The organism is Natronorubrum marinum (genome assembly GCF_052040125.1).
Taxonomy (GTDB): Archaea; Halobacteriota; Halobacteria; order Halobacteriales; family Natrialbaceae; genus Natronorubrum.
On the sequence record NZ_JBPPFV010000001.1, the window covers coordinates 1,457,085 to 1,513,119 of the forward strand.

The window sequence follows — 56,035 nt, forward strand, 5'->3', positions numbered from 1 at the left end:
GAGGTGGTAGCACTGGGCGTACCGGCCCTGAACCCAATCGCTGAGCGACTCCGCCCAGCCGATGCCGGTCGGGTCGGGCGAGTACTGCGAGAGGTCCTTCATGTACTGCAGTACCGTCGTCACCTCCTCCTCGGGGAAGTGAATCTCGAGTTCCTCGCGCGCGTCCGGGTCCGTCCAGCGGAGGCCGATACCGGGGACACCCGCGCTCGCCAGGAGGACCAAGAACTCGTCCTGGCTCTTACCGGTCGGCATTCCCGCGAGCCCGTACCCGCGCGTGTCGAGGTCCGACTCGTCGATGGCCTGGGCGTTGTCGAGAACGTCCTGGAACGTCTCCGGTTCATCCAGACCGAGCTCCTCGAAAACGTCCGCCCGGTACTGGAAGTTCGAGACGTACAGGCCGTGTGGGATCTGGTAGATCTCGTCACCTTCCCCGAGGAACGCGTCGGTATTTATCTCTCCGTTGACCTCCTCGATCGACGAGACGACGTCGTTGACGGTCTCGAGCTGGTCGGTTTCCCAGATGTCGGCCACCTGATCGAACGTGGAGGTGTTCGCGTCCGGCGGGTCGCCCGCCTGGATCAGCTGCGCGAGACGTCCCTCTTGGGTTCCGGACATTCCGCCTTCCTCGATGTTCATACCGACGTCGGTCTCGTCCTCAAATTCCGACTCGAGTTCTCCCCAGAGTTCCTCCCACTGACCGTTGTAGTAGTCCGTGATGAAGTGAACGTCGTCGTCACTGCCGTCACCGCCACCTATGCAGCCTGCCATCGCTGCGGTGATTCCTACACCCGTTCCAGTGAGCACCCGACGCCTGCTGATGGTCTTCTTTGTCATGCGTGATCAATCCACACTCGTATACTGCTAACACGATGGTCCATCCATATAAATCTTCACTATTTATGCAACGGTTTCGCTCGAGTATTACAGGCTGTTACTATAGGGAGGTCACCGAGCGAGGTATCGTTTCATCGGGGAGAAGGTGGCGGTCTCGGTCTCCCGGAAATCCGCTAACGGAGCGTTGTGAGGCGGATAGTGGCATGCCGGGTGAAAGAGTCCATTCGCGGGCACCACACTCGTGCTCACTGCGTTCCGACGGTCTCTGTGACCCAGCCGGTGGCCCCGTCGGGCTTCGGCCCGTTCTCCTCGGGGATCTGGAGGTCCCCGCTCCCGTCGCGAGCCCGGACGATCACGTCGTGGGTCCCGGCCGCCCCGTACTCGTGGCGCCACTGTCGCCAGACGTCCTCACCCGGGAGCGGATCGGATAGCTCGGCTTCAACCCAGGTATCGCCGCCGTCGGTGGACACCTCGACGGCGTCAATCCCGCGGGTGCCGGCGTACGCGTGGCCGGCCACTTCGATGCGGCCGCCCCCGAAGTGATTGACCTGCCAGAGCTTGGCGACCGTCTCCACCGGACCGGTGCCGTGCCAGCCGCGGTGCTCCCAGTAGCCCATGGTGTCCTCGTCGCGGACCTCGATCTCGGTTAGCCACTTCACGTTGATCTCGCCCCAGTGTCCCGGGACGAGTGCGCGCAGTGGAGCACCGTGTGTCCGCGGGAGCGGTCGACCGTTCATTCGGTAGGCCAACAGCCCCGGCCACAGCGCCTCGATCGGGAACTCGTTGTAGTAGCTATCGGCCCCGCGCAGGACGACTCGGTCGCCGGTGGGGTTCGCCGCCTCGAGTAGCGCCTCGACGGGCACGCCGCTCCAGAGGGCGGTGTCCATCTGCCTGCCGTTGAGCTGGTCGCCGACGCAGCGTAACGTGACGAACCGGTCCTCGACGTCCATGGCCCGGATATCCGCGAAGTCGTACTCCACCTCCTCCTCGACGGCTCCCGCGATCGAGAGCGTCCACTCCCCGCGGTCAACGTCGGGGTTCACGTTGTTGATGTCGACCTCGTAGAAGTCCGTGCTGACAAGCGGCTCGAGCCCCTCGACGTCGAGCGACTGCTCTCTCGCTCGCGTGAGTAACTCCCGGACCTCGGGCCGGGCGTCTTCGGGGATGTCGAGGCCGGACGGGACGGACTCCTCGCCGGAGCCGCGGACGAGAAGACCGAGTGCGCTCAGGCCGATCGCCGATCCGACGGCGCCGAGGACGCGCCGTCGGCCGAGCGCCTCGAAGGTACCTCCTTCACTCGCGTCAAGTCTGGCAGTTCCGACCGTCACCAGCAAGACGAGTCCAGCACCGGCGCCGGTGCCGACGCTCGATGCCGCCGAGCCCGTTAGCCCGAACGCGACCGCACCGGTCAGGACTGTCCCGGTGACCACGCCGGCAGCGGACGCGCTGCCCCGGAGAGCCAGCACGGCGGCGACGGGCATGCGGCCCCAGAGGATCAAAACGCCGGGCAGGGCCGCCAGTCCGAAGAGAACGCAGGTCAGTGCGATAGCCGTCAGGAAGGCCACCTGGTGCCCGAGCGTGCCGAGTTCGGTGATCGCGAAGGTCACCAGGGCGTCGGGGCTGGCAACGAGGACGAATCTGTCTACCGGCGTCGCGACGAACGCCGGTCGACGGCCGACGGACAGATACGAGCCCCCCACGGCGGCGAGCCCCGCGGCGAGCGCCACGGAGACCGGGGGAAGCCACGGCCGCACGCGAACGACCGTTCCTCGTGCGAATGACATTGTTTAACAATATGGGGCGATCGGTCATGAAAGCTTCGCAACCGTCACCGGCTTCCCGGACGGAGATCGCCGACACGTACTATTTTATCGCTGTCGATGCAACGACTGGCACGCGTATGTTACCCCGCCCACACCGTCACCCACCGAGCGTTACCGAGTGCATCCGACGCGAAACCGATCGCGAGGATACCGGCCGATGACCGTCGTGGTAACCCCATACGTTTTCCAGCGGGGCGGTCCGCTACTGGTCGACGCGATTCGGGACCGTCGACCCGACATCGACCTCGAGCACCCCGACGAGGACGACGTGCTCAAGGCGGTCGCCGACGCCGAGATCGTCGTGACCGGTCGGCTCCCCGAAGAAGTGCTGGCCGCGGCCGATAACCTGCGCTGGGTGCAGGCGCTCAGCGCCGGCACGGACGCCTACGATCACGACGCGCTCACCGACCGCGACGTTGCCCTGACGACGGTCTCGGGCATCCATGCGCGGCCGATCGGTCAGCAGGTGATGGGCTATCTGCTCCACTTCGAACGCCGATTCAACCGTGCGATCGCCCAGCAACGCGACCGGACGTGGGAGCGCTACGGCGGCGGCGAACTCGGTGACCGAACGGTGGGCATCGTCGGCGTCGGCGCGATCGGATCGCAGATCGCGGACTACTGTCGCGCGTTCGACGCCCGCGTCATCGGGACGAAACGCGATCCGACCGATGTGCCGGCCGCCGTCGACGCCATCTACGGTTCGGATGGGCTCGAGACCGTCCTCGCCGAGAGCGACTACCTCGTCCTCGCCTGTCCGCTCACCGAAGAGACGCGGGGACTGATCGGCGCCGAGGCGCTGGCGACGCTCGCCGACGATGCCGTCCTCGTCAACATCGCCCGCGGCGAGGTCGTCGATCAGGGAGCGCTCGTAGCGGCCCTCGAGGCCGACGAACTCGGCGGCGCCGCGCTGGACGTCTTCGAGGAGGAGCCGCTTCCCGAGTCGTCGCCGCTGTGGGATCGCGACGACGTGCTCGTGACGCCGCACATGGCGGGATCGACCCCCCACTACTGGGAGCGCTGTGCCGACGTGTTCGTCCGGAACTACGATCGGTTCCGGGGGGGAGAGGGCCTCGAGAACCGAGTCGTCTGAGTCGAGTGCCGGCCCGTCGACGTTTCGGTTACCGACCTGTCGACGTCTGCGCTCCGCCGCGTCGACGTCGGGGAACCAGCTTGCTGCCGCCCGGCCCGACGCGACGACACCCTGCTTCGGCGATAGATTCAAGCACTGATCCGTCGACCACATCGTATGTCAACGCTTCGCATCGACGCGAACGTGCCGCATCTTTCAGCCGAGACGGGCGACGCCGCCGAACGCGCCGAGGAACTCGGCTTCGACGGCGTCTGGACGGCCGAAACGGACCACGACGCCTTTTTGCCGCATCCGATCATCGCGGATCGGACCGAGCGGATCCAGCAGGGAACGCGGATCGCGCTCGCGTTCACCCGCAGTCCGATGGCCCTCGCCTACACGGCCTGGGACCTCGCACGCTACTCGAACGGGCGGTTCGTCCTCGGTCTCGGCACGCAGGTCAAGGGACACAACGAACGACGATTCAGCGTGGATTGGGAGTCGCCCGGCCCGCGACTGCGGGAGGTCGTCGAATCGCTGCGCCACATCTTCGACGTCTTTCGGGGCGAGACCGAACTCGACTACGAGGGCGACCACTACTCCTTTTCCCTGATGACTGAGACGTTCGATCCCGGGCCGATCGACCACCCCGACGTGCCGATCTATATCGCGGGCGTCAACGAGTACAACATCCGGCTCGCCGGAGAGCTCTGCGACGGACTGGCGATGCACCCGTTCAACACACCTGCGTACGCGAGCGACGTTATCGCCCCCACGGTCGCCGAGGGAGCGGATCGCGGCGACCGCTCCCTCGAGGACGTCGCCCTCTCGGCGAGTCCGTTCGTCGTGACGGGCGCCACTGAAGACGAGCGTGATCGCTCGCGCGAGGAGGTTCGTCGCCGAATCGCGTTCTACGGCAGTACCCGAACCTACCACGACGTCCTCGAGCACCACGGCTGGGGCTCGATCGGCGAGGACCTCCACGACCTCTCCAGAGACCAGCGGTGGGAAGAGATGACCGACCGCGTCACGGACGAGATGGTCGCGACGTTCGCGATCGAAGCGCCGCCCGAGGAACTTCTCGACCGGGCTCGAGACGCCTACGGCGGGACCGCGGACCGCCTCGTCCTCCCCCTCGATCAGGGTGCGGCCTTCATGAACGAGTAACGACGAACGCCGTCGGAACTGTCGAACGAGACGCGGCCCCGTCGCTCCAGCGTTCCGAGCGCGCCGAGCGTGTCGAGCAACTGCGCCGGATACCGAACCTCGCCGGCGCGGTTGCGGGTGATCTCCATCGGCGTCGCCGGTCCGACCGTCGCGACGGCCTCGAGGGTCGCCGCAGTGAGTGACTCGAGTTCGTTCCGGGTGAACTCGACGGTCTCTTGGCACGTCGTGAAAATCGGTCCGTGACCGGGGAAGATCCGATCGAACGATCGGGACTCGAGTCGGTCCATAGCGTCGTGAAACGCGTCGACGGCCTCGTAGGCGCCGTGGTCGATCCCGACGTGGATCGCCCCGGGCCGGAACGGTTCGACGAGCGCGTCGCCGCTGAACAGCACCTGCTGGTCGCCGACCGTCGTTGCGAGGCTCGCGTGATCGATCTGGTGGCCGGGCGTGTGGATGGGGTCGAACTCGAGACCCGCGACCGAGAACGAGTCGTCGAACGCGAAGCCGACGGCGTCGTCGGGGGCGAGCAGCCGTCGGTTGCGCTGCAACGAATCCCGGGCGCGTTCGACCTCCCGCTCGATCGCCTCGCCCCGGTAGCCCGCGGATCGGCCGATCTCACGGACGCCCTCGGCCAGGTCGGCGGGGTCTCGCTCGAGTCGCTTGAGTACGGGGTCGGGCGCGTAGACGGTCGCGCCCGCCTCACGGAGCAACGGCACCTGCCCGATGTGATCGCTGTGGGGGTGGGTGACGACGACCGCCTCGACGTCTCCCGGCTCGTGGCCGCGCTCGGCCAGTCCCTCGCGGATCGTCTCCTCGGCCCGGTCGCTGGGGTCTCCGGCGTCGACGAGAATCGGCGCCGGCGTCTCGAGCAGGTAGGCCGCGGCGTGTTTCGGCGGCCACTCGATGTCGAACTCCAGACGCGCGATCTCCGTTTCGGCTGGTCCAGTCGCGGGGTCCGTCGGTTTGCTCATCGGCCCGGCTTAGATCAGCTCGCGGGCGATCGTTCGTTTCTGGATCTCGTCGGTACCCTCGAAGATGCGGAACACTCGCGCGGAGCGGTAGTTGCGTTCGATCGGCAGCTCCTTCATGAAGCCGGCGCCGCCGTGGACCTGCATGGCGATGTCGGCCGCGTCGTTGGCGAGTTGGGCGCCGCGGAGCTTCGCCATCGACTCCTCCTTGCGGGCACGCTCGCCGTTGTCCATCTTCCAGGCCGCGTAGCGGTAGAGCTGGCGAACCTGCTCGATGTCCGTCGCCAGTTCGGCGAGCTGGAAGGAAACGCCCTGCCGGTGGCCGATCGGTTTGTCGAACGTTTTCCGGTCGCGGGCGTACTCGACGGAGATGTCGAGTAGGTACTGGGCGGTGCCGACGGAGCCCGCGGCGATGTTGATTCGACCCCCGCCGATCCAGCTCATCGCCGACTGGAACCCGCGGCCAACCTCGCCGAGCACCTGATCTTCGCCGACCCGGCAGTCGTTGAAGTAGAGTTCCGAGTGCGTGCCGGGCGTCATCCCCATCGCGCGGTGGATCGTCCCGACCTCGAAGTCGGGGTTGTCCGCGTCGACGAGGAAGCAGGTTATCCCCTCGAGGTCGCCGTCCTCGCCGCTCGTCCGCGCGAAGACCATGGCGAAGTCCGCGTACGGACCGTTCGTGATGTAGCACTTCTGGCCGCTGATCACCCACTCGTCGCCGTCCTTCTCGGCGGTCGTGTCCATGTAGTGGGCGTCGCTGCCGTGACCCGGCTCGGTGAGCGCGAAACAGGTCGTGATCTCGCCGTCCATCAGGGGTCGGAGGTACTCCTCGCGCTGGTCCTCGTCGCAGGCCAGCAGGATCGGGGTCGGTCCGCCCGCGCCGCCGAAGATGGCGCTGTGGAATCCCGGCGGCCGGTTCGACATGTGTTCGCCCACAATTGCCCGCGTGAGGATATCGACGTCGCCGCCGCCCGCTTCTTCCGGCATCGTCATCCCGTAGAAGCCCGCCTCGACCGATTTCTTCCGGATCTGTTCGACGATGTCGCGGTATTCGGGGACCTGTCGGTGGTTCTCGTCGACGATGTGTTTCTCGTAGTCCGCTCCGAGGAACTGGTCGTACTCGTTCTCGAGCGGTTTGACTTCCTGATCGACGAAGTCGTCGAGCGCCTGCTTGATCTGCACCGCTTCGGACGGTTCGCTAAAGTCCATAGCCTATATGACAGAACATACCACATAAGTGTTATCGTGTCGCATACGCCTGCCGGGAAACCGCGATTCGTTCTTGCCCGAGCGTCGAACGAGGACGGGCGTTCAACAGAACAGAACAATTATGTCACCTCAGCGGCAACCGATTAGTATGACAACACAGGGCACGGATGAGGGCGACAGGGTGCAATCGGTCGTCAAGACGCTGGATATCCTCGAAGCCCTCTGGCAGTCCGAGGGCGCCGGTGTCACCCAATTGACCGAGCGGACGGGACTTCCGAAGAGTACGGTCCACGCCCACCTGACGACGCTCCGATCGAAGGGGTACGTCGTCCAGGACGGCGACGAGTACCAACTGGGCATTCGGTTCCTCTCGTTCGGCGAGCACGTCAAACACGCCGAACCGCTGCACGAGGCGTCCAAAACGGCGGTCGAGGACCTTGCGGACTGGACCGGGGAGCGAATCCTCTGTTCAACCGAGCAGAACGGGTTGGGAACCGTCGTCCGGGCCTGCGACGGCGAGCGGTCGATTTCCTCGACTATCGACGTCGGAACGCCAACCTACCTCCACTGTTCGGCCGGTGGAAAAGCGATGCTCGCACACTTCGATCGGGAAAAAGTCGATCGAATCGTCGCCGACTGGGGACTTCCCGCCTTCACGGACGAGACGATCACGGACTGGGAGACACTGGAAGCGGAACTCGAGACGATTCGCGAGGAAGGCGTCGCGTACAGTCAGGGCGAGTACCTGCCCGGTATCAGCGCCGTCGGTGCCCCGATACTCGACAGCGACGGGAACGTTCACGGCGCGATTACCGTCGCCGGCCCCCAGCACCGACTCGAAAACGAGTGGGAACACGAGGAACTGCACAACCAACTGCTCTCGGCGGCGAACACGGTCGAAGTCAATCTCCTGTTCTCGGAGTGAGTCTTCGCGTTGCGGTCCGACCCCGATCGTCGGCGTTCGGCCAGACTGAACTGCGCTTTGCGATGAGATCGACCGCTATATCGTGTATTTCGACGCCCCAGTGAGGGTTGCCCTCGATTGCTTCCGTTCCCGCCCACCGAACACGGGCTGATTTACAACCATATGTTTGTAATTGTCTCGAGCGTCGATCGGTGACTATCGTCGCTCGCGGAACCGGCAGCGCCTCTCGTAGTCGGTCGTCCTTGCCGGCTTCGCGAGAACGCCCGGTGTGTCCGAAGCGGTGTGCCGACGTAGCGGTGGTAGTGGCCTCTAGAGACGGTTTTTGTCGACTCGAAGACGTAGATTTTGGAGGGATCTCCGCCGTAGTTGTATGTCTATCTATTTTATTTTATATTAATTAGTAGAATATGTGGTAGATAGGCTGTTTTATAGTAGTATCTGATATACAGAATATGTTTACAACTACCTCTAGAGCGAAAACGATTTCCGAGCCATTTCGGACTCGGCATCGGGAAAATTAGATGATGCAACTATTATGGCGTATAAGTCACTCTTTATCTCGATAATGGACAATAGAAGTCACTGATACTTCGATTCGTTCGTCGCGAGTCCCAGTACCAGATCACTCGAGACGTAATTTCCTCTCAGTCTCAAAGCATTGTATGTTAAACTTCAAGTCTGCGTAAATACGTGTGTTTAGTATACTATTTAGGGCGGGTAATATATCCGCGGTCGAAAGGATCACTAACCCTGTTACCTTTCGCACAATGCTGGCAGTTCGATTAATGGGCGTCTGGGCCAAACGGATCGATGGGATGGGAGTGGTTACGAGGCTTCGACTGATCATCGGCGACGACGGAGAGTTGTACGAGTGTCGAAACTGTGGGTCGAAGTTCGACCACGAACCCGACACGTGTCCGACCTGTGGATCGGCCGAAATCGCTCACTACGAGTTCTGAACGAGTCTCCAGTTGCTACGCACCCGGCCGTCGCGATCCGTCAACACGGATCCCCGTCTGAATCCAACCGTTCCGGTGGGTCGCGCGTCACAGTGCATCTCTAGCTCCGACGAAGCCATCCGTTTGGACGGCGAAAACCGGGCGTGAATCACTCGAGTCCGGATTCGACGACTGCGCCAGCGCGCGAGCAGGACGCGGACGCGCCGACGGCGGACGAGACGAGGACGGCGACGTTCGGGATGGGCTGTTTCTGGGATCCCGACGCCCGCTTCGGCGCGATGGCGGGCGTCGTTCGAACGCGGGTCGGCTACGCCGGCGGGACGACGCCGACCCCCGGCTACCACTCGCTCGGAGATCACACCGAAGTCGTACAGGTCGAGTACGACCCCGGTACACTGACCTACGACGACCTGCTCGAGGTCTTCTGGACGAACCACGACTGGGGGTCGACGGCACCCAAACGCCAGTATCGGAGCGTCGTCCTCGCGGCGGACAATGAGCAGTTGGCGGCTGCCGAGCGAGACCGAGACGGACTCGAGGAGCGGGCCGGCCGGTCGGTCGCGACCGATCTCGAACGGCTCGAGGCGTTCACCCGCGCCGAGGACTACCACCAGAAGTACGAACTCCGCTCGACGCCGGTCGTCGGCGACGAACTCGCGGCCCGCTACGGCGACTCGTTCGTCGACTCGACGGTCGTTGCACGGCTCAACGGCTTCGTCGCTGGACACGGCGAGCCCTCACAGCGGGCGACGCTGTTGGAGCGCGTCGAACTTACACCGACCCAGCGCTCGGAACTGCAGCGGCGCTTCTGATCGGAACGTTTCGCGACCCTACTTGTACGTCGACCGCGAAGGATGGGGTATGACCGACGACCGATACAAACTGTTCGGCGTCTACCTGTCGGAACCAACCGTCGACGCGCTCGCCGAATCACTGTACGAGGAGGCGGGCGTCGTCGACCTCGAGACGTACTTCGATACCGCGGCCGATTTCGTCCCCGCCGGCGATCCGGGCGCTGACGCGACCGACGCGCTTCTCGCGGACGTCCTCGAGTCGTTCGCCACCCTGTACGATCACGCGGCGTTCGAGACGGCGGACGCCGTCGATCCCGACTCGTTCACGCTCGTCCACCTCGCGGCCAGGCCGCGACACGTCACGGAGCTTCGCGAGCGATTTCAGGCCGCGGCGACGATTCAGGAAACCGACCTGCGGACGGTCCAGACGGCGATACTCGCGGCGCACCTCGAGACTGACCTGACGGTGTAGCCGGGTCCAACGGGCTACTGGTCGGAGTCTCGCCGCTGGATCATCGCCAGCGCGATAAAGGAGACGACAACGTCACCGTCCTGATTGTACCCCTCGACGCAGCTGTCGACGTAGCCTCTCTGGGGATCGCTCTCCGAGACGCGTTTGTCCACAATCTCCGTTCTGATGGAGAGCGTGTCGCCGGGTTTGACGGGCCGCTTCCAGCGCAGTTCGTCGACCCCGCGGGCACCCATACTCGCCCGCTCGTCGATCGGGCCGTCGACGAGCATTCGCATGCACATCGAGGCGGTGTGCCAGCCGGAGGCGACCAGTTCGCCGAACGCGGACTCCTCCGCTGCGTCGGCGTCGGTGTGGAACGGCTGCGGGTCGTACTGCTCGGCGAATTCGACGATTTCCTCGGCCGTGACGGTGTACTCGCCGAACTCCCGGGTGTCTCCGATCTCGATGTCCTCGTAGTACTGCATTTCCCCCAACTGTGGCGCACGCGACCAAGAGTGTATGGAAAGGCGAACAATGGTCGGTCGCTCGTCAGGCTGCCTGCAGATCGTAAATGCTCACCCAGTGATCGGGATACTCCCGCTCGTGGTCACTCGCATCGCGGTTCGCGTCGGGCCAGTCGGCACACTCGCGCTCGAGATCACAGCTGTCGCACTGTAGCTGATACGGCATGTACCTGCATACCACGGAGCAGTTTGTAAGTGTTCAGCAAACTTTGTAGGACTGTCGTTCTGTCCGACTATCGTACACGTGAAACGATAAGGGTATCTCGAGCAGAGAGACGGGTCCGTCGACCAACGAAACCGTTCTGGGTACACTAAATGCCTACGAACATTGGGACAGACGTAACTCGAACTCGAGTGTTACGATCGTAACCGTCCTCGGACGTAAAGATTCATCTCAATGGCATTTGATATCTAATCGATGTATCGGTACACGCCGGACGAAATCGATCACGAACGGGCTCATCACCAAACGGTCATTCAGGGTGCCGACGACCGTGATGTAAAGCGGATCGGCAACCTCGGCGAACTTGCGTTCGAGCAGTTCTGCCGGGAGTACTTGCCTGTCGAAATGTGGGAGTGGAAGAACGAGGAGGCAATCCGGCGGTGTAACCCCGAGAGCTTCGCCGGACACGACTTCGAGGTCTTCGGTTACGAAGTGGACGTAAAGTCCTCGCGCGACGTTTCGGCTTTTTTACCCGAATCGATCGTCGAGCGAGATCCGGACGACGACATCGTGGTGATGGTCTGGCATCGGGACAACGAGGACAGTCTGATGTTGCTCGGCTGGGAGCGACTCGAGACGCTCAAATCAAAGGTCAGGACCGAAACGGAATTCTCGGGCGACGCTCCCGAAAAACTCGATCACCTCGCGGCCCGGCCGATGAACGAACTGATCGATCTCGGACCGAACACCGCGCACATGAACCAGAAGCCGGAGAATCCGTTTCAGCCGGGCGATCGGGTGGTGAAAGGTGAAGATGCGGATCCGTCGGTGGGCGTCGTCGTCGAGGTGATGCCGCCGGAGAAGAACACTGGTGCCTTCGGACAGGAGATGGATGGCGAGGCCGTGCGGGTCGCGTTCCCGAGTTCGCTCGACAAGGGGCCGGCCGACTGGCGCGAGTATCATCCGGCGATTCTCGCGTCGTACTGCCACGATACGGACGTCAAACTCTGGACGTACAAACACGAGAACCTCGAGTTCGCCGAGAACCCGTACGCTCCCGGTGATCGAGTGATCAAGACCAGTCACAACGATCCGAATACGGCTGTGGTGGTCGAAAACGGAACCGATGGGGACGAAGATGCAGTTACCGTCGCATTTCTCGGCGATTTCGAAGAGGAAGATGTGTGGCCCTCGAAACTAGCGGCTCATTGTGAGGAAAACGAGATTACGTGCTACACGTACGGGCACGACGAACTCGAGTTCATTGATTCGGAGTGATTTTGGCGGGTAGACTCTCGTAACTGAGCAAGATGGTTGGGGCAGATTTGAACCACGGTCGTTCCGCTTCGCTTCACTCCCTGATTCAAATCTGCCGGACCATTTTTCCAACGCGGACTCGTCGCTTCGCTCCTCGTATTGCGTTGGAAAAATGGGTTGGGGCAGATTTGAACTGCCGACTTCCTCCGTGTGAAGGAGGTATCATAACCGGACTAGATCACCAACCCGCACGGGATTGTATCCGTGCGTTTAACTTAAGACTTCCTTTCAGCGATCGTCGGCTGGGTCGGCCGCATCGGACCGCGAGAGCGTCGCTCGAGCGCTTCCCACGACTTCACGGGCCTGCCCGGCGGCGTTTCGCTCCAGGCCGACCACGCCGTCGCGAACCGCCTCGAGACGGCTCGGTTCGGGTTCCGGTTCCGACTCGCGCCCGATCAGATCGCGGACGCGCGCCGCGTAGGGTTCGACGGCCTCACTGAGGCCGAGTTTCGCGTGTTCGCCGGCGCGGCTGAGGTAGTAACGGCTGTCGTCGAAGTGCTTATTCATGTGGTACTCTACCAAGAGGAGGACCCCGTTCGATATAGCCCTTTCGTAGGCAACAGGATCGATACGAAACCGTTGTCGTCCCAACTATCGGCCGAAGTACGCACGATGGAGACTGCCCGCGACCGAAAGACGAGCGTCGGTCGGTGAGCGTCGAACTTCAAACCTGACTCCGCTGGTTGATGGAGGCGGCTCCACTGACGTGTCCCCTCGCCAACCGAGTACTGGCTCGTCGGATGCTGACGGTTTCCAGCGTCCGTCGGGTATGACTCGCCGCCGCGAGATACGCGGACGCCTCTGAACGCGTCGAAGCGATTAGCTGCAGGTAAAGAGTAGACGATTTCGTGTCGGATAATCAATTTGTGTTCGTATATTAGAAGTGTGATCAGTAGATGGCAATAATTGACGAATCTATTAAAAAGGATTATAAAACTACCACCTCATCAATTTGGTGTGCTGGTCGCTGAATTCACAGTAAGCGAAGCGATACTTCACAGCACGTTATCTGCATTCAATACTATCCACATCACCTACGAGGCCCAGTACCGGACGGCCGACGATGGCGTACGACTGTTGTTCTGGCTGTCCGGCGTCGAGGCTTCCGCCTTCGAAATCGCCGTCGACGACGATCCAACCGTAACTGATTGTCGCCTAATAGACGCAGACGACTCCGTGTACCTCTACCGGGTCGACCTCACGCAGTCCGGACGATCCAAATCGACGTTTCTGCGGTGGGCCGAAGACGACGTCGGATTGCTCAACGGATACGCGACTCAAGACGGCTGGCAACTCGAGATGCGCTTCCCGGACCGGGAGACACTGATTGCGTACCGAGAAGCGTACGTTGCTAACGGCTGCTCGTTTTTTCTCCTGTCCCTCTATCAGCGCTCGGCAGACGATCAGGCGAACGCCACCTCGCTCACCTCGGCACAGCGCGAACTACTCGTCGAAGCCTACGAGTCTGGGTACTTCGATATTCCACGTCGGATCACACAGAACGAACTCGCATCACAGTTTGCTATCACGTCACAATCGGTCTCTGAGCGGTTACGGCGTGGGATCGCCTCGCTGATCGAATCGATGCTTCGACGGAAGTAGTACTTAAAAGCCTGAATGGACAGGCTGGACACTCACTCCCATTTCTACCGAACCACGGTCTGTAATGTCAATGACTGCCGCTCCTGATTTAGTATTGAAAGCACTTGCTAATCAAGAACGTCGAGCCGTTTGTCAGTATCTCGCCGGACAGCAGGCGCCGGTCACGACCAACGAGGTCGTGGCAAGACTGCAGGCACAGTCGACGGATTCTCGGTCACGCTCTCAGTTCGTGGTCGCCCTTCGTCACACCCACTTGCCGTTGCTAAACGAAGCGAACGTTATCGAGTACAGTCGCTCGACCGAGCGTATCGAACCGGGACAGTATCTCGACGTCGCGTCGGAAATTCTTGACGTCATCTCTCGCGACGAACTAGAAATCGTTTGACAGGCTCCTGCTGAGACGATCGGCTCTCCAGTCCGCGGCCGATCTAGTACTGGGGCGAATCTTCGGGTTCGCCGTCGCGCTTGTTGACGACGCGACCGAAGGTGAACAGGCCGTCGGAGAGTCGGTTCAGATATTGGACGGCTTGTTCGTTGATCTGCTCCTCGCTCGCGAGCGCGACCGCTCGGCGCTCGGCGCGCCGACAGACGGTTCTGGCGTGGTGGAGCGCCGCACCGTGTTCGCTGCCCGTCGGCAAAATAAAAGAGGTCAGCGGCTCGAGTTCCTCGTCGTACGCGTCGATCCACTCCTCGATGGCTTCGACGTGATCAGTACGGACGGCTGGGTCGTCCTCATCGGGATCCGGATTCGCGAAGTCCGCCTGTACGACGTGAAGGTGGTTCTGGACCGTTCGTAGCTGCTCGTCGACGTCGTCGTAGCCGGTCGGCCGAATCGTCCCGATCAGGGCGTTGAGTTCGTCGACCGTCCCGTAGGCCTCGATGCGCGCGCTGGTCTTCGAGACGCGGGTCATATCCCGGAGATCGGTCTGTCCGTCGTCGCCGCGGCCGGTATAGATCGTCACACTCGAGCCGACGGACGGCGGCCACTTAACTGCTGACGCACCGGTAGCTCGTCAGTTTGGATCCTTTCCCGTACGGACGGGTGGTGCAGATATCGGGATACGATTCGAGAGCGACTGTTCGTGCTACAACCGACGTACCGAATTCAGCGAACAGTTACACTGACAAAGACGTTCCCCTCCGACTCATCGCTCTGGAATCCGGCCCGTTAACGGCGGAAAGATGGCAACGTCCTCTCGAGGTGGTCTCACACCCCCGGTAGCGCAGCGATGAACGTATCAGTTTGGACCGGACGCAACTTATGGTCCTGCTCGGTATACGAGACCCTCGTGACTGAAAATAACGCACTCGAGGCCCGAGATTGCGGAGGTCGATCGTAGATGTGCACGCGATTAGTGTACCTAGGACCCGACGATGTCGTTATTACCGGTCGGTCGATGGATTGGCACGACGAGATTGGAACCAACATCTGGGTGTTCCCCCGCGGAATGGATCGAACCGGTACGGTCGGTCCGAACTCGGTGGAGTGGTCCGCAGAGTACGGCAGCGTCATCGCCTCTGCGTACGACATTGCGTCGACTGACGGGATGAACGAGGCGGGTTTGGTCGCGAACCTCCTGTGGCTCACCGAATCCGACTACCCCGAGTGGAACGGCGACACACCCGGGCTGTCGATTTCGATGTGGGTACAGTACGTCCTAGACAACTTCGGGACGGTAGCAGAAGCCGTCGAGAATCACCGGGAAGAGGAGTTCGTCGTCGTTTCCGAGGAAATCCCCGACGAAGGCCGGTTCGCCACCTTGCATCTGTCCCTGTCGGACGCCACGGGTGACAGCGCCATCTTGGAGTACGTCGATGGCGAGCTAACGATCCATCACGGTCGGGAGTACCAGGTAATGACGAACTCCCCACCGTTCGACCAGCAACTCGCACTCGACGAGTACTGGTCGGAGATCGGCGGCACAGTCATGTTACCGGGAACCAATCGCCCGGCCGACCGGTTCGCGCGGGCGAGTTTCTACGTGGACGCGATCCCGCAAACACGGGACCGTCGAATCGCGACAGCGAGCGTCTTTGGCGTGATCCGCAACGTCTCCGTCCCGTACGGTATCAGTACGCCGGACGAACCACACATCTCCTCGACGCGCTGGCGTACGGTCGCGGATCACCGAGACCGTCGCTACTACTTCGAATCCGCGCTCTCACCGAACGTCTTCTGGCTGGATCTCGATGAGCTCGACTTTGCTGCCGACACCGGTGTTCGATCACTTCCGCTCGGTCAGGACCAAGCGAACGTCTTCGCCGGCGACGTCGCCGGCGAACTCGTCGACACCGAGCCGTTCGAGTTTCTCGGCGTCCCCGCTCCCTCGAGTTGATCCGGATCGAGAGGCGAACGCCAGCGACAGCGATCGGTACGTTAAACAGGCGCCGCGCCAAACGCCCGCGTATGGCCATGGAACTCGACCACGACTGTCCGGACTGCGGCAAGGAGCATACCTTCTACCGGGCTGCGAGCACCACGCTCCACCTCGGCGAGAAGGTCAAGTGGCACTGCCCGAACTGCGACTACGGCTTCGTCCGAATCGGCGACAACGGTACCGCCGTCGACTCGAGCGCGACGTAACGACGACCAATTCCCGTCCAATTTTAGTACGGTTGATCGCCATCGCTTCGCGGCAGTCGCTCGTAGGCCGGCGACACCGACCGGATAATGTTCGCGACCTGTTGGAGTTCCATCCCGAGGAGCACGACGATATCGCTCAGCGAGACGATGCCGACGAGGTCGTCTTCCTCGACCACGGGGACTCGACGGACGCCCTTGCGTGACATTCGATCGAGGAGGTCGTAGATCCCCGCGTCGGCGTCGATCGTCAGCAGGTCACTGGAGATGAGCTCCCCGACCGGCGTCGTGCTCGTCGCTCCCGTGCCGTCGAGAACTTCGAAGGCGAGGTCGCGGTCGGAGATCAGCCCGATCGGTTCGTCCTCGGCGACGACGATGACGCTGCCGACCCGTTCCGATCGCATCGTCTGGACGACCTCGGACAGCGGGGCGTCCGGCTCGACGGTGACGACGGTTTTCCGTGCGATATCGATCACTGCCATACGAGATCCGTCATCGCCGAGCGGGACAAGCGTTGCGCCGCATTCGATCCGTCCGGTGTACGGCCCCGTTCGAGAGCGCATACGAGGTTACTTCTGCCGAGGAGTTCGTGGGATACGTATGCAAGGACGCAGGCTCGCCACGACGGACGAGATCATCGCGATCGTCAGTCCGGACAGCGACGAGGCGCTCGAGTCGCTCGCCGAGTGGACCGAGGAGCGTGGGCTCGAGCTGGCGACCGTCGCCGTCGGGGACGACATCGGCGACGTCTACGACGAGAGCCGGGCGACGCTGGGCGTGACGCTGGGCGGCGACGGAACCTTTCTGGAAGGCGTCAAGACGTTCAGCCCGCGGAACATCCCGCAACTGGGCGTCAACACGGGGACGCTCGCGTTTCTGGCTCGCGTCGAGCCCGAGGACCTCGCGGACGCGCTCGACGAGACGCTCCGCGGGCGGGCGTCGGTCGACAGCCGCCAGCAGGTCCACGTCGAGGCCCCGGGCGTGGACGCGACGGGGATCAACGACCTCATGGTCCAGCAGGTACCCCCGGAGAACCCGATCGACCGGAAGGTGACGCGACTCGACGTCTACGCCGACGACGAGTACGTCGGCGAGTTCGAGGGGACGGGGCTGGCCGTCTCGACGCCGACCGGCTCGACCGGCATCTCGCTGTCGGCCAACGGGCCGGTCCACTACCCCGTGAACAACCACACCCTCCAAATCGTCCCGCTGCACACGCACAAACTCGGCGTCCGCCCGATCGTCGTCTCTCCCGAGACGGAGCTCCGGATCGTCACGCAGGAACAGGCGAGTCTGCTCGTCGACGGCGGTCGGGCCCACACCATCCTCACCGAGGGTGACGAGATCACGGCCACCGGCGCCGACAAACTGGCCCACGTCGTCCGAACCAGTTACGACGATCACTTCTTCACCGCGATCACGAAGAAACTCGGCTGGGACGTTCGGGACGCCGACGTGCCGGCGGCGAAGCGCCGCGAGCCGCTGTCCGCCGCGTCGAAAAAGTCGATAACTGCCGACGAGGAGACCGATACCGTCGAACGCGCGCTGACGGTCGCAACGGAGGCCGCGAAGGCCGCCGGAGAGCCGCTGCGCGAACTCCACGGACAGGTGGAGTCCATCGACGTGAAGACCGACAAGTCCGATATCGTCACGGAGGCCGACCATCAGGCCGACCGGATCATCACGACCGTGATTCGAAACGAGTTCCCTGACCACGCGGTCTTCTCGGAAGAAGGCTCCCGCCAGCGAGGCGCTGACAGCGACTACACGTGGGTGATCGACCCGCTCGACGGCACCGGAAACTTCGCTCACGGCAACCCCAACTACTCGATTTCGGTCGCCCTCGTCGAGGACGGTGAGCCGGTGATGGGCGTCGTTTACGTCCCCGAAACCGACGAACTGTTCTCCGGTATCGCCGGGAAGGGCGTCTTGCGAGACGGCGATCCGATCGGGACGACCGACCGGGACCAACTCGACGAGAGCATGCTCATCTCCGGCTACGATCCCGACGGCACCTTCCTCTCGCACTTCTATCAGGCCTCGCGCGGCGTCCGCCGCCTCGGCTCCGCCGCGCTCAATCTCTGTTACCTCGCCAGCGGCAGCGCGGACGCCGTCTGGGAGCACGACACCTACCCCTGGGACATCGCAGCCGGGCTTGTGATCGCGCGCGAAGCCGGCGCAACGCTTACCGACCAGACGGGCGATCCCTACGCGTTCGGCTTCGATACCGACCACCGAACGCCGCTACTCGGCTCGAACGGCTCGCTCCACCCGGCGCTGCTCGAGCACCTCGAGGACGGACTGCCGGCCCGCTCGCAGTAAGCAAAAGACCAACGGGCGTAGCCGAAGGCGACGAACGAGCGTGGCTGAACGCGACGGACGGCCGTTACTCGTCGTCCGTGTTTCCGATCGCGTGCCACGACAGCCGCGGATTCCGTGCGGCGCTGGTCTGGTCGATCCGGCGAGCCGTGGTGCGGCCGGGTGCGGCCTCGATCGTCTCGTCGTCCTCCGCCGCGACGGCGTTGAAGGCGGCGGCGAGCCGATCGAGCGTTCCCTTGCTCTCGACCTCCGTCGGTTCGGTCATCAGCGCCTCGGAGACGATCTCGGGCCACTTGGTCGTCGGCGGGTGAACGCCGTAGTCGAGCATCCGCTTTGCGACGTCGGCGGCGTCCTGGTCGCCCGCGCTGGCGACGAACTCGTGATGGAACGGCTCGTAGGGGATGTCGTACTCGATCTGACTGGCGAGGTAATTCGCGTTGAGCACCGCCTTCGCGCTGGCGTCCGAGAGGCCCGCATCACCCAGCCGAGCGATGTAGGCGAACGTCTTGACGAGAACGAGCCAGTTACCCTGGTAGCCGTGTACGTGGCCGATCGTGTGTTCCGGGTCGAACAGTTCGTAGGTCGGCTCCCCGCTCTTGGTCTCGTCGCCTTCACGAACTCGAGGCGCGGGCAGGAACGGTGCCAGTTCGTCGACCACGCCGACGGGACCCGCGCCGGGACCGCCGCCGCCGTGGGGCGTCGCGAACGTCTTGTGGACGTTGTAGTGCATCACGTCGAAGCCCATATCGCCCGGCCGCGCACGGCCGAGCAGGGCGTTCAGGTTCGCCCCGTCGTAGTAGAGCAAGCCGCCCACGTCGTGGACCATCTCGGCAATCTGTTCAATGTCGCGCTCGAACAGCCCGAGCGTGTTCGGATTCGTGAGCATGAGTGCGGCCGTCTGCTCCGACAGCGCGGCCTCGAGCGCCTCGAGATCGACGCGACCCTCGTCGTCGCTCGGGAGCGAGACGACGTCGTAGCCGCCCAGCGCGGCGGTCGCGAAATTCGTTCCGTGGGCGCTCTCGGGGACGATGACCTCGTCGCGGTGGTCCTCCCCGTTGTGCTCGTGGTAGGCCGCGGCGACGCGGATGCCGACGAACTCGCCGGCCGCGCCGGCGGGCGGCTGGAGCGTGACGGCGTCCATGCCACCGATTCGGCCGAGGTAGTCCTGCAGCCGGTACAGTAGCTCGAGGGTCCCCTGCAGCGAGCGTTCCGAGCGGTCCGGGTGGACCGCGGCCTTCGGCAGCGCCGCGACATCCTCGGTGAACTTCGGATTATACTTCATCGTACAGGAGCCCAGCGGGTAGGGGCCGCTGTCGATCCCGTAGATCATCTGGGAGAGGCGCGTGTAGTGGCGGGCCAGTTCGGGTTCGGAGAGTTCGGGAAGCTCGAGGGAGTCCCGCGTGAGGTGGTCGGGGAGGGGCGAACCGTCGTCGCCGTCGCCGCTATTACCGTCGTCCGTCCCGTCACCCACGGCACCGATCTCGACCCGCGTCAGATCCTTCTCCGAGAGCAGCGGTTCGTACTGACCGTCCTCGACGTACCGAGCCTGATCGTAGCGGACCTGTTCCGCTCGAGAGTCGGTATCGGTGCCGTTGGACCCGTCAGTCTCGTCGGAACGATCGCTCATCGCGACACCTCCTCGAACGCCGCGACAAACCGATCGATCCGCTCGTCCGTGACGCCCGCAACGCAGACCTGAATCAGGTGTTCGCCGACGACGTGGACCGCGAAGCCGCGTTTCTCGAGGTCTTCAGCGATTGCGGCCGCGGGCTGGTCGACGCGGGCGACGAACTCGCGGATGTGGTGTCGGTCGTGGACCGGCGCTTTAACGCCGACGAGGTCGTCGAGTCGCGCCGCGAGATCCGACGCGCGGGTGACGCCGCGTTCGGCGAGATCGACCATGCCGTTCGGCCCCAGGGAGGCGGCGTGCATCGCGGTTCGGAGCGCGACCCACGCCTGATTCGTACAGATGTTGCTCGTGGCCCGCTCTCGGCGGATGTGCTGTTCGCGGGTCTGGAGCGTGAGGGTGTACGCTCGCCGCTCGGTCGCGTCCTCGCTTACACCGACCAGCCGGCCGGGGACCTGTCGGAGGTAGTCCTCGCTCGTCGCGAACAGCCCGAGTCCCATCCCGTAGCTCGTGGGCAGACCGAGCACGCTCGCGTCGCCGACGACGACGTCGACACCGACGTCCGCTGGCCGTTGGAGCACGGAGAGCGCGACCGGGTCCGAGCCGAGGACGAACAGCGCGTCGTTGGCCGCGGCGAGGTCGCCGATCGCCGTCAGGCCCTCCTCGATCGTTCCGCGAACCGTCGGGTTCTCCGCGTATACCATGACGCTCTCCTCGTCGACCTGCTCTTCGAGGGCCGCGAGGTCGACGTTCCCGTCGTCGGTCGGGTACTCCTCGACCTCCAGCTCGGTGCCGGCGACGTAGTTCTCGAGCGTCGACCGTCGCCCCTCGCGAAGGAGGTCGGGAACGAGCACGCGGTGGCCGCTCGTGTCCCGGACGCGCTCGGCCAGCGTGGCGGCCTCGCCGAGCGCCGTCGCGGCGTCGTACATCGAGCAGTTGGCGATCTCGAGGCCCGTCAGCTCGACCAGCAGCGACTGGTACTCGAACAGCGCCTGCAGGAACCCCTGCGAGACCTCCGGCTGGTACTGCGTGTAGGAGGTGAGAAACTCCGAGCGGTCGGCGAGGTGGTCGACCAGCGACGGCACGTAGTAGCCGTAGTGGCCCCGGCCCAGCAGTTCCGTCAGATCGGCGTTTCGGCCCAGAACCGACCGAATCAGGCGTCTCGTCTCGCGCTCGGAGCGCGCGTCGATACCGAACTCCCCGTCGAACTGGACGGCCGTCGGGATGTCGAAGAGGTCGGCCTCGGTCTCGACACCGACCGCCTCGAGCATCCGCGAGCGTTCCGCGTCCGTGTGGGGAGCGTACGGACTCCCCGTGGCGTGTGATCCGTGCATAGTTAGTAGCGGTCCCGGTCGACCGTCGCGGCCCGTCCCCAGCGTGGCCCGCTCCGTTCGGTTCGAGACATGATACCAGCCAGTAGCGGTCACGGGGTAATGAACGCACCTCTTCGATTCCGAGAACCTGTCGTCGAAAGTGACTGATCACGTCGAGCGAGGTCTGGTCGGCCACGAACCGCTACCCGCTCGATTCGCGGAGACGTGCCTGCAGACGCGCCGTCGGCACCTTTGCCCGCTGACGGTGTTGGCCACCCGCATGGACAGTTCAGACAGCCGAGACGACGATCGAACGCCGCCGTTCGACGAGGGGGAAACGGTCAGGAGTCGCCGCTCGAACGCGAAGATCAGGAGGTCGGCGCCGAGGCCGCCACCGATCCTGACTCCTTTCTCGACGTTCTCCCGCACTTCTACCGCGGCGAGGTCAGTCAGGCGAGCGGTGCACAGGACCGGATCGACCGCACGACGGACTGGGCGATCGCCCTGCTCGCCGCGTTGCTCTCGCTCGTCTTCTCGAGCCCGGAGATGCCCGCGTTCCTCCTCCTGATCGGACTCTTTACGCTCTGTATCTTCCTGATCTTCGAAGTTCGACGGTACCGGTTTTACGACCACTGGCGCGCTCGCGTCCGGTTCGTCCAGGAGAACGTGTTCGCGAACGCGCTCGATCCGGTCGGCGTCGAGCATTCGAACTGGCGCGAAAAGTTGGGCGACGATCTGCGCAGTCCGACGTTTAAGGTCTCGTTCGCCGAGGCGCTCTCCCGACGGTTACGCCGCGTCTACGGCCTGTTGTTCGCCGTGACGGGAGTCGCGTGGGTGTTCAAGGTTACGCTGTTCACGCCGGAACAGCAGTGGACCGAAGCGGCCGAACTGCCCGGAATTTCTGGGCTCGCGGTCGCAGCGTCGCTCGCCGTCTTCTTCGCTGGCATACTCGTGTTCGCACTCTGGCCGGCCGAGCGCAGGGCGAAAGGCGAGATCCACGGGCAAGAGCCCGGCGACTGGAAGAACGACTGATACGGATTGCTGTAACGATTTACCGGCGCAACCGCGATCCGGGCGGCGGTTGCGCCGGAAATGACTTACAGTAAACCGTATGAGCGACGGGACGCACGCGAGTCCGATCGTTATCGATCGGTATCGGTACCAGCCGCGGAATCGTTATCCGTCTCGGCTGGTCGGTCATCTTCGGCGTCGACCCCTGACTCCCCGCTCGAACCGGCCACGTCGGTCGATTCGAGGCTTGTCACGTCGGCTGATTCGGCACCGGTTTCGTCGCTCGAGCCGTCACCAGCGTCGACCGGGGCCTCTCGAGCACCGTCACCTCCCCCGTTTGATTCCTCGCCTACGTCCGTCCGGATGCCGGTTTCGTGCGCGGTGTCGACGGCCGGATCCTCGGTCTCCTCGCCGTCTTCGAGCCCCGGTTCCGCGCTCGTCTCCGCGGTCCGCTCTCGAGCGAAGGCGTCGAGCGTGACCTTCGCGCCGCCGAGGACCACGGGACCGACGAAGAGGCCGACCGCGCCGAAGACGACGATGCCGCCGAAGATACCGACGACGATGATGGCGGAGTTCAGGGCGCTCGTCCGACCGATGAGCGCCGGTCGCAAGTAGGTGTCGGAGGCGCTGACGACCGAGCCGTAGACGACGAGCGCGACCGCGCCGACGATATCCCCGGCGGCGAGCAGGTAGAGCGAGACCGGTACCCAGACGCCGAACGCCCCGATCAGCGGGAGGAGCGCGAGGACGAACGTCGCGACGGTGAGCAAGACGACGGCCGGCACGCCGAGGACGGCCAGCCCGATCCCCAGCGCGACCGCCTGAATCGCCGCGACGACGACGTTACCGACGACCGAGGCCCACATGAGCTGGTCCAGATCGGCGAGGAGTGCCCGCTGAATGTCGTCGTCGATCGGGAGCACGTGACGGATCCACGCGACGAGTCGATCGCCGTCTCGCAACAGCGCGAAGAGGACGAACACCGTCACGGTGAGCCCGATGAGCAGCCCCGGCAACCCGCTGACGAGTTCGATCCCGCTCGTCGCAAGCCCCTGTGCCGCCGTCCCGATCGGCTCCTGATACGTCTCGAACAGTTCGATGAGATCGTCGGGTTGGCCGATTACCTCGAGTCGCCGCTCGAGGTCGTCCATTCCGAGGGACCCGTCCTGGACGGCCGCGAGCACCTGAAGGGCTTCCCGGAGTGCGACCGCGAGAACGTACAGCATCGGCAGCAGTATCGCGAGGATGGCGACGACGACAAGCGTGAGCGCCGCGGTCATCGAGCCGACGGTGCGCTCGAGGCGGCGCTGGGCGGGCATAAGGATGTACGCGAGCACGACGCCGAGCAGGATATACTGCAGATACGGCAGGAGGATAAGGGTCGCGAGGACGGCACTCACGAGCGCGAGCAGCGTCAATCCGGTCCGTTCGGAGAGCCACTCCGCTCGGGTGGATCGATCGGGCATGGGCCACCATACGACCACCTAACAGATTACTGCACTGGAAGATTCTCGCTCGGTGTACCCGACTACGCCTCGTCGTCGAGCAGCGATCGCGAGGAGTTCGTGACGACCAGCAGGCTGCTGATTCCCATCGCGACTGCGGCGAACAGCGGGTTGAGCAGCCCCGTCACGGCGAGGGGGATCGCGATACCGTTGTAACAGAACGCCCACCCGATATTCCCTTTCACACGCCGGTCGGTCGCTCGAGCGAGGTCGAAGACGGTGTCGACGGACGACAGATCGTCGTCGACGAGGGCGATGTCCGCCGCGTCGGCCGCCATCGCGGTGCCGCCGCCGAGCGCGATGCCGAGGTCGGCGGCCGCGAGCGCCGGCGCGTCGTTGGTCCCGTCGCCGATCATGACGGTCTGGCCCCGGCGTTTGAGCCGTTCGACGGTCTCGGCTTTCCCCTCCGGCGGGACGCCCGCGAACACCAGATCGACGGCGGCGTGCTCGCGGAACCGATCCGCTGCGCGCGCGTCGTCGCCGGTGAGGACGACGACCTCGGTTCCGGTCTCGGAGATCGCCGTCAGCGTCTCCGCCCACCCCTCGCGCAGGTCGTCGCCGACGAGGATCACGCCCTCCGCCGACCCGTCTCGACCGACGGCGACCGGAACGCGCCCGGTGTCGCGACTTTCGGCGATTCGCTGTTCGATCGCGTCCGGAACCGCCCAGCCGCGATCGCGGAACAGGTCCGGGTGGCCGACGACGATCTCCTCGCCGTCGACGACGCCGAAGACGCCGTTTCGATGGCTCTCGAAGGACTCGACGCGTTCGGCGTCGGCATCGTCGCTATCGGCCCCACCAGTTTCGGAGTCGGTCACCGCGACCGTATCCTCCTCGACGGCTCCGCCGTCGGCGACCGGCCCCTCGGCGGCGATCGCCTCCCCGATCGGGTGGGCCGACTGGCGCTCGAGCGTCGCCGCCCGCTCGAGCAGGTCGGCGTCGCAGTCGGCGTCGACGACCGTCATGTCGCCGGTGGTCAGCGTCCCGGTCTTGTCGAAGACGACGGTATCGGCGTCGCGAAGCCGCTCGAAGACGCTGTCGTCGAAGACGACGATCGATCGCTCGAGGGCGTCGCGGATCCCCGCGGCGACTGCCAGCGGTGTCGCCAGCCCGAGTGCGCAGGGACAGGAGACGATCAGGACGGTGAGTCCGACGAGGAGGGCGGCGGTGACTCCGTAGCCGAGGATGAGGTAAACGACGGTGACGACCGTCGCGAGGACCAGCACGAGCGGGACGAAGATCGTCGCCAGCTTGTCCGCGAGCTTCTGGATGCCGTGGGTCCCGCTCTGGAGGTCCCAGACGAGTTCGCTGATGCGGTCGACGGTGCTCGTGGCGTCCTCGCCGACGCGGATCGTGAGGGTGCCGTCGGAGACCGTCGAGCCGCCGATGACGTCGTCGCCGCCGACCTTGGTGACGGGCAGGGACTCGCCGGTGACGACCGCCTCGTCGACCGCGGCCTCGCCGTCGACGACCGTGCCGTCGATCGGAATCCGCTCGCCGGCGCGAACGAGCACGCGCTCGTCCGGCTCGAGGTCGTCGACCGCGACGTCTTCCGTTTCGCCGGTCTCGAGGAGGCGTCTGGCTTCGTCGACCTGGACGGCCGTCAGGTCCGAGAGGCGCTCGGTCGCCTTCCGCTTGATTTCGGACTCGTAGTAGCCGCCGACGGAGACGATGACGACGATCGCGACGGTCACGTCGTAGTAGATGTGCGGGCCGCCGACGGCGATCGAGAGCGTGCTGTAGAGGTACGCGCTGACGGCCGCGATCGCGACGAGTAGGTCCATGTTCGGCGAGCGCGTCTTCACGGCGACGTAAGCCCCCTGCAGGATCGGTTTGCCGGTCACGGCGAGTACGATAGTGGTGAGCGCGCCGATGACGATGTAAAACGGCGTCGCGAGGTCGCTCGCCAGCGCCTGCGTGAAGAACTCGGTCGTCCGCTCGTCGTAGAACAGCCCGCCGAAGTAGGTGGGGTAGATGATGAGCAGGTACTGCAGCATCACCGTCATCCCCATGAGCACGCCGACCGCGATCCGTCCCGTGGCCCAGTTGTCGGCTCGGCGGCGGCTGATCGAGTCCTCGCGGTCGTAGGCGCTGTACCCGAGTTGGCTGATTTCGGTTTTTAGCTCCTCGACGGAGGCGACCGCGGGATCGTGGTCGATCCGCACCGTGTCGGTGACGTAACTGGAACTGACCGAACTCACGCCGTCGGCCTCGCCCGCGACCGACTCGATGAACGCCTCGCAGGTCGCACAGTACATGCCGTCGACCTCGAGGAACGTCGTCTCGCAGCCGTCGGGGACGACTCGTTCCTCGGAGTCGTCCTCGCTCGAGTCGGCTCGCGCGTCGCGGACGTCGTCGGCCTCGACCGACTCGATGTCGCCGAGGGCGTCGTACACCTCGCGGCAGCCCGCACAGCAGAACGCCTCGCCGTCGGCAGTCACGCCGCTCTCTTCGACGGGCAGTTCACACAGCGTACAGGCGGGTTGGTTCGACATGGATGATCGTGAGTTCCGTGAGCGTCGTCAGTGGGTTTCGTGGCCGCCGGTTCCGAGGCCGTCGTAGAACGGCAGTTCGGGGTGGGGGACGTGGATGCCCAGGCTCATCAGCCCGTGGGCGAAGAGCACGTAGCCCAGTGCGACGAAGGCGACCCCGAGCAGTCGGTGGACCCGTCGGCGGTGGGCCACGTCGACCGAATCGATGATCGTCCCGTAGGCGAAGACGGCCGGCACCGTTCCGATCCCGAGCGCCGCGAGCGCGAGCGCGCCCCTGATCGGCGAGCCGGTCGCGAACGCGTAGAGGAACGCCGGGTAGAGGATCGGACAGGGGAGCAGTCCGTGCACCGCGCCGAGACCGACGATGCCGGGGCCGTTCGCGAGTCGGTCGACGTGTCCCGCGAGCCAGCCGGTGAGTCGCTCGAGTCCGGGGAACGAGATCCCGCCGGTCGTCCGCCCCAGCGCGTAGTAGACGCCCGTTACGATGACGAATCCGCCGACGAGGAGCCCGACCGCGCCGCGGGCGACGTCGACGGCCGGCGTCAACTCGGCGGTTGTGACGAACAGCAGGCCGCCGAGGGCGCCGAAAAAGCCACCCAGGAGGGTGTAGCTCGCCGTCCGGCCGAGGTTGAACAGCGCGTGCTGGCGAACCTCGTAGGTCGAGAGGTGGCCCGCTCGCCCGGCGCTCGAGGCGGTCGCGGTCCCCCCGTCTGTCGCGGCGCCGTCCATCCGACTCGCGTAGACGGTCACGAGCGGGCCGCACATCCCGATGCAGTGGGCACCCGCGAGTAGCCCGATGAGCAGGAACAGCGCGACGTCGACGCCGAGGAACGTGAACGGGTCCATAGCTTTACTCTCGAGGTGATCGTTGGTCGTCCTAGTCAGCCAACAGTGTAGTGCGTTTCGCTCGAGGAACGGGTTTCGAGGATCGTACTTCGAGGTGCGCCGGTCGTAAGGAACGCACCGATGCACTCGAGCGGTTCCCTACGAATCGGCCGTTCCCTCGGTGACATTCGACTATCACCGACGAGATTCTGAGACCGCTACTATCCCTCGCGCTCGAGCGCCGCGAGCGACTCGAGTCGTTCCGCCGTCGGTGGGTGCGTGCCGAACAGCCAGCGCTGGAGGCGGTGCAGACGCGTTCGGAGCCACCAGTACGACGGCTCGATGTCGCCCTCGGGACCGAGCATGACCTTCTCGAGTTTTCGCGGCTCGAGAGGGAGAATCGACAGCGAAGAGACGCCCGACACCTCGCGGAGATCCCGCTTCGGCGTGTCGGCGATCTCCGCATCTAACCGGCGGAGCGCGCTGGCCACCGTCGCCGGCGAGCCGGTCACTTCCGCGGCGGTCCGATCGGCCGCGCGCTCTCTGACCCGGGAGAGGCGGGCCGTGATCGCGCTGCCGACGATCCAAACGACTGCCGCGAGGAGCCCGATAATAGGCGCCACGAACGGAACCACCGCGGCGACGATCGATTCCGAACTGGGCTCGTCTATCCGTTCGAGTCGCGATCCCAGACCGTCGGCGAGCACGACGGGCAGCGAGACGACCGTCATCACCATCGCGTCGCGGTTCTTCACGTGAGCGAGTTCGTGGGCGATCACCGCCTCGAGTTCGTCGTCTTCGAGCGTCCGCACGGTTCCGAGCGAGAGCACGAGATGGACGTTGTCGGGCCGGAAGCCGACCGCCAGCGCTTCGGGCGCGCCCCGCTCGGAGACGGCGATCGTCGGCACGGGGATGTCCAATTGCGCGGCGACGCGCGTCGTCACGTCGTACAACTGGGGTGCCGTCTCCCGATCCACCGGGTGGGCGTCCGCAAGTCGTTCGATCGTCTCGAGGTGGGTGTACTCGAGGTAGCCGATCGTCAGTAGCGTCACCGTCGTCGCAACGAACGCCCCGTGCGCCGCGGGTCGGATACCAAACAGCACGAGCGTGCCGTAGAAGACGACCCAGACGCCCGCGAGCAGACCGATCGTGGCGATCACGAGGCCGAGGAGGGCGAGAACCATCCCGACGTAGAGGCGGATCGACGGGGAGGGCATACTCGTCTCATTCGAACAACGGGTCAAAAATGTTGATTACCCAGAGCGTCAGTGAGCGACGGCGGCGGATTCGTACAGTACTGGTGAGAACGTATCGCTGCAGCATCCGTGCGACCGGGCTATTGACCCGCGAGTAGAGAGCGGTTCGCCTCTGTCGAACCCGAGGTGGAAACAGTTCCTACTCGACGTATCGATACTTCCGCTCGCCCATTCGCCCCCAGCCGTCGAAGACGAACTCGGACTCGGGTGCCGTGAACTCCTCGACGTCGACGTCCATGTCGTGGTTGTGGACGTCGTGAATCTCCTCGTAGTCGTCCCAGCTCATGTCGTACCGGTTCTCGAGCTGTTCGTCGACGTTCAGCGCCTCGATTTCGTCCGTCCAGCCGTCCTGAATCGTCTCCGCGTGGCCCTCCGCCTGCGCGCCGGAGCCGTAGGAGCCGACGAGGAGCTTGCTGCCCGCGAGGTCGAGATCGTTCTCGAGGCCGTGTTTTAGCGCGCTCACGCGGGCGACGTGGACCGAGCCGGTGTACCAGTTGCCGACCTCCCGGGAGAGGGTGAGGGTCGGATCGATCGTCGCCTCGTACCACTCCTGGTAGGTCTCGGTGTCCTTGAGCGCGTCCATGTACTCCCGCAGCGCGTCGTGGAACGCCTCGTCGTCGTCGAACGCTTCGGCGCGGGGCTGGCGACCGATCTCCTCGGCCAGTTCGTCTTCGATGCTGGTGTCGCGGATCATGTGCCGGTAGACCAGCATCCCGGCCTTGCGGACCATCCCCGGGAACGGGGTGTGGAACGGGATGTAAGCGAACTGGTCGGGGTGGGTTTCGCCGGCGACGCTCTCGAAGTCCTCCAAGGCCTCGCGCATGCGGGCGAGGTACACCTGCACGGAGCGTTTGCCGTCGACGGAGGGGAACTGCTGGTTGGGCTTGAGGAAGTCCGTCTCGTCGGCCGAGCCGTAGCCCTGCTCGGTCGAGAGTTCGACCAGGTTGGGGTCCTCGCTGATGAGCATCGCGACGGCACCGGCACCCTGGGTCGCCTCGCCGGCGTCACCGCGGGCGTACAGCGCCGTGTCGGTCGCGATGACCAGCGCCGAGCGACCGCGATTTCGGCCGGCCTGGATCCAGTTGAACGCGTCGTCTAAGCTCTGGGTCCCCGCGATACAGGCGAACTTCCGCTCGCCTTTGTTCGCGTGGTGGAAGTCCTCGCCGTAGACCTGCTCGAGACAGCCAGCGATGTACGTCGAAACCGGCTTCGAGTTGTCGAATGCGCTCTCGGTCGCGACGTCGATGCGACCGATATCGTCGGGCTCGAGGCCCTTGCGTTCCATCAGCCGGTGGGCGGCGTTTGCCCCCATCGTGACGATGTCTTCGTAGCTGTCGGGAAACGAACTGGCGTTGAGACCGAGACCCTTCGTGTACTTCTCGGGATCCTCGCCTTTCTCCGGCGCGAAGGTCCCGGGCAAGTCGAGTTTGAGATTCCCGGTCCAGATTTCGATGGCGTCGATACCGACTGCAGTCATGCATCGAGAATGCAGGCCGAGCTACAAGATATTGTCGTTCGAGGTTTCGACAGCTGTCGATCTAATCGTCGCTGTCTGCGAACGGTTCGTACAGATCCGACTACCCAGCGTACTCGACCGTCTCCGTTCGGATGATCTCGCTCTCGCCGTCCGAGACGGTGACGGTGACCGTGTACGTCTGTGCGTCGGGATTTCCCCTTACCCTGAGTTCGGTCTCTCCGCTTGCGGTCGTCCCGGATACGTCGACCCGTTGGCTATCGACCTCGTCGCCGGCTTCATTTTCGAGCGAGACCGTCACCGTCTCGAGCGCGCCGTCGCTGTCGCTGACCGTCCAGTCGACGTCGAGATCGACCTGATTTCCGCTCTGGTCGTCGACCGTGAATTCGTCGACACTGAGCGTATCCGGTTCGGCGTCGACGGTGACAACCTCGCTGTCCGACGGGGCGCTGAACCACCCGCTGGCCGTCACTATAATCGTTCGATCACCTGCATCACCCGAGTTGGTTTCCCAGGTAAGCGTCACTTCACCGTCTTCGTTGACAGACGTTGCGTCGACGACGTCGCCGTCGACCTCGAGCGTGACGTCCGCTCCCCACGTCTGCCTCACGTCCGCGGTTACCTCGAGCGTCTCGCCTTCAGTCACCGGGGCGTTCGTGTTGACAATTCGGACGTCGAGCAAGTCGTCGAGTTCGTACACCTCTGCGGTGCTAACCACACCGTCTGCGTCTTCGTCGGTCGCGCCGCGAACGTCGATTTGGGGCGAATCGTCGCCCTGCGTCCGGTAGGTCAGGGTAACCGTCTCCGTCTCGCCGGTTCCGATCGTCTCCTCGCTGCTGTCGACCTCGTCGAACGAGCCGTCTCGATCACCGTCAACTAGCAGGGTGACGTTCTGCGTTCGGTCATCCGCATGCAGGTTTTCGACGGTGATCTCGACATCGAGGTCGGCACCCGCTTCGACGGGATCCAGGGGTTCGACCGACCGAACGACGACGCCCTGCCTGACGTCGACCGTGATCGACTCGCCGCTCCCGCCACTCGAGACGAACAGATCGAACGTCCCGTCACCCGTCGCCTCGAGTTGGACCGTGCCCGCATCCCGGTCTTCGTCGAAGGACTCCATCGTTACGTTACCGGTCGTCTCGTACGCGAAGTCGAACGACGCCGCTTCAGCGTCCGCGATCGCCTCGAAGCTCGCGACGGAGCCGCTGCTGACGTAATAGTTACAACCAGCCTCGCTGTCGCAGGTGGCTGCGCCGCCACTGACGCCGTCGAAGGAGATGTCGTACTGGCCGGTCGTTCGGTTACCGTCGCCAGAGGAGCGGTCGCTCCTGATACTGAATCCGCTGTCCGAGCTGCCACCGGAACCGACCCCGACGCGGGCGATCTCGAGTTCGAATTCCGTCTCCAGTTCGATCGTGACCGTGTCATCGTCGGGGTCGCTGTCGACGTGGCGTACGCCGTCAGTGTCGTCGATTTCGGACGTCCAGCGGTCGATCCGTTCGGTCGGGAGCGTGAGTTTCGTCCCGGACTCGAGCGTCTTCGTTCGCACCGGATCGAGCGATTCGACGCTCACCGATGCCGTTCCGGACGTCTGCTCGTGGAGGTCGCCGTCGAGGAGCAAGAGCGTGATCCGTTCGCTCCCGATCAGCTGTTGCTCGCCAACGGAGACCGCCGCGTCGTCGAACTCGTTGTAAACCAGGGAGTGTTCAACGACGGTTCGCGGCGCGTTCTGGTACTCGTGGTAGCCGGGTTCGTACACCAACTGGCGCGTCTCGAACGTGTCGTCGGCCGCCGAATTCGGGTACTCGATCGTCACGTTGGATTCCGATTCGATCGTCTGCAAGGTTCCCGTCGGGTGCGGCGGATTGACCGCGGCAACCCGCGACTCGTACTGTGTCCCGAGTTCAATCGAGACCCCCTGTGTGGTCCCCGTCGTTCCTGTAGTCAGGATCGAATCACGCAACTCGAGGAGATCCCCTTCGACCCGCTCGTTGTGGTCGAACTCGACCCCGCGGTTCTGCTCCGGAACGGCGTTGACCTGGTAGAGCGCGAGCGCGGAGAAGACGATCGCGAGCAGCAGTATCGCCCCGATCTGGACGGTGACCGCTCGGTCGTCTCCCCGACGTATCATACCCGTGAATAATCTCCAGAGTGTAAACGTGTACTGGCCGCCACGGGCTACGTGGCGTGCGAGCCGGTCGCCGATAACGGTGTCCGCGTCGCCGAACCGTCCCGTAGACGGCGCTCGAGTCGTCGAGTCACCGGTCGGTCGTGCGTGGCTGAAGGCAGTGGCTTACTATGTGCTGACTCGGGCTACCAGCAGTCGAATGAGACCCGCGGAAGAGCGGTTCACGAGGCACCTGATCGAGGGCGAATCGGTGCAGGATCTCACGTCCGGAACGCTGCTCGAGGATCCCGTTCGCGGCGCCGCAGCGGTCGGTGCGACCGACCGACGGATGTTGTGTGTTTCGAAAACGGGTGGGTTCGTCGACGTCAGCTACGACTACATCTGTTCGATCGAAAGCCAACGGCGAACCAGAACGACGTATCGGCCCGGGGACGAGAACGACCGGCTGCTCCCTCTTGTAGGCGGTCTCCTAGCGCTGGCCGCACTCGCCGTCGTCGTCGCCGCCAGCGTCCCCCTCGACGGCTTCGTCGGCGCCCTTACGGTCGGTCTCGCGGCCGCGACGGTCACCCTCGGGAGCGCCGTCGAACACGTCCGCACGCAGACCAACCGAGCGTACGGGCCGGTGTTCGTCGGTGCCGGCGTGCTCACACTCCTCGCGCTCGTTGGTGTCGTGCTCGTCGCACCGACCGTGTACGTTCCGCTGTACCTGCTCGTGACGCTCGGCGGATGCGGGCTGGTAGCCTACGCGGCCCGTCACCGGGAGCACCTCAGCGGTCCCGGACTCGAGCGCCACCCCAAGATCCACCTCAGCATCAACACGATCGACGGCGAGACGGTTCGGATCGCGATCGACGGCGAGACGCGTTTCGACCGCGAACTCAGCGCGTGCATCCACCGGTACGAGGGCTCGACCATCGACCGAGTCGTCGCCGGAACTCCAACGGAGTGAGTCCGTGTCCGGCTGCGTCGAGACGCCGGACCGCGTCGACGGAGCGGACAGCGGTAGTTATCGATTACCACACTGGAATCGGTTCGTCCTCGAGATAGTCGGCGATTACGGATCGTTCGTCACCGGCCGAGAGGGAGCGAACGATATCGTTTGCCGTTTACGCCCCCGGCGGTCAGTCGTCGTCGGTATCCGGAACGGAGTCGGAGTCGGAGTCGGAGTCGTTCGAGGCAACCTCGATCGCGTTCGGGACCTCGAGTTCGTCCTCGTCGCGCAGGAACAACGACCGCTGGGTGCCGAACGCGATCACCGCTGCCACTGCGATCGCAAACCCGGCCCCGAAGACGACGGTGTCGAGTTCTTCGAAGAAGCCATCCGCTAGACGTTGTCGATCTGAGTCGGTCATTAAGTAGAGAGGATGTGACGTCGTTATGAGTATCGGGTGGGTCGATTATCGAGCGGCTCGAGTAACCACACATCGAGTACGGGCAAGTGTGCTGGGCTTGCACCGACGAGCGAATACCTGTGTTGCGAATCGGCACCGAGTGTCCGGGTCTCGATCAGCGTTGAAGCGACAGTAAGTCATTGTCAGTGCAACCGCGACCGCCCCGCGGTTTTGGTACATCGTTACAGGGGGCCGTATCAGTGGCTACCGCACTCGTTCACGTTGACGTTCGTGATCTCGAGACGGACACCGCCGGCTTCTGAATCCGTAATGCTGACGTCCCAGCCGTGGGCGTCGACGATTTCCTTGATAATCAGGAGACCGTAGCCAGTTCCCTTATCGGACGTGGAGTAGCCGGCCTCGAACACCTGCTCGTGTTCGGCTTCGGGGATACCCTTCCCATCGTCGGCGATGTAAAACCCGTTTTTCTCGTCCAGCAGCCCGACCCGGACCGTGACGTCCTGGGTTCCGTGTTCCACTGCGTCCTCCGGAGTTTGCGACCGAGGGCTTGTCGAACCGTGTTCGACAGCGTCTGCAGAACCGCCAGGTTCTGCATGGCTCGTGGAGCCGTGCTCCACGGCGTCCTGCCGAGTGGACGAGGCAGGCCTTGTCGAACCGTGTTCGACAGCGTTCCGAAACGCATTCTCGAAGAGCTGACCGACGAGACTCCCATCGGCCTCGATCGTTCCGAGATCGTCCATCTCCGCGAGCTGACCTCGATCGTCGTCCGTTATCTGCCAGGCCCGTCTGGCTGTTTCCGCGAGATCGACGGATTCGGTCGTTTCAGCCGCTTTTCCGATCCGAGAGAGGGTCAACACGTCCGTGATGATCTCTTCGATTCGAGTGAGCGCCTGGCCGACTACGTCGAGGTACTTATGACTGAATTGGTCCGTGACGAGGTCGAGATACCCCTTCGCGGTGGTCAAGGGGGAACGAAGATCGTGAGAGAGGATATTGGCGAACCGTTCGAGGCGTTCGTTCTGTCGCTCGAGTTCGAGTTCGGCGCGTTTTCGATCCGTGATATCGATCGTGACGCCGACCACTTCGGGGGCCTCACCCGGGGCACTCTCGAGCGGGAAAACACGAACTTCGACCCATCGAAGCTCGCCATCGGGATAGGTGACACGATGTTCTGTCTGGACGGACTCCCCGTTTCGGATTTGCTCATCAGCACCTGCCATCATCTCTGCGACCAGGTCACGATCGTCAGGGTGAGTGGACTCGATAACGACGGACATATCCTCCATTACGTCTTCGACGGGACGGCCGTAGATCTCTTCGAACGCGGGACTCATGTAATCGAATCCGGATACGTCTCCCGACCAGACGGCGATGCTCTCGAGCCGATCGACGAACTCGTGGAAATCAGCACGATCCGTCAACTGTTGCTGGAAGGGGTGTGACATATGACCAAAGATTGTACTGCAGTTGAAATAGCTCTGGTGGGGAAATCTGGCGACAAACGTATCAAGAGCGACGAATTACCGACCTGAGTTGTGATAATATATTTTCTTTTACAATAGTCTCGTATTACGCCTGTTCACGGACATGGACGATCTCCCAGCGAACAGGCTGAGTTCCCGGGGTCATTCAGAAGAGGCTTCGCTCCTCCGTGACTGAGCGAAGCGACGCTAAGCGGGAATCGTGTTACGGGCGATGGTAGAAAATGCGGACGTCTTCCTCAGTGGGAGAGGAACAATATCTATCGTCCGAGAGCTATCTCGAAGAGAACGAGGTGTAAATAGCCCAATTAGTACTTGATCGGTTTTCCCGTGAGATGAGTCTATAGCTCACTTTGGGAATTATCGGCGTCGTAAAGCTGAGCGAGTGTAGAACGCTTCTATACGCTCAGTCGCTGATGAACTTGTTGTCCCGCCAGTTGACGCCGCTCTGTCCGGAGGCGTTCTCGCCGGGGCCTTCGACGACTTCGATGTCGGCCGGACGGGGTTCGCCCTCGACAATTCGGGTCGCCTCGAGGTCGCCGTCGCGCTCCGAAATCGCGGTCAGCGTTCCCTTCTCTGCGGCCTCGGCGATTCCACAGAGGACGAGGAACATCTGGTACTGCAGCAGCGAGTTCTGGAGGACCGTCTCGCGGTCGCCCTTGAACGCCGCGAACTCGACGAGTTCGGATTCGATCTCCTCTTCTTCCTCCTCGTCCCAGCTAAAGGACTTCTGCCGTCGCTCGTCCGGATCCTCCTCGTAGACCCGGTTTTCGGTGACGCTGGCTTTCAACTGGGCCGTCGGCGTGTACTTGCTCACCGACTCGTCCTCGGCGACGGCCTTGAGAATGAGCGTGTTGTTTCGCCGCGTTATCTCCACGTCGGCGACGCCATCCGGGTACGTGGCCTCGTCGATGTGCTCGCGAAGCTCTTCGAGGGGCAGTTCGAGGGTCGAGTGCAGCCGATATACGTGTCTGGATTCCTCTGTTGACATAGTGGGATGGTCTGCGGCGATAGTCGCTGGTGGCTAGTACGAGTGCGTGACTTATATGACCTGCTATTGAATACGTGGTCGATTCAGCCGGATAAATTTAATCGACAGTTCGGCGTTCGGATTACGCCGTCTCGAGCGTCTCGGCCAGTTCGCCGCGCTCCTCGAGTTCCTCGAGCACGTCCGAGCCGCCGACGAACTCGCCATCGACGAACGTCTGGGGGATCGTCTCCCAGCCGCTGTGGCGGTTGAGGGCGGTTCGATACTCGTCGAGCGAGTCGAGGACGTCGACGACTTCGACCTCGTCGCGGTGCTGGGAGATGAGTCCGAGCGCCTTGCGGGAGTAGCCACACTGGGGCATCAGTTCGGTCCCCTTCATGAAGAGGACGACCTCGTTGTCGGCGATGAGTTCGTCGACCTGTTCGTCGACTTCGTCCTGATCGAGACCCTGATTCGGTGGGAAGTCCATACTCGACACATGTCGGCGAAGGGGGATAGACCTTGCGTCATCGCCGCCGGACGACCGGCGGCGCGGACGAAACGACCCCCATTCAGGCCGGATCGAGGCGGACGATCCGGTCGTCGTCCTCGAGCGGGAACTCGCCGCTCGCCCGACCGTCCCGATTGGACGTAAGCAGGTAGAGCGCCCCGTCCGGGCCGGGTTCGACGTGTCGAAGCCGACCGAACTCGCCCTCGAAGAGGGTGTGCGCCGTCGCCTCGAATCGGTCGTCGAGCCAGTCGTCGGCGTAGCGGGTTCCGTCGTCGGCGTCGGATTCACCGTTGGACTCGTCCACACCGTCGCCCGCCGGCCGCAACGCCACGGCGTACAGCGCGTTCGATCCGAGTCCGGCGACGAGGACGTGATTCGTCCACGCCTCGATCGCATCGTCGTCGTAGAACGCGAGTCCGGACGGTGCCCACGTCGTCTCGGGACCGGTGTTGACCACCGGCGGCGTCGCCTCGTCGTGTTCGTCGTAGCTGTCGTACTCCGGGTCGTCCGGTCCGCCGCGGACGACATCCCAGCCGTAGTTACCGCCGGGCCGGAGGATCGACAGTTCGTCTCGAGCGGCGGGGCCGTGTTCGGCGATCATTGGCGTCCCCTGCGGGGTGAAGTCGATCCCCTGGGGGTTTCGGTGGCCGAGCGTGTACGTCCGCGGGTCGCCCTCGTCGCCCCAGTCGACGGGCTCCGAAACGGGATCGCCGTCGGGCGTCACTCGGAGCACTGCGCCGGCGCGGGAGCCGGGATCCTGCGTGAGCGCCGGCTTCTCGGCGTCGCCGGTCAGTACCCAGAGCGCGCCGCCGGGACCGAACGCGATTCGGCCGCCGTTGTGGGTCGCCGCGCCCGGCATGTCGTCGAGAATCGGCTCGAGGTCCTCGGTCTCCAGATCGTAGCGAACGACTCGGTTTCCGGTTCCGCCGTCGTCGATCGTGTAGTAGACGAACAGCTCGGAGGTATCCGGATAGTCGGGATGGACGGCGATTCCGAGCGTGCCACCCTCGCCGGGGGCCGCTCGATCCGGAAGGTCCTCGGCCTCGAGGATCGTTTCGCCGTCGTCGGGACCGAGCGGCGTGCCGTCGGTTTCGGCGAGTTCGTCCGCGTCGAACCGTCGCACGCCGCCGTCGCGCTCGGTGACGAAGGCGCCGTCGTCGGCGAACGCGAGATCCCACGGAATCTCGAGGCCAGCGACGACAGTCGTCGCATCGACGTCGTCCTCGGCGGGCGTGGCGTCCGCCGGACGCCAGTCCGGTTCGGACCAGTCGTCGTCCGGGGTCGCCTCGGGCGTGGCGAGTCCCAGATCGTCGGAGCCGAAGTCCGTGAGACAGCCGGACAGCGGGGCGAGCGAGAAACCAGTTACCGCGAGCACGCGTCGCCGTGTCGAGGGTGCCATACTCGACACGAAGGAGCCGAGACGGGTGAACGCTGCGGTGAATTCGAGTCGATTCAAACCGATCCCGAGGATTGCGAAAAGCGGTCAGTCCGCGGCCGTTGCGGGCGATTCGCTTTCCGCGCGCGCCGAGCGCCAGTAGCCCTGGACGTACGCGCCGACGAACATGCCGGCGATCCCGTAGAGGATGAAAATGTTTCCGACGCCGAGGCTGGCGTAGGCCGCACCGGGACAGATTCCCGAGAGTCCCCAGCCGACGCCGAAGATGCCGCCGCCGAGGACGACGTTCGCGTCGAGCGTCTTGAGTCGACGACTGTAGATTGCTCCCGTCAGGGGTGCCTTGCTTCGGAACTGCGTCACGCCGAAGAAGGTAATTCCGGTCACGACGGCCGCACCGAACATGACGAACAGCAGCCCGAAGTCCTCGAATTGCAGGAAGTTCAGGACGACCTCGGGCTGGGCCATGTGGCTGAACCCGAGTCCGAAGCCGAAGATCAGTCCGCCGACGAACACCAGCGGCAGGAACAGCGGGTGTTGCTCGTGTTCGGCTGCCATCTACGGGCTCACCCCCGTCGCCGCCACCAACTGGGCGACGCCGATCGCCACCAGCAGGAACGTCGCGACGCCGACGAACGACGCGCTCGAGGCCGATCCGACGCCACAGACGCCGTGACCGGAGGTACAGCCCTTACCGAGTCGGGTCCCGATACCGATGAGGATGCCGCCGAGGAACAGCCGCCAGGGCTGGACCTCCGTCAGCCAGATCGTCACTCCGCCGACCTCCCGAAGTTCGCCGGTGGCCGCACCCGGCTGGAGGCCGCTCGAGAGGAGCCCGGACTGGAAGGTCAGCGCGTAGACCGCCGCGCCGGCGACGATACCCAGCGTGAAGACGACGCGCCAGTCGCGCGACGCGCGATACCGTTCGAACCGGGCGAGACTCGAGCCGTAGGAGAGCGTCGACTCGAGGAACGTACTCGCACCGGCGGGAATGCCGGTGCCGAGGTAGATCACGGCGACCCCGAGACCGACGAGCAGGCCGCCGATCACGTAGTGGCTGATCCCGTTGGGGAACAGCTCCGCGACCATGGCGACGATAAGCGTTGCAGTCATCGTTCTCCGGAAGGGAGTGTGGGGGTATCAAAGCTACCGACGCGGGGAAAATTGTGTCCATCTCGGAGCGTCTCGCGAACGGATCGACGCGATCGGGGGCTAACGTCGCTCGAGGCGGCCGGCGTCCTCGGTCGCTCGAACCGGCCCGCGTTCCGGCTTAGCTGCCCTCCCCGCCAGCCGGTAGTTTGGCAACCGAGAGCCAGAAGTCGGTGTACACCCCGATGGTGTCCATGAACTCACCCGGCTCGACCGCCTTGTGGAGACAGGCGTTCGCGTGGTTTTCGTAGGAGCGGACGACGTCTCCCTCGTCTTTCGAGCCGGTCAGGACGGTGACGGGAATGTGCTTGAGATCCGGATCGCCTTTCACCGCCGTCAACACGGTCTCGCCGCTCGTCCGCGGAATGTTCCAGTCGAGTAATACCAGGTCCGGTCTCGGCGCGGCCGCGTGATCGCCGCGCCGATAGAGAAAGTCCATCGCCTCGTCGCCGTCGGAAACGACGTGCAGCCGATTGGGGTTCGGACAGTCCCGAAGCGCTTCCTCAACGAGCCGTGCATCCCCCGGGTTGTCCTCGATCAACAACAGCTCTGCCGGCCGCGTCGGATGCGAGGACGAATCGCTCATACGCCGGTCGTTGGATCCGACGACGGATGAAAGCACTGCCTGAACGCGGTGACTGTCTCGATATCGCACCGATTGTCGCAGCAACTAGTCGGCGCGTACGGAGCGCCGAATCGCGAGAACCGCGCACGCTCGTACCGGAATGGTCAGTTCCCTCGAGACGTTGCAAACGCACGCAGTGCTGTGGTCCAAGGACTTTAGGTGTCCCACCTATGTCCGTGTGCCCTGTGGGGTACGGTAGTGGAGATGGATCAACGGGACGCGTTTCGAGTGCTCGCAAGTGCGGACCGACAGTTCGTTCTCCACGAGCTAGTCGACCGCGACGGATCGATATCCGTCGACGCGCTCTCGAAGGCGGTCGCCGCGCGGCGACACCGCGTTTCGACCGAGGCAGTGAGCGACGCACAGACCGACCGCGCACAGGTCCGACTGGTCCACCTCCATTTCCCCCAATTGATGGAACGGAACATCATCACGGTCGACTGGGCCGACGACGAGGTTTCGCTGGCCGATACCGAGCACGTCGACGTCCTGCTCGAGGCCGCCGAGGAACTCGAGCCGTGGCCGCCGAACGATATGCCGGGACGGTACTCCTGGTAGCTCCGATATCGGTCGTCAATACCGACGGATACGCGAAAAGTCGAACGCTCAGTCCGCGGCCGGCGACGGCGTCAGCACGTCGATTTTCTCTGCGGCGTAGCCGAAGACGTTTCGATAGCCGTTCGGTGACATGAGCACCGGGTAGAACGGCTCCTGTGCGACCTGCGTATCGCCGTCGGCGGCCGCGAAGGGGTCACCGGGCTCGACTTCGGCGAAGTTGTCGACGAACACCTCGTAGGTGTCGGCTCGCTCCTTCCGAATGACGTCGGTGAGACGGTAGACCGGCAGATCGCGGGCGACCGTGTCGCCGGGTAACGCGCCGACGGCCGTCAGGAACGCTCGCGTCAGGCGGTCGGCGTTCTGGGCGGCCGTCTCGGAGCCTTGTAGTCCGCACTCGACTTCGATCGTGTCGATCTCGGAGAAGAGCCGTCCCTCCGCGAAGTTGCTCGTCTCGACCATCGCGGCCACCGGAAGCTGTGGGACCAGGTCGGTCGCCGTCTCGCTGAGTTGGTTGACGATCGCGAACGGCTCGGCGTGGCTCTGCGTCGAGTGCATCGAGAACGCTAAACAGCCCCCGAGTTCCTCGATGAGTTCGTCTGCGAGCCGGCCTTCGTGAGTCTCTGCGTCTGGATCGCCCGGGAATGCGCGGTTGAGATCCTCGTCGACGAACCGTACCTGACGCTCGAGCGCCGCCTCGTTGACGACGACGAGTTTGACGGGCCGTTCGACGGTCGGGCGTTCGTCGAGCAGCCGTTTGACGGCGCGGACGCCACAGGGTTCGTCCCCGTGAACGCCCGCGACGACGGCGATCTCCGGCGTTCCCGACCCGAGCTGTGCAACTCTCATTGTCCGCTAGTTGGTCTCGGTAGCAAAAGGCGATTCGGTCTCTCACGCACGCGAGAATTCAGGGTTACGAACTCGTTGCTACTTGTCACGGTACGGTGTGGCATCTTCGAAGCCGTCACCGCCTCGAGCACCGTCGACCTGTCACTCCTCGAGCCCGTCGACGTACTCGAAATCGACCGCCCGAGCGGTCGGTCGCTCCCCGTCAATAGGGATCCGCCACTCGTCGATTCGGCCCGGGTCCTCGATCGCGTTCGTCAGCGTCGTCCGGACCTCGAGCAGGTCCACGCCGTAGTAGTCGCGGGGAATGCCCCGTAGGTACTGGAGTGCGGTTCGAAAGAGCGACCGCATCCCCTCGACGTTTCCTCGCGGGCGTCGCTCGCTTACGGGCTCACCGTTCGCTTCGTCGAAGCCCTCGCAACGCTCGCGCCTCGTACCGCCCGAGCGGCCCGCGGACCGTCGCTCCGCGCTCTCGTCGAAATCGGCGCGTTTGTACGCGCCAGCGGCGACCTGGACCATCCCGTGCAGAAACGCGCTCTCCTCGGTTCCGCGGCCGTAGTTGTACCACTCGAGTTCGAAGCAGTCGTGACTCTCGTGGTAGGCCCCGCCGTTGAACAGTCGGACGCCGTGGATCGTCGCTCGACGGAGCGTCGCGTGTTCCCAGCGGCCCTCAGCGGCGTTCCAGCCCGTCGGCGCGGTCCCGTCGGGTGGTGGGGCCACCGACGGGTCACTGGTGTGATCATCCATACGTGATCGTGACCGAGCCGACGGGTAATTCCATCGCCGCGATCCCCGGACGGGGCGTCGAGCGCATATCCAGTGGCAACTGCAACGGTTCACACACTGATCGTCGACCCGTCTGGCGATCAGGTGTGCACTGACTCGCAGCGGATATTATAATGTCGCCAGTGGAATAGCCGAGCGTTTATTTCAGTCCGATTCCTTCACAGTGCTAGATGAGATATCCCATCGGTTGCTGTCGGCACTGCGGAGAGCGCCTATACGGGCACATCGAAGGCGATTACCAGTGTCTGAACTGTAACCGACGGTACGAAGCAACCGAGTTCGAACGGCAAGCGGCCTGAAACGCCGACGCTGTCGACCCGGCGGATCGAACGAACGATCAGCGACGGGAACGCGGTTGACAGCCGTCGAGGGCGTCTACCCGGCGTACCGGTGGCTCGTCCCGTCGGCGATCTCGAGACGAACTGCACGAACCGGTCAGTACAGTGGCGAGCGCGCTCGCGAATGTGGTCGTTTCGCTCGCGTCGGCGGTGAGTGCTCGTTCTCGAGAGCGCCATACTCGAGGTATTGGCCTGAGCAGTCGACTGTCAGTGCCCCGAAACCGGCACTGATCGACCGATTGTCCGCTCGGTACACTGTCGGACGTCTCCGTTGTCAATACAACCATACACCTCTTGCAAAGAGAGACGCATCGTTCGCACGTGCAATCGATCGCACAGGTACACGAAACCGCTACTGCCACCCTCGAGCGTCGAGGATATCACCGACGTCGAGACGCGGCACAGTGTCTCCGAGCGGACGACGCCCCGCTCGGGACGAGTACCGTTGAGACGGCGACACAGGTCCGTCGATCGCTGTATGACGGCTCCGCCGCGGATACGGCGGGCGGGAACTGCGTTGCGTACGGAGGGGGACAGACAGTCGGATCGCCAAACCGACCCGACGAGTTCGAAGACGTTCGATCCGCGACCACCCTCGTCCATGTCACAGTCTAGCGAGCGGCCGAAAGTGGCTGCCCGGTGCTGTGAGTGCGGAGCCGTCTACTCCGCGTGGATCCTCGCCGACGAGACGGTACAACCGATCGGGCGGAAAGACGGCTGTCGATGCGGTGGAAATGCGTTCCAATCGATCTCGACGGAGTGAACGCTGGCAGCAGGCGGGCACGATGGCATACCGGCTTCGGTCGGTCACCGTCAGTGACTCACAGCGACCGTCGATTCATCCGGTGCATCCTCGACGAGTCTTCGGACGGTTTCGACGACCCGCGTTCCAAGCTAACGGCGTCGGAATAACGGATGTCAGTTACGAACGGAGCGTCGACCATCGTTCTACTACCGAATACGTTCGTACTCGAAACTAGTATTGGTTATGTTCCAAGGGACTAGGAACTGAAGGTGGTTATATGTACGACCGAGTCCGAACAACACTGTATGAACACCCCTGGCGACCGCGTCGGACGCCGGATGAGTCGCCGTTCGGTGCTCGCGACGACCGGGACGGTCGCCGGGTTCGGTATCGCGGGCTGTCTCGGAAGTACGGCCACCTCGGTACGTCTGCTGGCAGCGGGGAGTCTCGCCCGGACGTTCGAGGACCACGTCGGTCCGGCGTTCAGGGAGGAGACGGGGATCGAGCTTCGCGGCGAGTACTACGGCGCGAACGCCGTGATGCGAATGGTCGAAGACCGGACCAAACACCCCGACGTCGTCGTCAGCGCCGACGCGACGCTGCTCCGCGATCGGCTGTACGACGAGTTCACCGATTGGGACGTCGCTTTCGCGACCAACAGCATCGGGATCGGGTACGCCGAGGGGTCGACGTTCGGACGGCGACTCGAGGACGGCGAGGCGTGGTACGACCCGGCTCGAGAGACCGACGAGGGCGACCTCGCGATCGGCGATCCGAACCTCGATCCGCTGGGCTATCGCGCCGTTCAGGCGTTCGATCTTGCCGCGACGGAGTACGGTCTCGACGGGTTTCGCGAGGACATGATGGCCGTCGTCTACGAGGAACCGGACGAGCCACAGCTCATGATCGGCGTCGAGAGCGGCTCGCGCGCCGGTGCGATCGTCTACCGGAATATGGCTGTCGATCACGGAGTCCCCTTTCTCGAGTTCCCCGACGCCTACAATTTCGCGGACCCCACATTGGCCGACCACTACGCGACGGTCGAGTTCACGACGGACGAGGAGGGATACACGGCCGAGGGTCGTCCAATCCTCTACAACGCGACGGTCACTGACGACGCGGACGAACCGGACGCCGGCCACCGACTGATACAGTTCCTCGTCGATCGGCCGGACCTCCTCGAAGAGGCGGGATTGACTGTCGGAGCGAGCGTCCCCATCCCGAACGGTGCGGTTCCGGAGGCGGTCGACGTATGAGTCGCTCCGAATCGGCTCGTCTCCGGCGGATACAAGCGCCAGAACTGCTCGTTCCCGCGACGCTCGGCGGACTCATCCTCGTCTACTTCGCGCTCCCGTTCGTCACCTTTCTCTCTCGGACGGGGACGGCGACCGTCGTCGCCGGGCTGTCGTCGCCCGAGGCACGGGTTGCGATTCGCAACTCGCTGCTCACCGCGCCGGTTTCGACCGCGATCGCGACGATCCTCGGCGTACCGCTCGCGTACGTCCTCGCCCGAGCGTCGTTCCCCGGAAAGCGCCTCGTCGAAGCGCTGGTGATCCTGCCGCTCATCGTCCCACCCGTCGTCGGTGGCGCGATGATTATTACTGCGGTCGGGCGGTTTACGCCGATCGGCTCCGCCGCGGCCGCCGCGGGAATCCCCCTCACCGACAGTCTGGTGGGGGTCGTCCTCGCCCAGACGTTCGTCGCCGCGCCGTTCGTGATTATCACCGCTCGAGCGGGCTTCGGCGCCGTCGACGAACGCCTCGAGCAGGCCTCCCGGTCGCTCGGCTACGGCCCGCTCGAGACGTTCTGGAACGTCTCGCTTCCGCTGGCTCGCGGCGCGATCCTCGCCGGGATAAGCCTGACGTTCGCTCGAGCGATCGGCGAGTTCGGCGCGACGATGATGGTCGCCTACAATCCGCGGACGATGCCGACGCGCATCTGGGTCGACTTCATCACCGGCGGGATCGATGCGATCGTCCCGCTCGCGCTCGCCCTGTTCGCGATCACGCTCGTCGTTCTCGCGGCGGTCCAGCGGTTCGGTCGGGTTCCGACGGTGATCGGTCGATGATGCTCGAACTCGAGTCAGTTAGCCACCGATACGGGACCGAACTGGCCGTCGACGACGTCTCGTTCGGCGTCGCCGAGGGCGAACTCGTCGCGCTGCTCGGCCCGAGCGGCTGTGGCAAGACGACGCTCGTCCAGGCGGTCGCCGGTCACGTCCGTCCGACCGCGGGCCGGGTGACGCTCCGCGGCGCGGACGTCACCGACGCACCGCCCGAATCCCGGGGGGTGAGCGTCGTCTTTCAGCAGTCGACGCTCTACCCCCACATGACCGTGGACGAGAACGTCGCCTACGGGCTGAAAGCGCGCGGCGTCGAATCGGATCGACGGGCAGACGTCGTCTCGGAGTACCTCGAACTCGTCGACCTCCTGGATCAGCGCGACGCCTACCCGTCGGAACTGAGCGGCGGGCAGCGACGACGGGTCGAACTGGCTCGAGCGGTCGCCCCACAGCCCGACGTGCTCTTGCTCGACGAACCGCTCTCGGCGCTCGACCGATCCCTGCGCGAACGCCTCCGCGATGAAATCGCCCGCATTCAACGGGAAACCGGCGTCACGACCTTGTTCGTCACGCACGACCAGGCGGAGGCGATGACCCTCGCCGACCGACTCGTCGTGATGGACGACGGCAGCGTCGCCGGCGTCGGGGAACCGCGGACGCTCTACGGGTCCCCACCGACGCCGTTCGTGGCCTCCTTCCTCGGTCGGTCGAACGAACTCTCGGCGACCGTCGTCCGACAGGAGCCGCTGACGCTCGCGCTCGGCGGGCAGGAGGTCGTGCTGTCCGACTCGAGAGTCGACGTTTCGACCGGTTCCGCCATCTCGTGTCACGTTCGGCCGGACGATCTCGCGCTGGGCACTGGCGGCGCACCCGGTTCGGACGGCCCGGCAGTGTCGGTGCCGGGAACGGTGACTCGTGTCGTCGATACGGGCCGCCGCTACGACGTGACCGTCCGACTCGAGACCGAGACGGAGGTCGTCCTCGAGCAGACCGAGACGCCGCCAGCGACGGGCGAGTCGGTTTCGGTGGGACTGCTCGAGGCGGACCTGACGATATTCGGTGCCGATCAGCGCGACCGTCTCGGTGTCGACGTCTCGAGCATCTGAGCCCGTAATCGGCGACAGGTTCGATTTTCGCTCGAGAGAATTCCGCTTTCGTCTTGTTGGTTCTACAGTTCGTGGTCTCGATAGGATCGAGCTCGAGGGATCCGGCGTCACCTCTCCGAGAGTACGAAGCCCGACAACGCTCCCGAAATCCTACGAGCCGACCAGGAGATCATCGTCGTCCTCGTCGTCAGCGTCATCTTCGGTTTCCTCGATCGCCTCCTCGACCTCGTCCTGTGTTGCCTCCTCGAATTCGTCTCCCATTCTAGTGCTAGATACGAGTACGAGGACATTATGACCGATGAGCGTTTTCACGGTCAGATAATGTCATGCGTGGCGACTCTCGTGTAACATGTCGTCCACTCGTATTGTGACAGTCTCTGCAAACCGTGCTCCGTCAGGGATTTGAACCACGCCCAGACGTGCTCGCTTCGCTGCGCGCGACTGGTCTGATTCAAATCCCTGAGCGTCCGCTTTTTGCTCACTACGATCGCAAAAATGCTCCGTCAGGGATTTGAACCCTGGTCATCGGCTCGAAAGGCCGAAATGATTGGCCGGACTACACCAACGGAGCGTTCACTTCGTTCACGCACCGAGCCTCGACGGACTTCGTCCGCCTCAACAACGGAGTGTGTCTTACTCTGCAATCAGTCATTGCCGAGGCCTAGTAAAAAGCGTTCCGTTCCGAGTCGACGGTGGCACACGCTGACGCACCTGAACGTCACGCACAATACACACTCCCGTGTTCACCGCAGTCGGCCGCCATCTCAACGTTTTTGAAGCCCCGTGACAACCTATCCCGCATGAAATACGTCCGATTCCGCGACCCGGCCGGTGCCGTCCGACGCGGCGAGTTCGAGAGCGGCCACGTTCACTTCGCGAACGAGAGCTACGACCTCGAGGACGACGCGATCGACGTCCTCCCTCCGTGTGAGCCCTCGAAGATCGTCTGCATCGGTCGCAACTACGCCGACCACGCCGACGAGATGGGATCCGAGCTCCCGGACCGGCCGCTGCTCTTCTTGAAACCGCCGAACGCGGTCGCCAGTCACGGCGACACCGTCACCGCGCCCGCCGGAAAGGAACGGATCGACCACGAGGCAGAACTCGGCGTCGTCATCGGCGAGCAGTGTCGCCACGTCCCCGAAGCCGAGGCGATGGATGTCGTCGAAGGCTTCACTTGCGTCAACGACATCTCGAACCGCGACGATCAGGAGAAAGAACAGAACTGGATCCGCGGGAAGGCGTTCGACGGTGCCGCGCCGATCGGGCCGCTGCTCGCGACGCCCGACGAGGTACCCGCCGACGCGAGCGTCCGCTCCCGCGTCAACGGCGACCTGAAACAGGACGGCTCGCGCGAGCAACTCATCTTCCCCATTCCCGAGCTCATCGCCGAGATCACGACGTACATGACCCTCGAGCCGGGCGACGTGATCGCCACCGGCACGCCGGAAGGCGTCGGCCCGCTCTCCGACGGCGACGAGGTCGAAATCGAGGTCGAAGGCGTCGGGACGCTGTCGCACTCGATTCGACGCCCCTGAATGGCCCTGTTTCCGATACGATAGTCAGTCACCCATCGCACCGACGCGAACCGAACCGTTTTCGCCCCGCTCCACTGAAGGCAGTCGTATGACCGTTCGATTCGGTGCGGTGACCGTCGACTGGTTCGGTCTCGCGACGATTCGCCTCGAGGGCCAGACGGGGGCCGTCATCTACACGGATCCCGGTCCGGAGAAGTACGGCATCCTCGACGGCCTCGAGCCGCAAGACGGCGATCTAATCCTTGTCAGTCACGACCACCACTACGATCCCGACTCGATCCGGCGAGTAGCTCACGAGGACGCCATCGTCGTGGTTCACGAATCGATCGACGCCCGCGGGATGGATCGAGAGGTCGTCCAGCCCGAGGCGCTGCCCTACGAGGTCGAACGCGTCCGCGCCGACGAGTCGTTCGTTCTGGGGCCGCTGGATCTGTTCACCACGCCGGCGTACAACGATCCGGCGGGTCCACACGTCGACGAGTCGGGAACGCCCTACCACCCCGAAGGACGGGGCTGTGGGTTCGGTGTCACCGTCGACGGGGTCTCGGCGTTCTGGCCCGGCGACACCGACGTGCTTCCGTTCCATGAGGGACTGGACGTCGACCTCTTCTGTCCGCCCGTCGGCGGCACGTTCACGATGGATCGCCGCGAAGCCGCCGAGCTGGCGAATCGAATCCGGCCGGACCTCGTCCTGCCGGTCCACTACGACACCTTCGAGACGATCGAAACCGACGCGGACGCGTTCGTCGTCGACGTCGCGAACCGGGGCGTCCCGGTGGTGCTCGACGTACAGAACTAACCACTCTTACACATTGAAGGACGAATCCGTGGACATAAGTTGACGGTTGGCAATTCTCACGCATCCACCATGCATACTGGTCCCATTCCGATATCTTTCGGAGGCGACCGCGTGAACAGTCGCCCGAGACGGACGCTCCCGGATTCACGAACGGGTGACCGACGTGTCTAACGAGGCGGCCGACGAGAGCGGCCCGCAAAATTCCGAACTCACCTATCCGTCGTCCGACTGGCGCGGATTCTTCGAGAACCACTTCGGACCGTCGATGCTCTGGGCGCTGATCAGCATCGGCGGGAGTCACATCGTCCTCGCACCGACGCTCGGCGGAACGTTCGGGCTCGTCGCGATCTGGATGTTCGGCCTCATCTACGTCGCTAAGTACGGCGCCTGGGAACTCGGTATTCGCTACAACTACGGGGTCGGAGCGAATCCCATCGAAGCCTACGGCGATCTCCCCGGGCCGAAGAACTGGGCTCTCTGGCTAACGATCCTCGTGTTCACCGTGATGTACACGTTCATCACGGCCAGCGTCGGGATGAGTACCGCCGCGTTCGTCGCCGCACTCACGCCCGGCTGGCTCACCGCCGCCTGGGCGTACGTGCTCTTCGTCGGCGCCGCCGGGGCTCTGGTGATTACCTCGCGATACTCCGTCCTCGAGAAGGCCCTGATCGGCTTTACGATCGCGGTAGGCGTCCTCGTCCTGCTCGGCGTGGTCGTCGGTCCGCCGTCCCCGGAACTGATCGCCGACACGGCGTTCGCGGTGCCGGACCTCACGGGCCCGGCGTTCGTCGCGCTGTTCGCCGCCGCAGCGGGCTTCGCACCGACCGGCTTCAGCACGAGCATCCTGATCGGGAGCTGGAGTATGGCCAAGGGTGAAGGTGCCGGCGAACTCCGCGAGAAGGGGCTCGACCCGGACGATCCCGCCAATCACGACTACATTCGCGCGTGGATCCAAACCGGCCGACGGGACTTCAACGTCGGCTACGTCTTTAGCTTCGTCCTGATCACGGCGATGGTCGTTCTGGCGACGAACGTGCTCTACCCGAACCCGCCGACGGACGCCAACCTCGCCTTCGCCATCGGATCGATTCTGAGCGACTCGTTCGGAGAGTGGTCGTACTACGCCATGCTGATCGGTGCGTTTGCGGCGCTGTACTCGACGGTCATCACGCTCCTCGACGGTGCCGCCCGCGCGACCGGGGATATCCTCCCGATGGCGCTCGAGGACGAGCGCATCGACAGCGAGCGAGTCCGAAAGCTCGTCGTCGTCGGCGTCGTCGCGATCAGTAGCGCGATGGTCCTCGCACTCGGCAACGTGCCGGTGACCCTGTTGCTCTACGTCGCGGCGATCCTCGCGGTCACGGAGATCTTCTTCTACCCGGCGAACTGGTACGTCGTCGAGAAACACCTCCCCGAGCCGTTCCGCCCGTCTCGAGCCTGGCACGCCTACTACGTCGTGAGTCTCGTGTTCGTCCTTCTCTTCGGGGCGATGGGGGCCGCGCTCCGACTCGGGCTCATCGGCTGAGACGCCGCTCAGAACCACCGTTCGACGGAAGTGGTGTCCATCGATCCGAACCAAACGAGTGGGTCGACTGAGCGGAGCAGAACTGGTTGGTTTTCCGACCGGACCAAAGCGTTACTGTCACCGCTGACGATTCCACGTCTATGAGCAGCGATCGCCGATCGGATCGGGGCGGATGTGGGCCACCGTACTGTTCGAACTGTGGTACCGGTCTCGAGTCGTCGGCGAACTACTGTCCGAACTGTGGAACGCCGAACGGTCGTCCGACCGAACGATCGAGTCCCGAGTCGTCGACCGTGCGAGGACGACCCTACTCCGGTGCCAGCGCGAATACGGACTCGAGCGGCGGCGTGACAGATCGCGAGGTTCTCGAGCATCGGATCGCGACGGCGTTGCAGGACGGCTGGGAACTCGAGCACGACTTCGGGGACCACGCCGTCATGGTGAAACGGTCGTGCGGCAGCAGGGACGAACACCTGGTGGTCGCGCTGATCACCGTCTGGTTCACGATGGGAATCGGGAACGCCCTCTACGGCGCGTACCGGTACGTCGGCGACGCCGAGCGGATGGTGTTGCGGACCGACCACGTCGAGGGGCGCGACGCCGATAGCGAGTCCGCCGGATCCGCGCTTCTCTGGCGCGTGACGGCGGCCGTCTGCTGGCTCGCGGCGGCGATCGTCGCGGTGATCGCTCTGCAGGTCGTCACGGCAGCCGCGAGCCTACCGCTGTTCCTCCTCGCGTTCGTCTTTGCGGCGATGGGTGTAAGCACCCTGCCGTCGGTCCGGCGACGACTCGAGACCCGCCACTCGGTGACGGCCAACGGACGCGTTCGCTCGGTCGACGAACGCACCGTCGTCGCCTACGACAGACCGTGTGCGGCCTGTGCGGATCCAGTCGGTCGGGGACTCGAGCGCATCTACCGGAAGGAGTTCTGCTTGCTCGGCGTCCCGCTGACGGCCTCCGAGGGGCGAAACTACTACTGCAAGCGGTGTGCGACGGCCGAATTCCAGACCTCCGGCGGGAACGATCAGCAGACAACGAAGTCGTCGTCCGGCCCGGTAGCGGACCGGAGTGTAGAATCGTGGGAAACGGATCGTGAATCAGACCACGCCTGAACGGCGCTGTAGGCTCTGGACGTTGCTGTCGAGGATCGGTCCCTGTGGGACCCACGCTCGTCTACCCGTTCCGAAACGTCGGTTCGACGGCCGTCTACAGGACGCCCATCTCGTCTAACCGTTCCGGCAGATAGGTGTCCGTCACGAAGTCGAGACCGCGCGCCGCGAGCGACTGCTGTTCGGACTTTTTACCGATCTCAAGCTGTAGCTCGATCTGTTCCTCCCAGTAGTCGGTCTGGAAACGCGGGTCCTCGAGTTCGCTCTCTAAGGCGTTGATGTCCGAGTCCGAGAGAGGGTCGGTCGGAAGTTCGTACTCGACGATGTCCGCGGGCTGGATGCCGATGTACTGGGCCTCCGGCGTCGCGAGATACTCCGAGAGGTGGGCCGACTTGATCGAGCCGTAGGCGACGGAGCCGTAGATGCGGTACGACCACGGGTCACCGTCGGCGAAGACCGTGACGGGGAGGTCGAGTTCGTCGTGGAGCCGTTTGATGATCCGCCGGGTCGCACGAGCGGGCTGGCCCTTCAGGTGGACGATCAGGGCGTTGTACTCCTCGTCGAAGCCGTTCTCGACGAGTCGGTCCCGCATACCACCGGTCTCCACCGCGAGGATGAAGTCGGCGTCGTTGTCGAGGAACTCGATCGTGTCGGGATTGTTCGGAATCTGGTAGCCACCCTCACCGACGTCTTTCTGACAGTGAATCTCGCGCTCGCCGCGACGAGTCTGTTCGCGCAGGTGGAGCGGACCCATGATCGTCGCGCCCGACTCCTCGGGGCGCATGTGGAAGTCCTCGCGAGTGACTCCCGAAACGATTTCCAAGTCCTCGATCATGCTGTTGGACTCGTCCTGATCGTTGAACTGGGCCTCGTTGTTGTCCCAGCTTTCCGAGAGATAGTAGAGTTCACGCAGGGTCGACGACCGGTCTTCGTCGAGCTGCTCGGCGAGGAATTCGATCGTGTAGACCGCCTTGAGGAGCTTTCGGGCCCCCTTGACGGAGTTCGCGGAGCGGGTCGACTCGCGGTCGCCGTAGACCCAGACGTGCGAGTCCTCGTCGTACTCGATGTTGTTCTTCGTCCGCGTCGGAACGGACATGTGCGGGATCTCGCCCAGTTCGAACTGGTCGTAGAACTGCGCCGCGAGATCGATCAACTGTTCTCGTGCCTGCTGGTCGTTATCTGCGCTCATTGGTCTGTGACGGTGAGTTTCTCGGTTTCGACACCTTTCACGTCGAGATCGAACTCGGCATCGTCGGCCACCTCGTACTCGAGTGCGGCGTCGTCACCGCTCGAGACGTCCGGTTCCCACTTGACGAACCACTCGCCGTCCATCTCGACGACGCTTGCGTCGTCGGGGAGGCTGGTCGGTTCGGCCGAGACGATGTCGGTGATCTCGAGCGACTCGTTGGTGTTGGAGTTGTTCTCGACCGTGACCGAAACGGCCTGACTGGTTCCGTTCTCCTCGATCGATCGCTCGACGAGGACGTTGTTCATGATACGGGCGATGGCGTCGTCGATGTCGGGTTCGTCGCGGTCGGTCACCTCGGCGACCTTCGTAGCCATTTCGGGGAGAATCTTCCCGAGGACGTTCTGTTTCTTCCGGCGCTGTTGCATCGAGCGGCGCTTGTTCAGGTAGCTCTTGAGTTCGCGTGCGGCCTCACGAATCGCAAGTTCGATCTCGTCTTCGATTTCGGGGACGTTCGCAACGGCGTCCTTCGATTCGCTGGTGAAGGGGACGTTCGTCGACGCGACGTGGACCATGATGACGGCCGGTCCGTTGGGCAGCCCGGAGCCGCCGGGTTGATCGAGCCCGTAGTTGCGCCAGCCGATCGATTTGACCACGTCGGTCGTCGCACACGCGCCGCGCTGGTAGACCAGCGGGACGCGGTTGGCAAACCGCATGACGTCGGCGCTGCCCTCGGCCGGGAGCTCGCCGCCGTAGGCGATACCGGCCTCGACGATGAACGGATCCCCACCGTGAACCTCGGCGTCTCGAGTCGCCGAGGCGTAGAAGTCGGCCTCGAACTCCTTCTCGAGCCCGGCCGAGATCAGCTCCTCGGTGATGGGGGCGAGACACCGCGTCGGCGGTGCCATGATATCTGTTTCGCGCATCCCGTCGACGAGGTTGCTGGCGGCGTCGCGGTCGCCTTTGAACTCGCGAACCAGCGGCGGATCGTCAGGAACGGTCGCCATGACCGACCAGACGGCCTCGAGGACGTTTTCGCGGGCGGTGTCGCCGAAGCTAACGTCGTCGTACTCTTCAGTGAGATCCGCCGCGCGGTCGACGAACGACCGGAGTTGTTTGTGCGTGAGTCGGTGCCGGGTGAGTTCGTCGTCTCCCTCTTCGCGTTCGTCCTCGAACTTGGCCGCGAGGCGCTCGGCGAAGGCGTGGATCACCTCGTCGTCCTTTCGGGTGCTCGTCGCGTCGTCGGCGAGGGCGTAGAGGTCGGCGACGAGTCGCGACTCGCCATCGACGTCGTCCTCGTCGAAATCGACCGTCTCGTCTCCCGCTACCGCCTCGTCGTCGCCGGGCACGTCGATCAACGCACGCCAGACCACGTCGACGGCGTTCTCGCGGACGGTGTCGCCGAACGTCGTTCCGTGATCGGCCTCGACGTCGTCGGCGGCCGAATCGACGACCGCGAGGAGTTCGTGGTGGGCGATCCGGTCGCGATCACCGACCGCGTCGACGATGGCCTCGGCGAAGGCGTCCGTCGCGTCGGCCCCTTTGTTCACCGTCGCGTTCGTGATCGTCGCTCGAAGGTCGATATCCTCGTGGCTCGCGGGCGGCCGCCACCGCATCTCGCGACCGTAGTGGCGGTCGCGGAACTCGTCGATGATCGACTCGGCGCTCTTCTTGCCGACGCGCGTAAACTCCTCCTGGAGGAAGCCCGAGACCGTCTGGGAGTCCGTCGCCGACAGCATCTTCATCACGGTGCCGAGTTCGACGCCGTGGGGGTGTGGACGAATCTCCTCGGTCTCCTCGGGTAGCTGATCCGTCGCGCGTTCGAACTTGAAGTGTTCCTGCGGTTCGCGCAGTTCGAGGCGCGCGTGGGGATTGACGACTGCGGTATGCTTGATGTAGTCGTGAAGCTGGCTGCGGGCGCGCATGTTCGCCTCCATCTCGAGGACGATGCGCGTGCCGTGGGGGCGATCCCACGTGGTGGTCTCTTCGACGCTGATCTCGGGTTCGTTCTCGTCGGTGTCGACGATGAGTTCGAAGTACTCCGCCTCGCTCGCACCCTGGGTTCGACTGGTGATTTTGGCGGGCTTCCCGCTCGTGAGCTGGGCGTAGAGAACCGCCGCGGAGATCCCGATCCCCTGCTGCCCGCGGGACTGTTCGCGGGCGTGGAATCGCGACCCGTACAGCAGTTTCCCGAAGACCTTCGGGAGCGTCTCCTTCGTGAGACCCGGTCCGTTGTCCTCGACGATCAATCGATAGTAGTCGCCCGCTTCCTCGATTTCGACGTAGATATCCGGGAGAATACTCGCCTCCTCGGCGGCGTCTAGGGCGTTGTCGACGGCCTCCTTGACGGCCGTGACGAGCCCTCGAGCCCCGCTGTCGAAGCCGAGCATGTGCTTGTTCTTCTCGAAGAACTCCGCGATCGAGATCGCCTGCTGGCTCTCGGCCAACTCCTCGGCGATCCCCGCCTCGTCCTCGAGTGTCGACTGAAACGACGTCATTGTCCCTCCATACTAACGGCGGGGCTAAAAGATGTGTGTTACCGGAGTGAAAGTGAACTCGGTGAGGGCAGCGGGGGTCGGGGGTGGACGGATCGTGTGGGTCCACGAGTCGACGCCCGTCCGTTTCGGGCGGCGTTCGATCCGTTTCGGGGGGCGTCAGCCAGTTCCGAACGGCAGTCAGCCGGTTTCGAGCGGCGGCCAGTACCACGCGTCGGCCCGGACGACGCCGAGGAGCTTCCGCCGTCGGTCCGTCAGGTCTTCGAGTGCCTCGTCGAACTCGCCGTCGGCCATCGGAATCTCGTCCTCGCGAAGGCGGTCGAGATCCGGCGCTCGCGGCACGTCGTCGGCGGGCTCGATGAACGCGGTCTCGAGCGTGTCGAGGTAGCTGTCGACGCTCGAGCGGGCGTTCTCGACTAGCGTCGGATTCGGCTGGGCGTCCTCGTCGACGCCGTATCGGAAGATGGTCAGGGCTTCGTCGAAGATGGGGACGGCCATCGCCGAGGCCCGCGTGGCCTGTTCGCTGTGATAGTAGTGGAGGATCGGGTAGGCCTCGTGCTGGTCCGCGAGCAGGGAGAGCTGGGTCGAGAGCGACTCGAGCGGGAGGTCGAGCCCCTCGAACTCCTCGGCCTCGCCGGCCCAGCCAGCACGGACGAATGCCTCGCTGCGTTCGCCCAGTCCGGTGACGTCGCTGGCGAACGAGCGTTTCGCCGAAACGGCTCCGAGGACGGTCAGGACGTAGGAGACGCCCAGCGTGACGAACGCCATTCCCGTCGCCGTGGTAAATGAACTCGCGATCTCCCAGGTGCCCGTCGTGGGAGCGTAGTCACCGTTCCCGGTCGTGAACATCGTGTAGGCGACGTAGTAGAGCCGCCCCGTCCAGTCGGCGTACTCGCCAGTCTGTGGGCTGACGAGGGCCGTCTGGTCGCCGGCGAAGACGAACGTCCAGCCGAGCCACAGGAGTGTGATCCACATCGCGAGCGTGAGCGTGAGGATGAGCGGCCCGGCGATGCTCAGCGCTTTCGGGTGGTCTCCGGTCACCGTCCGGAGGCCGCGCCAGGTCCGGCTGGTCAACCGACCCGAGAGCGGACCGGACCCCCCGTCGACCCAGAGCGTCGTCCAGAG

52 protein-coding genes and 2 tRNA genes (2 of these 54 only partly in view) are annotated in these 56,035 nt (G+C 64.1%); 22 read left to right on the forward strand and 32 right to left on the reverse strand.

Going from position 1 to position 56,035, the window contains the following annotated elements; all coding sequences use genetic code 11:
- Both ACSFC5_RS07195 and ACSFC5_RS07200 read right to left on the reverse strand, forming a co-directional pair.
- Positions 1-768, reverse strand: the 5' portion of a protein-coding gene (locus tag ACSFC5_RS07195; protein ID WP_440764539.1) for an ABC transporter substrate-binding protein. Its footprint begins 576 nt before the window's first position; only the first 768 of its 1,344 coding nucleotides appear in the window; the start codon lies at positions 766-768; its stop codon lies off the left edge, out of view.
- Positions 769-1,079: 311 nt separating this feature from the next.
- A complete protein-coding gene (locus ACSFC5_RS07200) occupies positions 1,080-2,618 on the reverse strand; it encodes a molybdopterin-dependent oxidoreductase (RefSeq protein ID WP_440764540.1) in 1,539 nt (512 codons plus the stop codon).
- Between the two features lie 196 nt (positions 2,619-2,814).
- Between ACSFC5_RS07200 and ACSFC5_RS07205 the strand changes: the two genes are divergently transcribed.
- The gene (locus ACSFC5_RS07205; protein WP_440764541.1) at positions 2,815-3,750 is read left to right on the forward strand and encodes a D-2-hydroxyacid dehydrogenase; all 936 of its coding nucleotides are present in this window, start codon (positions 2,815-2,817) and stop codon (positions 3,748-3,750) included.
- Between the two features lie 156 nt (positions 3,751-3,906).
- Positions 3,907-4,896, forward strand: coding sequence for a TIGR03617 family F420-dependent LLM class oxidoreductase (locus ACSFC5_RS07210; RefSeq protein ID WP_440764542.1), 990 nt, complete (start codon positions 3,907-3,909; stop codon positions 4,894-4,896).
- On the opposite strand, the gene ACSFC5_RS07215 is transcribed toward ACSFC5_RS07210, so the two are convergent.
- Complete coding sequence (locus ACSFC5_RS07215) at positions 4,869-5,867, reverse strand: MBL fold metallo-hydrolase (RefSeq protein WP_440764543.1); 999 nt, start codon at positions 5,865-5,867, stop codon at positions 4,869-4,871. The genes ACSFC5_RS07210 and ACSFC5_RS07215 overlap by 28 nt on opposite strands.
- Positions 5,868-5,876: 9 nt before the next feature.
- A complete protein-coding gene (locus ACSFC5_RS07220; RefSeq protein ID WP_440764544.1) occupies positions 5,877-7,073 on the reverse strand; it encodes an acyl-CoA dehydrogenase family protein in 1,197 nt (398 codons plus the stop codon).
- A gap of 148 nt (positions 7,074-7,221) precedes the next feature.
- On the opposite strand from ACSFC5_RS07220, the gene ACSFC5_RS07225 reads away from it, so the two are divergent.
- The 4 genes from ACSFC5_RS07225 to ACSFC5_RS07240 all read left to right on the forward strand — a co-directional run bounded on the left by ACSFC5_RS07225 (position 7,222) and on the right by ACSFC5_RS07240 (position 10,223).
- The gene (locus ACSFC5_RS07225) at positions 7,222-7,998 is read left to right on the forward strand and encodes an IclR family transcriptional regulator (RefSeq protein ID WP_440764545.1); all 777 of its coding nucleotides are present in this window, start codon (positions 7,222-7,224) and stop codon (positions 7,996-7,998) included.
- 785 nt (positions 7,999-8,783) lie between these two features.
- On the forward strand, positions 8,784-8,957 hold the full coding sequence (locus ACSFC5_RS07230; protein ID WP_440764546.1) for a hypothetical protein: 174 nt from the start codon (positions 8,784-8,786) through the stop codon (positions 8,955-8,957).
- A gap of 143 nt (positions 8,958-9,100) precedes the next feature.
- Positions 9,101-9,769, forward strand: a complete 669-nt coding sequence (locus ACSFC5_RS07235) for a peptide-methionine (S)-S-oxide reductase MsrA (protein ID WP_440764547.1) — start codon at positions 9,101-9,103, stop codon at positions 9,767-9,769.
- Between the two features lie 49 nt (positions 9,770-9,818).
- Entirely contained in the window at positions 9,819-10,223 is a 405-nt protein-coding gene (locus ACSFC5_RS07240) for a hypothetical protein (RefSeq protein WP_440764548.1), read from the forward strand.
- Between the two features lie 14 nt (positions 10,224-10,237).
- On the opposite strand, the gene ACSFC5_RS07245 is transcribed toward ACSFC5_RS07240, so the two are convergent.
- Together ACSFC5_RS07245 and ACSFC5_RS07250 are read right to left on the reverse strand one after the other, a co-directional pair.
- Entirely contained in the window at positions 10,238-10,687 is a 450-nt protein-coding gene (locus tag ACSFC5_RS07245; RefSeq protein WP_440764549.1) for a MaoC family dehydratase, read from the reverse strand.
- A 64-nt stretch (positions 10,688-10,751) separates the two neighbouring features.
- A complete protein-coding gene (locus ACSFC5_RS07250; RefSeq protein ID WP_440764550.1) occupies positions 10,752-10,892 on the reverse strand; it encodes a hypothetical protein in 141 nt (46 codons plus the stop codon).
- Between the two features lie 252 nt (positions 10,893-11,144).
- On the opposite strand from ACSFC5_RS07250, the gene ACSFC5_RS07255 reads away from it, so the two are divergent.
- Positions 11,145-12,167, forward strand: a complete 1,023-nt coding sequence (locus ACSFC5_RS07255; protein ID WP_440764551.1) for a DUF7961 domain-containing protein — start codon at positions 11,145-11,147, stop codon at positions 12,165-12,167.
- A gap of 152 nt (positions 12,168-12,319) precedes the next feature.
- Here ACSFC5_RS07255 and ACSFC5_RS07260 read toward each other — a convergent pair.
- Positions 12,320-12,394 (reverse strand) — tRNA-Val (locus ACSFC5_RS07260).
- A 40-nt stretch (positions 12,395-12,434) separates the two neighbouring features.
- The gene (locus tag ACSFC5_RS07265) at positions 12,435-12,713 is read right to left on the reverse strand and encodes a DUF7553 family protein (protein WP_440764552.1); all 279 of its coding nucleotides are present in this window, start codon (positions 12,711-12,713) and stop codon (positions 12,435-12,437) included.
- A gap of 450 nt (positions 12,714-13,163) precedes the next feature.
- Here ACSFC5_RS07265 and ACSFC5_RS07270 point away from each other — a divergent pair, with 450 nt between their 5' ends.
- Positions 13,164-13,808, forward strand: coding sequence for a helix-turn-helix domain-containing protein (locus ACSFC5_RS07270; protein WP_440764553.1), 645 nt, complete (start codon positions 13,164-13,166; stop codon positions 13,806-13,808).
- Between the two features lie 64 nt (positions 13,809-13,872).
- Entirely contained in the window at positions 13,873-14,193 is a 321-nt protein-coding gene (locus tag ACSFC5_RS07275) for a DUF7344 domain-containing protein (RefSeq protein ID WP_440764554.1), read from the forward strand.
- A gap of 43 nt (positions 14,194-14,236) precedes the next feature.
- Here the strand turns inward: ACSFC5_RS07275 and ACSFC5_RS07280 are convergent, their stop codons facing one another.
- Positions 14,237-14,770, reverse strand: a complete 534-nt coding sequence (locus ACSFC5_RS07280; protein ID WP_440764555.1) for a cob(I)yrinic acid a,c-diamide adenosyltransferase — start codon at positions 14,768-14,770, stop codon at positions 14,237-14,239.
- Between the two features lie 378 nt (positions 14,771-15,148).
- Here ACSFC5_RS07280 and ACSFC5_RS07285 point away from each other — a divergent pair, with 378 nt between their 5' ends.
- Together ACSFC5_RS07285 and ACSFC5_RS07290 are read left to right on the forward strand one after the other, a co-directional pair.
- Positions 15,149-16,144 carry a linear amide C-N hydrolase gene (locus tag ACSFC5_RS07285; protein ID WP_440764556.1) on the forward strand — a complete coding sequence of 332 codons (996 nt, stop codon included), beginning with the start codon at positions 15,149-15,151 and terminating at the stop codon, positions 16,142-16,144.
- 71 nt (positions 16,145-16,215) lie between these two features.
- Positions 16,216-16,392 carry a DUF7838 family putative zinc beta-ribbon protein gene (locus ACSFC5_RS07290; RefSeq protein WP_440764557.1) on the forward strand — a complete coding sequence of 59 codons (177 nt, stop codon included), beginning with the start codon at positions 16,216-16,218 and terminating at the stop codon, positions 16,390-16,392.
- A gap of 23 nt (positions 16,393-16,415) precedes the next feature.
- Here the strand turns inward: ACSFC5_RS07290 and ACSFC5_RS07295 are convergent, their stop codons facing one another.
- Positions 16,416-16,871 carry a CBS domain-containing protein gene (locus ACSFC5_RS07295; protein ID WP_440764558.1) on the reverse strand — a complete coding sequence of 152 codons (456 nt, stop codon included), beginning with the start codon at positions 16,869-16,871 and terminating at the stop codon, positions 16,416-16,418.
- Positions 16,872-16,989: 118 nt separating this feature from the next.
- Between ACSFC5_RS07295 and ACSFC5_RS07300 the strand changes: the two genes are divergently transcribed.
- On the forward strand, positions 16,990-18,711 hold the full coding sequence (locus ACSFC5_RS07300) for an inositol monophosphatase family protein (protein ID WP_440764559.1): 1,722 nt from the start codon (positions 16,990-16,992) through the stop codon (positions 18,709-18,711).
- Between the two features lie 64 nt (positions 18,712-18,775).
- On the opposite strand, the gene gcvPB is transcribed toward ACSFC5_RS07300, so the two are convergent.
- Together gcvPB and gcvPA are read right to left on the reverse strand one after the other, a co-directional pair.
- Positions 18,776-20,335, reverse strand: a complete 1,560-nt coding sequence (gene gcvPB, locus ACSFC5_RS07305) for an aminomethyl-transferring glycine dehydrogenase subunit GcvPB (protein WP_440764560.1) — start codon at positions 20,333-20,335, stop codon at positions 18,776-18,778.
- Positions 20,332-21,669 carry an aminomethyl-transferring glycine dehydrogenase subunit GcvPA gene (gene gcvPA, locus ACSFC5_RS07310; RefSeq protein ID WP_440764561.1) on the reverse strand — a complete coding sequence of 446 codons (1,338 nt, stop codon included), beginning with the start codon at positions 21,667-21,669 and terminating at the stop codon, positions 20,332-20,334. The genes gcvPB and gcvPA overlap by 4 nt, the downstream gene beginning before the upstream one ends.
- Before the next feature lie 231 nt (positions 21,670-21,900).
- On the opposite strand from gcvPA, the gene ACSFC5_RS07315 reads away from it, so the two are divergent.
- Complete coding sequence (locus ACSFC5_RS07315; RefSeq protein ID WP_440764562.1) at positions 21,901-22,680, forward strand: DUF2270 domain-containing protein; 780 nt, start codon at positions 21,901-21,903, stop codon at positions 22,678-22,680.
- A 110-nt stretch (positions 22,681-22,790) separates the two neighbouring features.
- On the opposite strand, the gene ACSFC5_RS07320 is transcribed toward ACSFC5_RS07315, so the two are convergent.
- The 6 genes from ACSFC5_RS07320 to ACSFC5_RS07345 all read right to left on the reverse strand — a co-directional run bounded on the left by ACSFC5_RS07320 (position 22,791) and on the right by ACSFC5_RS07345 (position 32,345).
- Positions 22,791-24,125, reverse strand: coding sequence for an AI-2E family transporter (locus ACSFC5_RS07320; RefSeq protein WP_440764563.1), 1,335 nt, complete (start codon positions 24,123-24,125; stop codon positions 22,791-22,793).
- Positions 24,126-24,187: 62 nt separating this feature from the next.
- Positions 24,188-26,659: a heavy metal translocating P-type ATPase gene (locus ACSFC5_RS07325; protein ID WP_440764564.1), complete on the reverse strand. Its 2,472-nt coding sequence runs from the start codon at positions 26,657-26,659 to the stop codon at positions 24,188-24,190.
- A gap of 27 nt (positions 26,660-26,686) precedes the next feature.
- Complete coding sequence (locus ACSFC5_RS07330; RefSeq protein ID WP_440764565.1) at positions 26,687-27,502, reverse strand: sulfite exporter TauE/SafE family protein; 816 nt, start codon at positions 27,500-27,502, stop codon at positions 26,687-26,689.
- A 200-nt stretch (positions 27,503-27,702) separates the two neighbouring features.
- Positions 27,703-28,698, reverse strand: coding sequence for a M48 family metalloprotease (locus ACSFC5_RS07335; protein ID WP_440764566.1), 996 nt, complete (start codon positions 28,696-28,698; stop codon positions 27,703-27,705).
- 178 nt (positions 28,699-28,876) lie between these two features.
- Positions 28,877-30,214 (reverse strand): hydroxymethylglutaryl-CoA synthase, encoded by a 1,338-nt coding sequence (hmgB, locus tag ACSFC5_RS07340; protein ID WP_440764567.1) that lies wholly within the window; start codon positions 30,212-30,214, stop codon positions 28,877-28,879.
- A gap of 100 nt (positions 30,215-30,314) precedes the next feature.
- Positions 30,315-32,345, reverse strand: coding sequence for a COG1361 family protein (locus tag ACSFC5_RS07345; RefSeq protein WP_440764568.1), 2,031 nt, complete (start codon positions 32,343-32,345; stop codon positions 30,315-30,317).
- A 196-nt stretch (positions 32,346-32,541) separates the two neighbouring features.
- Here ACSFC5_RS07345 and ACSFC5_RS07350 point away from each other — a divergent pair, with 196 nt between their 5' ends.
- Positions 32,542-33,291, forward strand: coding sequence for a hypothetical protein (locus ACSFC5_RS07350; RefSeq protein WP_440764569.1), 750 nt, complete (start codon positions 32,542-32,544; stop codon positions 33,289-33,291).
- A gap of 172 nt (positions 33,292-33,463) precedes the next feature.
- On the opposite strand, the gene ACSFC5_RS07355 is transcribed toward ACSFC5_RS07350, so the two are convergent.
- The 8 genes from ACSFC5_RS07355 to ACSFC5_RS07390 all read right to left on the reverse strand — a co-directional run bounded on the left by ACSFC5_RS07355 (position 33,464) and on the right by ACSFC5_RS07390 (position 39,781).
- Complete coding sequence (locus ACSFC5_RS07355) at positions 33,464-33,694, reverse strand: hypothetical protein (protein WP_440764570.1); 231 nt, start codon at positions 33,692-33,694, stop codon at positions 33,464-33,466.
- Between the two features lie 236 nt (positions 33,695-33,930).
- On the reverse strand, positions 33,931-35,139 hold the full coding sequence (locus ACSFC5_RS07360; protein ID WP_440764571.1) for a sensor histidine kinase: 1,209 nt from the start codon (positions 35,137-35,139) through the stop codon (positions 33,931-33,933).
- Positions 35,140-35,581: 442 nt separating this feature from the next.
- Positions 35,582-36,166 (reverse strand): DUF7110 family protein, encoded by a 585-nt coding sequence (locus ACSFC5_RS07365; RefSeq protein ID WP_090303716.1) that lies wholly within the window; start codon positions 36,164-36,166, stop codon positions 35,582-35,584.
- A gap of 121 nt (positions 36,167-36,287) precedes the next feature.
- Positions 36,288-36,632: a glutaredoxin family protein gene (locus ACSFC5_RS07370; protein ID WP_440764572.1), complete on the reverse strand. Its 345-nt coding sequence runs from the start codon at positions 36,630-36,632 to the stop codon at positions 36,288-36,290.
- 82 nt (positions 36,633-36,714) lie between these two features.
- A complete protein-coding gene (locus ACSFC5_RS07375) occupies positions 36,715-38,052 on the reverse strand; it encodes a PQQ-dependent sugar dehydrogenase (protein WP_440764573.1) in 1,338 nt (445 codons plus the stop codon).
- A gap of 84 nt (positions 38,053-38,136) precedes the next feature.
- The gene (locus ACSFC5_RS07380; protein WP_440764574.1) at positions 38,137-38,604 is read right to left on the reverse strand and encodes a DUF6691 family protein; all 468 of its coding nucleotides are present in this window, start codon (positions 38,602-38,604) and stop codon (positions 38,137-38,139) included.
- Positions 38,605-39,159 (reverse strand): YeeE/YedE family protein, encoded by a 555-nt coding sequence (locus ACSFC5_RS07385; protein WP_440764575.1) that lies wholly within the window; start codon positions 39,157-39,159, stop codon positions 38,605-38,607.
- Positions 39,160-39,316: 157 nt separating this feature from the next.
- Positions 39,317-39,781, reverse strand: a complete 465-nt coding sequence (locus ACSFC5_RS07390; protein ID WP_440764576.1) for a response regulator — start codon at positions 39,779-39,781, stop codon at positions 39,317-39,319.
- 243 nt (positions 39,782-40,024) lie between these two features.
- On the opposite strand from ACSFC5_RS07390, the gene ACSFC5_RS07395 reads away from it, so the two are divergent.
- Positions 40,025-40,378: a DUF7344 domain-containing protein gene (locus ACSFC5_RS07395; RefSeq protein ID WP_440764577.1), complete on the forward strand. Its 354-nt coding sequence runs from the start codon at positions 40,025-40,027 to the stop codon at positions 40,376-40,378.
- Positions 40,379-40,426: 48 nt separating this feature from the next.
- Here ACSFC5_RS07395 and ACSFC5_RS07400 read toward each other — a convergent pair whose 3' ends face one another.
- Both ACSFC5_RS07400 and ACSFC5_RS07405 read right to left on the reverse strand, forming a co-directional pair.
- Entirely contained in the window at positions 40,427-41,224 is a 798-nt protein-coding gene (locus ACSFC5_RS07400) for a M14 family metallopeptidase (protein WP_440764578.1), read from the reverse strand.
- Between the two features lie 141 nt (positions 41,225-41,365).
- Positions 41,366-41,968 (reverse strand): DUF309 domain-containing protein, encoded by a 603-nt coding sequence (locus ACSFC5_RS07405; protein ID WP_440764579.1) that lies wholly within the window; start codon positions 41,966-41,968, stop codon positions 41,366-41,368.
- Positions 41,969-43,395: 1,427 nt separating this feature from the next.
- Here ACSFC5_RS07405 and ACSFC5_RS07410 point away from each other — a divergent pair.
- From ACSFC5_RS07410 to ACSFC5_RS07420, 3 genes are read left to right on the forward strand one after another with little or no spacing between them, the layout of a single operon-like run.
- Positions 43,396-44,346 carry an extracellular solute-binding protein gene (locus ACSFC5_RS07410; RefSeq protein WP_440764580.1) on the forward strand — a complete coding sequence of 317 codons (951 nt, stop codon included), beginning with the start codon at positions 43,396-43,398 and terminating at the stop codon, positions 44,344-44,346.
- The gene (locus tag ACSFC5_RS07415; RefSeq protein ID WP_440764581.1) at positions 44,343-45,158 is read left to right on the forward strand and encodes an ABC transporter permease; all 816 of its coding nucleotides are present in this window, start codon (positions 44,343-44,345) and stop codon (positions 45,156-45,158) included. Before ACSFC5_RS07410 ends, ACSFC5_RS07415 begins: the two co-directional genes overlap by 4 nt.
- Positions 45,155-46,258 (forward strand): ABC transporter ATP-binding protein, encoded by a 1,104-nt coding sequence (locus ACSFC5_RS07420; protein WP_440764582.1) that lies wholly within the window; start codon positions 45,155-45,157, stop codon positions 46,256-46,258. The genes ACSFC5_RS07415 and ACSFC5_RS07420 overlap by 4 nt, the downstream gene beginning before the upstream one ends.
- A gap of 496 nt (positions 46,259-46,754) precedes the next feature.
- Here the strand turns inward: ACSFC5_RS07420 and ACSFC5_RS07425 are convergent.
- Positions 46,755-46,829 (reverse strand) — tRNA-Glu (locus ACSFC5_RS07425).
- 229 nt (positions 46,830-47,058) lie between these two features.
- On the opposite strand from ACSFC5_RS07425, the gene ACSFC5_RS07430 reads away from it, so the two are divergent.
- The 4 genes from ACSFC5_RS07430 (at position 47,059) to ACSFC5_RS07445 (ending at position 51,232) form a co-directional block, all read left to right on the forward strand.
- Positions 47,059-47,796: a fumarylacetoacetate hydrolase family protein gene (locus tag ACSFC5_RS07430; protein ID WP_440764583.1), complete on the forward strand. Its 738-nt coding sequence runs from the start codon at positions 47,059-47,061 to the stop codon at positions 47,794-47,796.
- An 88-nt stretch (positions 47,797-47,884) separates the two neighbouring features.
- Positions 47,885-48,595: an MBL fold metallo-hydrolase gene (locus ACSFC5_RS07435; RefSeq protein ID WP_440764584.1), complete on the forward strand. Its 711-nt coding sequence runs from the start codon at positions 47,885-47,887 to the stop codon at positions 48,593-48,595.
- 154 nt (positions 48,596-48,749) lie between these two features.
- Positions 48,750-50,120: an Nramp family divalent metal transporter gene (locus ACSFC5_RS07440; protein ID WP_440764585.1), complete on the forward strand. Its 1,371-nt coding sequence runs from the start codon at positions 48,750-48,752 to the stop codon at positions 50,118-50,120.
- Between the two features lie 140 nt (positions 50,121-50,260).
- Positions 50,261-51,232: a zinc ribbon domain-containing protein gene (locus ACSFC5_RS07445; protein WP_440764586.1), complete on the forward strand. Its 972-nt coding sequence runs from the start codon at positions 50,261-50,263 to the stop codon at positions 51,230-51,232.
- A gap of 94 nt (positions 51,233-51,326) precedes the next feature.
- On the opposite strand, the gene ACSFC5_RS07450 is transcribed toward ACSFC5_RS07445, so the two are convergent.
- From ACSFC5_RS07450 to ACSFC5_RS07460, 3 genes are all read right to left on the reverse strand, one after another.
- Positions 51,327-52,418, reverse strand: coding sequence for a DNA topoisomerase IV subunit A (locus ACSFC5_RS07450; RefSeq protein WP_440764587.1), 1,092 nt, complete (start codon positions 52,416-52,418; stop codon positions 51,327-51,329).
- Positions 52,415-54,913: a DNA topoisomerase VI subunit B gene (locus ACSFC5_RS07455; RefSeq protein ID WP_440764588.1), complete on the reverse strand. Its 2,499-nt coding sequence runs from the start codon at positions 54,911-54,913 to the stop codon at positions 52,415-52,417. Before ACSFC5_RS07455 ends, ACSFC5_RS07450 begins: the two co-directional genes overlap by 4 nt.
- Positions 54,914-55,090: 177 nt before the next feature.
- On the reverse strand, positions 55,091-56,035 hold the 3' portion of the coding sequence (locus ACSFC5_RS07460; protein WP_440764589.1) for an ion channel. It continues 60 nt past the right edge of the window; only the last 945 of its 1,005 coding nucleotides appear in the window; its start codon lies off the right edge, out of view; its stop codon occupies positions 55,091-55,093.

Excerpts from the sequence above, each read along its gene's own strand:
- ACSFC5_RS07200 (WP_440764540.1), bottom strand. The coding sequence starts at position 2,618 with ATGTCATTCGCACGAGGAACGGTCGTTCGCGTGCGGCCGTGGCTTCCC.
- ACSFC5_RS07205 (WP_440764541.1), top strand. The coding sequence starts at position 2,815 with ATGACCGTCGTGGTAACCCCATACGTTTTCCAGCGGGGCGGTCCGCTA.
- ACSFC5_RS07210 (WP_440764542.1), top strand. The coding sequence starts at position 3,907 with ATGTCAACGCTTCGCATCGACGCGAACGTGCCGCATCTTTCAGCCGAG.
- ACSFC5_RS07215 (WP_440764543.1), bottom strand. The coding sequence starts at position 5,867 with ATGAGCAAACCGACGGACCCCGCGACTGGACCAGCCGAAACGGAGATC.
- ACSFC5_RS07220 (WP_440764544.1), bottom strand. The coding sequence starts at position 7,073 with ATGGACTTTAGCGAACCGTCCGAAGCGGTGCAGATCAAGCAGGCGCTC.
- ACSFC5_RS07225 (WP_440764545.1), top strand. The coding sequence starts at position 7,222 with ATGACAACACAGGGCACGGATGAGGGCGACAGGGTGCAATCGGTCGTC.
- ACSFC5_RS07230 (WP_440764546.1), top strand. The coding sequence starts at position 8,784 with ATGGGCGTCTGGGCCAAACGGATCGATGGGATGGGAGTGGTTACGAGG.
- ACSFC5_RS07240 (WP_440764548.1), top strand. The coding sequence starts at position 9,819 with ATGACCGACGACCGATACAAACTGTTCGGCGTCTACCTGTCGGAACCA.
- ACSFC5_RS07245 (WP_440764549.1), bottom strand. The coding sequence starts at position 10,687 with ATGCAGTACTACGAGGACATCGAGATCGGAGACACCCGGGAGTTCGGC.
- ACSFC5_RS07250 (WP_440764550.1), bottom strand. The coding sequence starts at position 10,892 with ATGCCGTATCAGCTACAGTGCGACAGCTGTGATCTCGAGCGCGAGTGT.
- ACSFC5_RS07255 (WP_440764551.1), top strand. The coding sequence starts at position 11,145 with ATGTATCGGTACACGCCGGACGAAATCGATCACGAACGGGCTCATCAC.
- ACSFC5_RS07265 (WP_440764552.1), bottom strand. The coding sequence starts at position 12,713 with ATGAATAAGCACTTCGACGACAGCCGTTACTACCTCAGCCGCGCCGGC.
- ACSFC5_RS07275 (WP_440764554.1), top strand. The coding sequence starts at position 13,873 with ATGTCAATGACTGCCGCTCCTGATTTAGTATTGAAAGCACTTGCTAAT.
- ACSFC5_RS07285 (WP_440764556.1), top strand. The coding sequence starts at position 15,149 with ATGTGCACGCGATTAGTGTACCTAGGACCCGACGATGTCGTTATTACC.
- ACSFC5_RS07290 (WP_440764557.1), top strand. The coding sequence starts at position 16,216 with ATGGCCATGGAACTCGACCACGACTGTCCGGACTGCGGCAAGGAGCAT.
- ACSFC5_RS07295 (WP_440764558.1), bottom strand. The coding sequence starts at position 16,871 with ATGGCAGTGATCGATATCGCACGGAAAACCGTCGTCACCGTCGAGCCG.
- ACSFC5_RS07300 (WP_440764559.1), top strand. The coding sequence starts at position 16,990 with ATGCAAGGACGCAGGCTCGCCACGACGGACGAGATCATCGCGATCGTC.
- gcvPB (WP_440764560.1), bottom strand. The coding sequence starts at position 20,335 with ATGAGCGATCGTTCCGACGAGACTGACGGGTCCAACGGCACCGATACC.
- gcvPA (WP_440764561.1), bottom strand. The coding sequence starts at position 21,669 with ATGCACGGATCACACGCCACGGGGAGTCCGTACGCTCCCCACACGGAC.
- ACSFC5_RS07320 (WP_440764563.1), bottom strand. The coding sequence starts at position 24,125 with ATGCCCGATCGATCCACCCGAGCGGAGTGGCTCTCCGAACGGACCGGA.
- ACSFC5_RS07325 (WP_440764564.1), bottom strand. The coding sequence starts at position 26,659 with ATGTCGAACCAACCCGCCTGTACGCTGTGTGAACTGCCCGTCGAAGAG.
- ACSFC5_RS07330 (WP_440764565.1), bottom strand. The coding sequence starts at position 27,502 with ATGGACCCGTTCACGTTCCTCGGCGTCGACGTCGCGCTGTTCCTGCTC.
- ACSFC5_RS07335 (WP_440764566.1), bottom strand. The coding sequence starts at position 28,698 with ATGCCCTCCCCGTCGATCCGCCTCTACGTCGGGATGGTTCTCGCCCTC.
- hmgB (WP_440764567.1), bottom strand. The coding sequence starts at position 30,214 with ATGACTGCAGTCGGTATCGACGCCATCGAAATCTGGACCGGGAATCTC.
- ACSFC5_RS07345 (WP_440764568.1), bottom strand. The coding sequence starts at position 32,345 with ATGATACGTCGGGGAGACGACCGAGCGGTCACCGTCCAGATCGGGGCG.
- ACSFC5_RS07350 (WP_440764569.1), top strand. The coding sequence starts at position 32,542 with ATGAGACCCGCGGAAGAGCGGTTCACGAGGCACCTGATCGAGGGCGAA.
- ACSFC5_RS07355 (WP_440764570.1), bottom strand. The coding sequence starts at position 33,694 with ATGACCGACTCAGATCGACAACGTCTAGCGGATGGCTTCTTCGAAGAA.
- ACSFC5_RS07360 (WP_440764571.1), bottom strand. The coding sequence starts at position 35,139 with ATGTCACACCCCTTCCAGCAACAGTTGACGGATCGTGCTGATTTCCAC.
- ACSFC5_RS07365 (WP_090303716.1), bottom strand. The coding sequence starts at position 36,166 with ATGTCAACAGAGGAATCCAGACACGTATATCGGCTGCACTCGACCCTC.
- ACSFC5_RS07370 (WP_440764572.1), bottom strand. The coding sequence starts at position 36,632 with ATGGACTTCCCACCGAATCAGGGTCTCGATCAGGACGAAGTCGACGAA.
- ACSFC5_RS07375 (WP_440764573.1), bottom strand. The coding sequence starts at position 38,052 with ATGGCACCCTCGACACGGCGACGCGTGCTCGCGGTAACTGGTTTCTCG.
- ACSFC5_RS07380 (WP_440764574.1), bottom strand. The coding sequence starts at position 38,604 with ATGGCAGCCGAACACGAGCAACACCCGCTGTTCCTGCCGCTGGTGTTC.
- ACSFC5_RS07385 (WP_440764575.1), bottom strand. The coding sequence starts at position 39,159 with ATGACTGCAACGCTTATCGTCGCCATGGTCGCGGAGCTGTTCCCCAAC.
- ACSFC5_RS07390 (WP_440764576.1), bottom strand. The coding sequence starts at position 39,781 with ATGAGCGATTCGTCCTCGCATCCGACGCGGCCGGCAGAGCTGTTGTTG.
- ACSFC5_RS07395 (WP_440764577.1), top strand. The coding sequence starts at position 40,025 with ATGGATCAACGGGACGCGTTTCGAGTGCTCGCAAGTGCGGACCGACAG.
- ACSFC5_RS07400 (WP_440764578.1), bottom strand. The coding sequence starts at position 41,224 with ATGAGAGTTGCACAGCTCGGGTCGGGAACGCCGGAGATCGCCGTCGTC.
- ACSFC5_RS07405 (WP_440764579.1), bottom strand. The coding sequence starts at position 41,968 with ATGGATGATCACACCAGTGACCCGTCGGTGGCCCCACCACCCGACGGG.
- ACSFC5_RS07410 (WP_440764580.1), top strand. The coding sequence starts at position 43,396 with ATGAACACCCCTGGCGACCGCGTCGGACGCCGGATGAGTCGCCGTTCG.
- ACSFC5_RS07415 (WP_440764581.1), top strand. The coding sequence starts at position 44,343 with ATGAGTCGCTCCGAATCGGCTCGTCTCCGGCGGATACAAGCGCCAGAA.
- ACSFC5_RS07420 (WP_440764582.1), top strand. The coding sequence starts at position 45,155 with ATGATGCTCGAACTCGAGTCAGTTAGCCACCGATACGGGACCGAACTG.
- ACSFC5_RS07430 (WP_440764583.1), top strand. The coding sequence starts at position 47,059 with ATGAAATACGTCCGATTCCGCGACCCGGCCGGTGCCGTCCGACGCGGC.
- ACSFC5_RS07435 (WP_440764584.1), top strand. The coding sequence starts at position 47,885 with ATGACCGTTCGATTCGGTGCGGTGACCGTCGACTGGTTCGGTCTCGCG.
- ACSFC5_RS07445 (WP_440764586.1), top strand. The coding sequence starts at position 50,261 with ATGAGCAGCGATCGCCGATCGGATCGGGGCGGATGTGGGCCACCGTAC.
- ACSFC5_RS07450 (WP_440764587.1), bottom strand. The coding sequence starts at position 52,418 with ATGAGCGCAGATAACGACCAGCAGGCACGAGAACAGTTGATCGATCTC.
- ACSFC5_RS07455 (WP_440764588.1), bottom strand. The coding sequence starts at position 54,913 with ATGACGTCGTTTCAGTCGACACTCGAGGACGAGGCGGGGATCGCCGAG.